This is a genomic window from Sulfurimonas sp., from assembly GCF_041563495.1.
Lineage (GTDB): Bacteria > Campylobacterota > Campylobacteria > Campylobacterales > Sulfurimonadaceae > Sulfurimonas.
On sequence record NZ_JBFFMZ010000013.1, the window covers coordinates 1 to 50,154 of the forward strand.

Annotated in this window: 49 protein-coding genes and 1 tRNA gene; 30 read left to right on the forward strand and 20 right to left on the reverse strand. The window is 35.6% G+C overall.

Going from position 1 to position 50,154, the window contains the following annotated elements; genetic code table 11:
- Nucleotides 1-746: putative selenate ABC transporter substrate-binding protein (locus ABYK18_RS10940; RefSeq protein WP_373036713.1), on the reverse strand; the 746-nt coding region annotated here is incomplete at its 3' end.
- Nucleotides 747-1,035: 289 nt separating this feature from the next.
- Here ABYK18_RS10940 and selD point away from each other — a divergent pair.
- Nucleotides 1,036-2,070, forward strand: a complete 1,035-nt coding sequence (gene selD / locus ABYK18_RS10945) for a selenide, water dikinase SelD (RefSeq protein WP_373036714.1) — start codon at nucleotides 1,036-1,038, stop codon at nucleotides 2,068-2,070.
- A gap of 3 nt (nucleotides 2,071-2,073) precedes the next feature.
- Here selD and ABYK18_RS10950 read toward each other — a convergent pair.
- Nucleotides 2,074-2,172, reverse strand: a tRNA-Sec gene (locus ABYK18_RS10950).
- Nucleotides 2,173-2,233: 61 nt separating this feature from the next.
- Between ABYK18_RS10950 and selA the strand changes: the two genes are divergently transcribed.
- Together selA and selB are read left to right on the forward strand one after the other, a co-directional pair.
- Entirely contained in the window at nucleotides 2,234-3,583 is a 1,350-nt protein-coding gene (gene selA, locus ABYK18_RS10955) for an L-seryl-tRNA(Sec) selenium transferase (protein WP_373036715.1), read from the forward strand.
- Nucleotides 3,576-5,414 carry a selenocysteine-specific translation elongation factor gene (gene selB, locus ABYK18_RS10960; protein WP_373036716.1) on the forward strand — a complete coding sequence of 613 codons (1,839 nt, stop codon included), beginning with the start codon at nucleotides 3,576-3,578 and terminating at the stop codon, nucleotides 5,412-5,414. The genes selA and selB overlap by 8 nt, the downstream gene beginning before the upstream one ends.
- Before the next feature lie 37 nt (nucleotides 5,415-5,451).
- Here selB and ABYK18_RS10965 read toward each other — a convergent pair whose 3' ends face one another.
- The 4 genes from ABYK18_RS10965 to ABYK18_RS10980 are packed head-to-tail and all read right to left on the reverse strand — an operon-like array spanning nucleotide 5,452 to nucleotide 10,897.
- Nucleotides 5,452-7,167: an efflux RND transporter permease subunit gene (locus tag ABYK18_RS10965; RefSeq protein ID WP_373036717.1), complete on the reverse strand. Its 1,716-nt coding sequence runs from the start codon at nucleotides 7,165-7,167 to the stop codon at nucleotides 5,452-5,454.
- A complete protein-coding gene (locus tag ABYK18_RS10970) occupies nucleotides 7,167-8,759 on the reverse strand; it encodes an efflux RND transporter permease subunit (RefSeq protein WP_373036718.1) in 1,593 nt (530 codons plus the stop codon). The genes ABYK18_RS10965 and ABYK18_RS10970 overlap by 1 nt, the downstream gene beginning before the upstream one ends.
- Nucleotides 8,760-8,768: 9 nt before the next feature.
- The gene (locus ABYK18_RS10975; protein ID WP_373036719.1) at nucleotides 8,769-9,515 is read right to left on the reverse strand and encodes an efflux RND transporter periplasmic adaptor subunit; all 747 of its coding nucleotides are present in this window, start codon (nucleotides 9,513-9,515) and stop codon (nucleotides 8,769-8,771) included.
- Nucleotides 9,515-10,897: a TolC family protein gene (locus ABYK18_RS10980; protein WP_373036720.1), complete on the reverse strand. Its 1,383-nt coding sequence runs from the start codon at nucleotides 10,895-10,897 to the stop codon at nucleotides 9,515-9,517. Before ABYK18_RS10980 ends, ABYK18_RS10975 begins: the two co-directional genes overlap by 1 nt.
- Before the next feature lie 166 nt (nucleotides 10,898-11,063).
- Here ABYK18_RS10980 and ABYK18_RS10985 point away from each other — a divergent pair, with 166 nt between their 5' ends.
- Nucleotides 11,064-13,043, forward strand: coding sequence for a thioredoxin domain-containing protein (locus tag ABYK18_RS10985; RefSeq protein WP_373036721.1), 1,980 nt, complete (start codon nucleotides 11,064-11,066; stop codon nucleotides 13,041-13,043).
- Nucleotides 13,044-13,107: 64 nt separating this feature from the next.
- Entirely contained in the window at nucleotides 13,108-13,551 is a 444-nt protein-coding gene (locus tag ABYK18_RS10990) for a DUF4395 domain-containing protein (protein ID WP_373036722.1), read from the forward strand.
- Here ABYK18_RS10990 and ABYK18_RS10995 read toward each other — a convergent pair whose 3' ends face one another.
- Complete coding sequence (locus tag ABYK18_RS10995) at nucleotides 13,552-14,508, reverse strand: HD-GYP domain-containing protein (protein ID WP_373036723.1); 957 nt, start codon at nucleotides 14,506-14,508, stop codon at nucleotides 13,552-13,554.
- A gap of 84 nt (nucleotides 14,509-14,592) precedes the next feature.
- Between ABYK18_RS10995 and ABYK18_RS11000 the strand changes: the two genes are divergently transcribed.
- The 9 genes from ABYK18_RS11000 to ABYK18_RS11040 are packed head-to-tail and all read left to right on the forward strand — an operon-like array spanning nucleotide 14,593 to nucleotide 19,328.
- Complete coding sequence (locus ABYK18_RS11000) at nucleotides 14,593-14,913, forward strand: hypothetical protein (RefSeq protein ID WP_373036724.1); 321 nt, start codon at nucleotides 14,593-14,595, stop codon at nucleotides 14,911-14,913.
- The gene (locus ABYK18_RS11005) at nucleotides 14,913-15,530 is read left to right on the forward strand and encodes a type III pantothenate kinase (RefSeq protein ID WP_373036725.1); all 618 of its coding nucleotides are present in this window, start codon (nucleotides 14,913-14,915) and stop codon (nucleotides 15,528-15,530) included. The genes ABYK18_RS11000 and ABYK18_RS11005 overlap by 1 nt, the downstream gene beginning before the upstream one ends.
- The gene (gene hisG / locus ABYK18_RS11010) at nucleotides 15,524-16,150 is read left to right on the forward strand and encodes an ATP phosphoribosyltransferase (protein ID WP_373036726.1); all 627 of its coding nucleotides are present in this window, start codon (nucleotides 15,524-15,526) and stop codon (nucleotides 16,148-16,150) included. The genes ABYK18_RS11005 and hisG overlap by 7 nt, the downstream gene beginning before the upstream one ends.
- Nucleotides 16,150-16,830 carry a cyclopropane-fatty-acyl-phospholipid synthase family protein gene (locus tag ABYK18_RS11015; protein WP_373036727.1) on the forward strand — a complete coding sequence of 227 codons (681 nt, stop codon included), beginning with the start codon at nucleotides 16,150-16,152 and terminating at the stop codon, nucleotides 16,828-16,830. Before hisG ends, ABYK18_RS11015 begins: the two co-directional genes overlap by 1 nt.
- 50 nt (nucleotides 16,831-16,880) lie before the next feature.
- A complete protein-coding gene (locus ABYK18_RS11020; RefSeq protein ID WP_373036728.1) occupies nucleotides 16,881-17,678 on the forward strand; it encodes a CHAD domain-containing protein in 798 nt (265 codons plus the stop codon).
- A 47-nt stretch (nucleotides 17,679-17,725) separates the two neighbouring features.
- A complete protein-coding gene (locus tag ABYK18_RS11025) occupies nucleotides 17,726-18,295 on the forward strand; it encodes a diguanylate cyclase domain-containing protein (protein ID WP_373036729.1) in 570 nt (189 codons plus the stop codon).
- 10 nt (nucleotides 18,296-18,305) lie between these two features.
- Nucleotides 18,306-18,566 (forward strand): hypothetical protein, encoded by a 261-nt coding sequence (locus ABYK18_RS11030; RefSeq protein WP_373036730.1) that lies wholly within the window; start codon nucleotides 18,306-18,308, stop codon nucleotides 18,564-18,566.
- 12 nt (nucleotides 18,567-18,578) lie between these two features.
- Nucleotides 18,579-18,908 (forward strand): hypothetical protein, encoded by a 330-nt coding sequence (locus ABYK18_RS11035; RefSeq protein ID WP_373036731.1) that lies wholly within the window; start codon nucleotides 18,579-18,581, stop codon nucleotides 18,906-18,908.
- 3 nt (nucleotides 18,909-18,911) lie between these two features.
- On the forward strand, nucleotides 18,912-19,328 hold the full coding sequence (locus ABYK18_RS11040; RefSeq protein ID WP_373036732.1) for a hypothetical protein: 417 nt from the start codon (nucleotides 18,912-18,914) through the stop codon (nucleotides 19,326-19,328).
- Here ABYK18_RS11040 and ABYK18_RS11045 read toward each other — a convergent pair.
- Nucleotides 19,317-19,796: a DUF1566 domain-containing protein gene (locus tag ABYK18_RS11045; RefSeq protein ID WP_373036733.1), complete on the reverse strand. Its 480-nt coding sequence runs from the start codon at nucleotides 19,794-19,796 to the stop codon at nucleotides 19,317-19,319. The two genes, ABYK18_RS11040 and ABYK18_RS11045, sit on opposite strands and share 12 nt — an antisense overlap.
- Nucleotides 19,797-19,839: 43 nt before the next feature.
- Nucleotides 19,840-20,241 (reverse strand): hypothetical protein, encoded by a 402-nt coding sequence (locus ABYK18_RS11050; protein ID WP_373036734.1) that lies wholly within the window; start codon nucleotides 20,239-20,241, stop codon nucleotides 19,840-19,842.
- Nucleotides 20,242-20,295: 54 nt separating this feature from the next.
- Between ABYK18_RS11050 and ABYK18_RS11055 the strand changes: the two genes are divergently transcribed.
- Nucleotides 20,296-20,940: a class I SAM-dependent methyltransferase gene (locus ABYK18_RS11055; protein ID WP_373036735.1), complete on the forward strand. Its 645-nt coding sequence runs from the start codon at nucleotides 20,296-20,298 to the stop codon at nucleotides 20,938-20,940.
- On the opposite strand, the gene ABYK18_RS11060 is transcribed toward ABYK18_RS11055, so the two are convergent.
- Nucleotides 20,937-22,058 carry a metallophosphoesterase gene (locus ABYK18_RS11060; RefSeq protein ID WP_373036736.1) on the reverse strand — a complete coding sequence of 374 codons (1,122 nt, stop codon included), beginning with the start codon at nucleotides 22,056-22,058 and terminating at the stop codon, nucleotides 20,937-20,939. The genes ABYK18_RS11055 and ABYK18_RS11060 overlap by 4 nt on opposite strands.
- Nucleotides 22,059-22,116: 58 nt before the next feature.
- Here ABYK18_RS11060 and ABYK18_RS11065 point away from each other — a divergent pair, with 58 nt between their 5' ends.
- Nucleotides 22,117-22,548 carry a hypothetical protein gene (locus ABYK18_RS11065; RefSeq protein WP_373036737.1) on the forward strand — a complete coding sequence of 144 codons (432 nt, stop codon included), beginning with the start codon at nucleotides 22,117-22,119 and terminating at the stop codon, nucleotides 22,546-22,548.
- 138 nt (nucleotides 22,549-22,686) lie between these two features.
- Nucleotides 22,687-23,118, forward strand: coding sequence for an Hsp20/alpha crystallin family protein (locus ABYK18_RS11070; RefSeq protein ID WP_373036738.1), 432 nt, complete (start codon nucleotides 22,687-22,689; stop codon nucleotides 23,116-23,118).
- Between the two features lie 64 nt (nucleotides 23,119-23,182).
- On the opposite strand, the gene pdxA is transcribed toward ABYK18_RS11070, so the two are convergent.
- The 4 genes from pdxA to ABYK18_RS11090 form a co-directional block, all read right to left on the reverse strand.
- Nucleotides 23,183-24,100: a 4-hydroxythreonine-4-phosphate dehydrogenase gene (pdxA, locus tag ABYK18_RS11075; protein ID WP_373036739.1), complete on the reverse strand. Its 918-nt coding sequence runs from the start codon at nucleotides 24,098-24,100 to the stop codon at nucleotides 23,183-23,185.
- Complete coding sequence (locus tag ABYK18_RS11080) at nucleotides 24,100-24,882, reverse strand: pyridoxine 5'-phosphate synthase (RefSeq protein ID WP_373036761.1); 783 nt, start codon at nucleotides 24,880-24,882, stop codon at nucleotides 24,100-24,102. Before ABYK18_RS11080 ends, pdxA begins: the two co-directional genes overlap by 1 nt.
- A gap of 5 nt (nucleotides 24,883-24,887) precedes the next feature.
- Nucleotides 24,888-25,592, reverse strand: coding sequence for a lysophospholipid acyltransferase family protein (locus ABYK18_RS11085; protein ID WP_373036740.1), 705 nt, complete (start codon nucleotides 25,590-25,592; stop codon nucleotides 24,888-24,890).
- A gap of 231 nt (nucleotides 25,593-25,823) precedes the next feature.
- Nucleotides 25,824-27,758 carry a thioredoxin domain-containing protein gene (locus ABYK18_RS11090; RefSeq protein ID WP_373036741.1) on the reverse strand — a complete coding sequence of 645 codons (1,935 nt, stop codon included), beginning with the start codon at nucleotides 27,756-27,758 and terminating at the stop codon, nucleotides 25,824-25,826.
- 159 nt (nucleotides 27,759-27,917) lie between these two features.
- Between ABYK18_RS11090 and ABYK18_RS11095 the strand changes: the two genes are divergently transcribed.
- Both ABYK18_RS11095 and putP read left to right on the forward strand, forming a co-directional pair.
- Nucleotides 27,918-31,460, forward strand: a complete 3,543-nt coding sequence (locus ABYK18_RS11095) for a proline dehydrogenase family protein (RefSeq protein ID WP_373036742.1) — start codon at nucleotides 27,918-27,920, stop codon at nucleotides 31,458-31,460.
- Entirely contained in the window at nucleotides 31,460-32,926 is a 1,467-nt protein-coding gene (putP, locus tag ABYK18_RS11100) for a sodium/proline symporter PutP (RefSeq protein WP_373036743.1), read from the forward strand. Before ABYK18_RS11095 ends, putP begins: the two co-directional genes overlap by 1 nt.
- Before the next feature lie 4 nt (nucleotides 32,927-32,930).
- On the opposite strand, the gene ABYK18_RS11105 is transcribed toward putP, so the two are convergent.
- On the reverse strand, nucleotides 32,931-35,474 hold the full coding sequence (locus tag ABYK18_RS11105; RefSeq protein ID WP_373036744.1) for a putative bifunctional diguanylate cyclase/phosphodiesterase: 2,544 nt from the start codon (nucleotides 35,472-35,474) through the stop codon (nucleotides 32,931-32,933).
- Between the two features lie 159 nt (nucleotides 35,475-35,633).
- Here ABYK18_RS11105 and ABYK18_RS11110 point away from each other — a divergent pair, with 159 nt between their 5' ends.
- The gene (locus tag ABYK18_RS11110; protein ID WP_373036745.1) at nucleotides 35,634-37,031 is read left to right on the forward strand and encodes an MBL fold metallo-hydrolase RNA specificity domain-containing protein; all 1,398 of its coding nucleotides are present in this window, start codon (nucleotides 35,634-35,636) and stop codon (nucleotides 37,029-37,031) included.
- Nucleotides 37,032-37,179: 148 nt separating this feature from the next.
- Nucleotides 37,180-38,973: a protein-disulfide reductase DsbD gene (dsbD, locus tag ABYK18_RS11115; RefSeq protein ID WP_373036746.1), complete on the forward strand. Its 1,794-nt coding sequence runs from the start codon at nucleotides 37,180-37,182 to the stop codon at nucleotides 38,971-38,973.
- Between the two features lie 3 nt (nucleotides 38,974-38,976).
- Here the strand turns inward: dsbD and ABYK18_RS11120 are convergent, their stop codons facing one another.
- Genes ABYK18_RS11120 through ABYK18_RS11140 form a run of 5 tightly spaced genes read right to left on the reverse strand, consistent with a single transcriptional unit; the run spans nucleotide 38,977 to nucleotide 43,107 of the window.
- Entirely contained in the window at nucleotides 38,977-39,708 is a 732-nt protein-coding gene (locus tag ABYK18_RS11120; RefSeq protein WP_373036747.1) for an acyl-ACP--UDP-N- acetylglucosamine O-acyltransferase, read from the reverse strand.
- Nucleotides 39,698-40,609: a Gfo/Idh/MocA family protein gene (locus ABYK18_RS11125; RefSeq protein WP_373036748.1), complete on the reverse strand. Its 912-nt coding sequence runs from the start codon at nucleotides 40,607-40,609 to the stop codon at nucleotides 39,698-39,700. The genes ABYK18_RS11120 and ABYK18_RS11125 overlap by 11 nt, the downstream gene beginning before the upstream one ends.
- Nucleotides 40,609-41,703: a DegT/DnrJ/EryC1/StrS family aminotransferase gene (locus tag ABYK18_RS11130; RefSeq protein ID WP_373036749.1), complete on the reverse strand. Its 1,095-nt coding sequence runs from the start codon at nucleotides 41,701-41,703 to the stop codon at nucleotides 40,609-40,611. The genes ABYK18_RS11125 and ABYK18_RS11130 overlap by 1 nt, the downstream gene beginning before the upstream one ends.
- Nucleotides 41,693-42,748: a lipid-A-disaccharide synthase gene (gene lpxB, locus ABYK18_RS11135; protein ID WP_373036750.1), complete on the reverse strand. Its 1,056-nt coding sequence runs from the start codon at nucleotides 42,746-42,748 to the stop codon at nucleotides 41,693-41,695. The genes ABYK18_RS11130 and lpxB overlap by 11 nt, the downstream gene beginning before the upstream one ends.
- Nucleotides 42,745-43,107 carry a cytochrome c gene (locus tag ABYK18_RS11140; RefSeq protein WP_373036751.1) on the reverse strand — a complete coding sequence of 121 codons (363 nt, stop codon included), beginning with the start codon at nucleotides 43,105-43,107 and terminating at the stop codon, nucleotides 42,745-42,747. The genes lpxB and ABYK18_RS11140 overlap by 4 nt, the downstream gene beginning before the upstream one ends.
- Before the next feature lie 180 nt (nucleotides 43,108-43,287).
- On the opposite strand from ABYK18_RS11140, the gene ABYK18_RS11145 reads away from it, so the two are divergent.
- The 9 genes from ABYK18_RS11145 to ABYK18_RS11185 all read left to right on the forward strand — a co-directional run.
- Nucleotides 43,288-43,476, forward strand: a complete 189-nt coding sequence (locus ABYK18_RS11145; protein WP_373036752.1) for a hypothetical protein — start codon at nucleotides 43,288-43,290, stop codon at nucleotides 43,474-43,476.
- A gap of 37 nt (nucleotides 43,477-43,513) precedes the next feature.
- Nucleotides 43,514-44,770: a M48 family metallopeptidase gene (locus ABYK18_RS11150; protein WP_373036753.1), complete on the forward strand. Its 1,257-nt coding sequence runs from the start codon at nucleotides 43,514-43,516 to the stop codon at nucleotides 44,768-44,770.
- Nucleotides 44,752-45,582, forward strand: coding sequence for a peptide chain release factor N(5)-glutamine methyltransferase (prmC, locus tag ABYK18_RS11155; protein ID WP_373036754.1), 831 nt, complete (start codon nucleotides 44,752-44,754; stop codon nucleotides 45,580-45,582). The genes ABYK18_RS11150 and prmC overlap by 19 nt, the downstream gene beginning before the upstream one ends.
- A 13-nt stretch (nucleotides 45,583-45,595) precedes the next feature.
- Entirely contained in the window at nucleotides 45,596-46,075 is a 480-nt protein-coding gene (locus tag ABYK18_RS11160; RefSeq protein WP_373036755.1) for a DUF4149 domain-containing protein, read from the forward strand.
- 141 nt (nucleotides 46,076-46,216) lie between these two features.
- Nucleotides 46,217-46,924, forward strand: coding sequence for a nitrous oxide reductase accessory protein NosL (locus ABYK18_RS11165; RefSeq protein ID WP_373036756.1), 708 nt, complete (start codon nucleotides 46,217-46,219; stop codon nucleotides 46,922-46,924).
- 106 nt (nucleotides 46,925-47,030) lie between these two features.
- A complete protein-coding gene (locus ABYK18_RS11170) occupies nucleotides 47,031-48,128 on the forward strand; it encodes a nitrous oxide reductase accessory protein NosL (protein ID WP_373036757.1) in 1,098 nt (365 codons plus the stop codon).
- On the forward strand, nucleotides 48,121-48,444 hold the full coding sequence (locus ABYK18_RS11175) for a hypothetical protein (protein ID WP_373036758.1): 324 nt from the start codon (nucleotides 48,121-48,123) through the stop codon (nucleotides 48,442-48,444). Before ABYK18_RS11170 ends, ABYK18_RS11175 begins: the two co-directional genes overlap by 8 nt.
- Nucleotides 48,434-49,618, forward strand: coding sequence for an ABC transporter permease (locus tag ABYK18_RS11180; RefSeq protein WP_373036759.1), 1,185 nt, complete (start codon nucleotides 48,434-48,436; stop codon nucleotides 49,616-49,618). The genes ABYK18_RS11175 and ABYK18_RS11180 overlap by 11 nt, the downstream gene beginning before the upstream one ends.
- On the forward strand, nucleotides 49,615-50,154 hold a 540-nt coding region (locus tag ABYK18_RS11185; protein WP_373036760.1), incomplete at its 3' end, for an ABC transporter ATP-binding protein. The genes ABYK18_RS11180 and ABYK18_RS11185, both read left to right, overlap by 4 nt.

Genomic DNA, 50,154 nt, shown 5'->3' on the forward strand with positions numbered 1-50,154 from the left:
ATATCTTTATCTTTTAGGTTTAGCAGAGTCTCTTTAAGTCTCTTTGTAAAACCATCTCCATAGGTAGCATCCAAGTCTCCGTGAGCCGTAAACTGATAGTCGGGAAAAGTAGGTGTTTGCCAGATGATCTTTACTTTTGAAGTGTCTATCTTTCCGCTCTTTAGTTCTGAGTCCCAAACTTTAAAGTTAACCGCACCGACTTGGTAAGCTCCGCTTTGAACCAAAGCTATAGTCTTAGTATGGTTTCCGGAGTAACCGACTTTAGAAAAAACTTCTGATGGAGCTTTTCTTAGATGCTCACGTATAAAATACTCAGGCATCAGTCGCCCGCTTGTTGAGCCTTTTGAACCAAAAGTAAATGTCTTGTTTTGTATCTCTTGTGGAAACTCATCGGAGTAATCTAGACCTGTTTTAGTGTTTACTATGATATATGAGCGAAACTCTTTGTCTTGAATACCTTGTGCAATAGCTATAGAGTTTGGAACTATCTGCCTAGCCTTTACACCGCTAAAACCACCGAACCAAGCCAGTTGTACCTGCTTGTTTCTAAAAGCTGCTATAGATGCTGAGTAAGATTTAATAGGTATAAACTTGGCATCTACATCTAACTTTTGTGAGAGATAAACGGCTAGTTTTGAGAAACGCTCTTTTAGTTTTGTCTCATCTTGGTCGGGGATTGCAGAAAATGTAAATGTTTGTGAAAACAAACTTGAAACCATTAGCAGGCTCATAATCGTTTTTTTCATGATAACTCCAAAATATTTTTGAAGCATTAAGTGAGAGTCATAAAATTAGCAAACTTATTTATGTCAAGCCTAAACCTTAGGCAAATGCTCTTTATACTCATAACTATAAAGGAATACATATTAAAAATAACTTAAATAGTAAAATATTTTTTACTCTTTTAATATTGGTTTAATTTTATAACCAGTAGAATACATATAGCATTATCCTATGGAATAGGTGTACATAAATGTAATAAAATCTTTTACTACACTTCTTACACTTACCCCATAAAATACTTTAAGGCAAAACATGAATAACGAATCTAAATTAACTAAGTTCGTTCAAGCAGCTGGTTGAGCAGCGAAGATGGGTCCGGGAGATCTAAAACATACTATTCGCTCACTTATACCAGATAATGAAAATGTGCTTGTAGGATTTGAACATAGTGAAGATGCTTCTGTTTTTAAGATAAATGAGAATGAAGCATTAGTCCAAACCGTGGATTTTATTACACCTGTCGTTGATGACCCGTTTATATATGGAAAAATCGCGGCAGCAAACTCACTCTCAGATGTCTTTGCAATGGGAGCAGAGGTTAGGACTGCCATGAATATCGTAGGCTTTGACAAGACTAACCATGACTATGAAATTCTTAGCGAAATACTAAAAGGCGGAAATGAGAAGATAAAAGAGTGTGGCGGTGTTTTAATCGGCGGACATACTATTGAATCACTTGAGATGTATTATGGACTTAGCGTTACAGGGATGATACATCCGAGTAAAATTCTTAGAAACAATACTCCTCAGATAGGACATGTTTTAGTGCTTACGAAACCTATAGGCATGGGTATCTTAACAACTGCCATCAAGAGAGATCTGCTCAAAACAGAGACTACCCTTGAAGCCGTAAAAGTTATGGAGACTCTTAACCACTTGCCGTCAAGACTCCTCTCAGAGTATGAAGTAAGTGCTTGTACCGATGTCACAGGGTTTGGTCTGCTTGGTCATGCTTACGAGTCTACAAATGAAGCTGTTACTCTTAGCATAGATGCTAAGAGTGTTCCTGTTATGGAAGATGCCTTTGAGTTGGCGGACAAAGATGTAGTTCCGGGCGGGACCAAGAGAAATATGAAGTATTTGGAAGATAAGGTCAAATTTGTAGGAGATGCTCAAAAGTACGCACTAATGTTTTGTGATGCACAGACATCAGGTGGACTTTTAATATCTATGAATGAAAAAGATGCTTCAGAGTATATAAAAAGAGTTGAAGATTTGACTTATGGTTACGCGAGGGTTATTGGTTCTATCATCCCAAGAGGGGATAAACCGATAATAGTATACTAAGTTTGGTGAGAAGGCGAAGGAATCGAACCTCCCGAGGCGTTTACACAAACACCTCCAATCAGGGTTGAAGCCTGTGGTGCCCACCAGGGTCACATGCCCCCCAAATCTTGTACAACTGAAGTTTACAATATAAAAGATAAAATCTATCTAAAAAAGGGTAAAAATGTTTTTACTAAAATCTATTCCTAAGGTAGACAAGTTTGTTGAGAATGAGAGATTTGATAATTTAGCTACGTCACTTGTAGTAGGCATTACTCAAGAAGTCCTTCAAAATTTAAGAGAAAACATTTTAAAAAATGAAGTGGAATCTTTTACAGAAGATGAGTTGGTGGATGCAGTGTTGCACAAATACTCAGAGCTTACAAAACCCTCTCTTCAAAAGCTAATAAATGCAACAGGCGTGATAGTCCATACTAACTTGGGAAGAAGCCTTATAGATGCAAAAACATTTGACAAAGTAAAAGATGTAGTAACTAGTTACAATAATCTCGAATACGATTTAGCCAAAGGAAAAAGAGGGGAAAGGTACTCTCATATCTCAGATGTGATTTGCAGACTTCTTGGATGCGAAGATGTTCTTATAGTCAACAACAACGCAAGTGCAGTCTTTTTAATCCTCAATACATTTGCAAAGAAAAAAGAGGTCATAGTAAGTCGCGGTGAGCTTGTAGAGATAGGCGGAAGTTTTAGAATCCCCGAAGTGATGAAACAAAGTGGTGCAAAACTAATAGAAATAGGTGCTACAAATAAAACGCATCTAAGAGACTACGAAGATGCTATAACTGACAAGACATCGATGCTTATGAAAGTACACAAGTCAAACTACTCTATAGAAGGCTTCAGCTCTGAGGTCGAATTTAAAGAACTAATACACCTTGCAAGAGAGAAAAATCTTATAGACTACTACGACATGGGAAGCGGGCATCTTGTTGATCTGCCTTACGGACTTGACCAGCATGAACCCTCAGTGCTAAAATATATGCAAGAAAATCCATCCCTTCTCAGTTTCTCAGGTGATAAGCTTCTAGGAAGTGTACAGGCAGGAATCATAGTAGGAAAAAAAGAGCACATTGCTAAACTAAAAAAGAATCAGCTTCTTCGAATGCTCAGAGTAGATAAACTTACTCTTGCACTGCTTGAAGAGAGTGTAACCTCAGTCTTGCTTAACAAGATAGATGAGATTCCTACTCTTAAAATGCTCTTCGCATCTACAGATGAACTAAGAGAAAATGCTCTCTCTTTACAAGAAGCCGTAAATGATATATGCGAGTCTGAGATAATAGAGACTAAAACTGTCATAGGCGGCGGCACTACGCCAAACAGAACCATTCCAAGCATCGCACTGACCATCAAGATAAAAAACTACAAACAAAACAAAATGGAAAGACTCTTTAGAGAGAGAAAGATAATAGGCCGCATAGAAGATAACAGGTTCTTACTTGACTTTAGGGCTATTCAAAAGAGTGAGATTCCACTGATAATAGACGCAGTAAAAGAGATAGCAGATGTCTAACTTCATCATAGGAACATGCGGACACATTGACCACGGTAAAACAGCTCTTATCAAAGCATTTAACGGTTTTGAGGGTGATACTACAAAAGAAGAAAAAGAGCGAGGTATAACTATAGACCTTAGTTTTTCTAACATTGCTAAAGATGATAAGAACATAGCTTTCATAGATGTTCCGGGACATGAGAAACTTGTAAAAAATATGATAGCGGGAGCATTTTCCTTTGACTGTGTACTAATAGTCGTGAGTGCAGTTGAGGGAATAAAACCACAGACTGTAGAGCATCTGGAGATTCTAAATCTGCTTGGTGTAAAAAATGCAGTCCTTGTTGTCACAAAAAAAGATTTGATAGAGAAGAGTGAGCTGGAGAAAAAACTACTCGAAGTTGAAGAGTTTATATCCAAATATGACTTTGATTTGAAGTTTGGCATGGGCGTCTCTATTTTTGATGAGGTTTCTATAGAGAGCCTAAAAGAGAGACTCTTTAATCTGGATGCAAGCACAAAGATAGAAGAGAACTTCTTTAGATACTATGTAGACAGGGTTTTTAGTGCCAAGGGTGCAGGAACAGTTGTGACTGGAACTGTACTTGGAAAACCTATAGCAGTTAATGAAAAGGTTTTTATCTCCGACATACAAAAAGAGTCTAAAATAAAAAACCTGCAAGTACACGGGGCAGATGTAGAATGTGCAAATATCTCAAACCGTACAGCTATAAACCTGAGTAACGTAGATGCCAAAAATATAAAACGAGGTTTTGTCATAAGTAAAAAAGGGTATCTTAGAGGTTTTGACTCTATCGATATCTCATTTAGTGCGCTAAAAGATAAACTTCTACATCACAACAGACACTACTCCGTCTACATTGGTTCAAGAAAGATAGATGCAAAGGTATTGCTTTATAACTCTGAGGAGTCTTTGAGCAAGGGTTTTGCATCTATTAAAACTAATGAAGATATCTTTAGCATCTATGATGAGAAGCTGATTATCAGAGATGGAAACTTCACTGTAGCGGGAGGGGTGGTTTTAAACCCTGTAAATGATCCTATGAAAAAGTCCCAAAAACTGCATCTGCTCGAAGCACTGCAAGACAGAGATATACCTAAAGCTTACTCCATACTTCTAAATGCACATAAAAAAGGTTTAGGACTGATCTCATCGGCACAACGTTTTGCGCTCTCTCATCAAGAAGCACTGGAAAATGCTAAAGAGCTTGAGAACTGTTTTGTAGATGAAAAAGAACTTATTATTTATCCAATCTCTACAAAAGGGATTATCTACGATAATATCAAAAACATCTATACTAAAAACAGTTATGCGCTTCTCTCGAACGCATCACTCAAACTAAGACTAAAGTGGGCTAGTGAAGGTTTTATAAAATTGGTTTTAAATGAACTCGTAGATGAAGGCTTTTTAGTAAAGGATGGAAATCTATACAAGAACGCAGATATTACAGAAGACTTTAGAAGCTCGCTAGAGCAGATAGTGTTGAAACGTTTAGAAGAGGAGAGCATATCTCCGACTGCTCCTTACAACATTTACGATGATTTAGATATAGACAGGAAAATGGGTGATGAGATATTAAAGTTACTTTGTTCCAAAAAGCAGGTAATCAGACTTCAACATAACCTTTTCATACACTCTGCCAGTCTAAGCGGACTTCTTAATGATATGAAAAATATCATAAAAAAAGATGGCTATATAGATATACAAAACTTTAAAGCCAAACATCCACTAAGCAGAAAATATCTTATTTCTTATCTGGACTATCTGGATAATTTTTCAGAGATTAAAAAGCAGGATAACAGAAGAGTTTTCGTTGAGTATATTTAACCGGATAGCTTAACTATCCGGTTATAAAAGAAAGAGATTAAAGAGGATCGTTGATAGAAACTGCTTTTTTCTCATGAAAATTGAAGTGCTTTTCTAAGTCTGCTTGGAATAAAAGTACAGGTACTACGATTAGAGATGCTACAACTGCCGCGACTGTTCCAAAAATAAGAGCAACACCAAGACCGCCAAATACTGCATCTCCCGCAAGAAGTGTAGATGCAAGAATAATAGCTGCCGCAGTTAGGAAAATAGGCTTAGCACGGGTTGCTGTTGCATAAGCGATAGCTTCAGCTTTATGCATACCTTTTTCACCCATAAGTGATTTTGTAAAGTCTATTAAAAGAAGTGAGTTACGAGAACTGATTCCTATCAGTGCAATAAACCCAATGAGTGAAGTCGCTGTTAGAAAGAATGTATCAGCCGTAAAAATATCCATAATCCAGTGACCTACGATTACACCGATGATAGATAGAAAAGACCCTAAAAGAATGATTCCGCTTAATGTATAGCTTTTGTAATAGATTACCATCAGTAAAAAGATTAAAACCAAAGCCGCTATAAATGCGGCACCAAGCTCAACAAAAGTATCAAGTGTTACTTCCATCTCTCCATCCCAAATGATTTTATAAATCTCTTTGGTAACTTTATCTGTAAGCTTAAGGTTAAACAGGCCTATCTTTTCTATGTCATATTTATCTGTAAATGTATTAATAATAACATCTCTTGCATCCATAAGAGGATAAACCTGAGAAAGCATATCTGTCTCCGCCATAACATTTGTCATCTGATGAAGATTTTTACTCATGATTAGAGGGTTTGATTTTTTAGGATAGATGCTTACAAGTTCAGTAACAGGAGTCATCATGCCCATTTTGTTCATAAGCTTTAAAGATGACAGTTTGGCTTTTACGGCATTGATATCTTTAGACGTAAATCTTTTTGAGTCTTGAGAAAGAGACAAATATATAGGAATCTGGTCATTATAAACATCAGAGTTTTTAACAGCTATCTGCATACCTTCAAATGCTAAGTAAAGAATATCGTTTAACTGTTTGATGCTTACACCGGAGAGTGATACTTTCGTGCTGTCAACTTTGACCTCAAAAGTATCATATATCTCATCTTGCATAATATCAACATCTACTAAACCGTCTGTATTCTTAAATACATCTGCAATTTTATTTGAGAGTTCTCTGATGCCTTTTGCCTCAGAACCGTATACTTCAGCAACAATGGCTGCCAAAACAGGAGGTCCTGCAGGCGGTTCAACAAAAGAGACCACAGTATCAGGATATAGTGATTCACAGTTTTGTATAATAACAGGTCTCATACGTTGAACCATCATGTAAGAAGGTTCGCTTCTGTCATGTTTTTTTGTAAGATTTAAAACAACCTCTGCAACGTTTTCAGAGTTTTTAAAGTGTGAACCCTTGATAAGTCCCGCAAAATCAAGAGGAGCACCCATTCCCAAGAAAACTTCTATATCAAGTACTTCATTTTCTTTTTGGATGTATCCGACTATACAGTCTGTTACATGTTTAGTCTGCTCAACCGAGCTTCCATTTGCAAGAGTTGCATAGATATTAAATGTGTCATTATTTTTACCAGGAAGCATCTTCGCCAACACCATTTTACTCGGAGCTATCATAAGAACTGAAAGTATAAAAGCTATCAGTGTTGCTATTAAAATGAATCTTCTTTGTGTCTTACTCTGGATGCCAACTAAAACAGCGTCTTCAAATTTTTTAAACATTAGTGACCTCCTTTTTTACTAAAATCAGGTTTTTTAAGCATTCTAAGTGCTAAATAAGGTGTGAATATATACGCTACAAAAAGTGAAGCTATAAGAGCTACAGGAACGTTTGCAGGTATCGGTTTCATAAACTGACCCATCATCTGACCCACAAAAGCCATTGGCACCATAGTCATAATAATCGCTAAAGTCGCAATATTCGTCGGCGGTCCGATTTCATCAGTCGCTTTTACCATTAAATCATCTACGTTTTCATGCTGTGATTCTATCGAGTGATAGTGTCTGTGAATGTTTTCAATAACAATAATAGCCGCATCTACGAGTAGTCCAAGTGAGAGTAAAAATGCAAAGAGTGTAATCCTATTGATGGTCTGACCGGTCAGATAAGCTACAAAGAGTGTAATAGCTAAAATAGCAGGAACCGTAAATGTAACGATTAAAGATTCTCTCCATCCAAGAACAAGTGCAAGTAAGATAGCAATAATTACGATTGAGAGCACAAGGTGAAATACAAGTTCGTTTACAGCCTCATTAGCTCTTTCTCCGTCGTTTCTTGTAATAACGTAGCTAATGCCGTTTTCTTTTAGATATTCTTTATATGATTCGAGTTCTGTTTTTACCGCATCTGCGATAACAACCGCATTTGTACCTTGAAGTTTTGATACTGTCAGAGTAACTTGATCCTGCAGCGGTTTGAATTTTCCGGCATCGTCTCTTACACTGATTTGAACTGATTTAAAGTTTTGAATATCATAAGATTTTGCCACTTTTGCCACTTGGTTCAAATATATCGGAGAACCCATATATTGAGCGATTATAATATTTCCTATATCTTTTGAACTCTCTATAGCGTTTTTTACGCCGACCATAAGTATTTTGTTGTCATCAGTTCTGTTTTTAACAGCCGGAACACTGTATGAAAGTGATTGAACTGCTTGGACAATCTGCCCCATAGAGAGGTTGTAACCGGATAGTTTGTATAGGTCAACTTCTATGTTAAACTGAGTCTTATTTCCACCTTTTACTTCTGTTACGGCTACATTGTCAAGACCGTTTATATGATGTTGTATCTTTTTTACTTTGTCATAAAGCTCTGTTTTACTCATATCTTTGTTATTTGAGTAAAATGCAACCGATACGACAGGAATATCAACATCAATATCCAATGGTTTGATGATAGGGTTCATCGCACCTTTAGGAAACATATCAGAGTTTTGCATAATCTTGTCATAAACTTTAAGATTTGATCCCTCTTTCTCTTCTCCAATATAAAAGGCCGCATTCACGATACCTACATTATCCATAGCAGTACCGTAGATATGTTCTACACCTTTTACTTCTTTTAGTTTTCTCTCCAGCGGTTTAACTATTACTTTTTGTATCTCAGCAGCACTTGCACCGGGAAGAGCTACGATGACCGTAGACCCGCTGACAACCATTTGAGGATTTTCTTCACGAGGCATAATCATCAATGCCATATATCCAATGGCGAGTAAAAATATACCAAGGACAACGGTAAGAGGGTTTCTTAAAAACCCTTTTGCTAACTTGCCGGCTGAGTCAGTCGGTTGATAAGGTTTTGCGTGATTCATATGGACACCTTAGTTTATTTCAACTGTTGCATACATACCAGGATATACTGATTTGTTATTACTTTTAAACGAAACTTTGATTTTAAAAGTGTGAGTCATCGGGTTTGAGCTAGGTATTATCGCTGTTATTTTTCCGATAGTTTTAACCTTTAATGACGGGATGTTTACAATAACTTTAGTTCCGTGTTGAATACGGCTTAAATCATTCTCAGCAATCTCTGCAGAGATTTTTAGATTGCTTAAATCAGAAAGAATAATTGCAGGCATACCAGGCATTGCCATCTCACCTACTTTTATATTTTTTGCAACTACAACACCCGCATTCGGTGCTTTTATAATAAGATATCTATATTGATTTTCTACTTCTTTAAGTCTTGCTTTTGCTATTGAAATCATATCTTGAAGATTTAATGCCGCAAGTTCTAAGTTTTCCACTTCGTACTTGGAAACCATGTCTTTTTCAAGAAGTCTTTTGTATCTGTCTAGGTTTAGTTTTACATTTGAGTATTGGTTCTGGTACATTTGAAGGCTAAGCTCAGACTGTCTTTTTGCAGAATCGATCTCTCTTGAATCAATAGTATAAAGAATTTGATCTCTAACTACTCTTTCTCCCTCACTCACATTTACCTCTGTTACAAAACCCATAAAACGGCTTGTAATCATTTTTTGGTTATCAGAAATTACACTTCCCGACAGTGTAAGAATCTCGGCTATCAGTGAAGCTCCAAGTGCTATTAATATTAAAAACTTTTTCATTATTTATTTTCTCCGTTTGCTAATTTTTCTAATGCGAATATACGCTCATTTCTTTTGTTTTGTGCCATTTGCAGTTCTAGTATTTTTTGAATTTGTTGGGATTGTTTGATGATTACATCACTCATAGAAGCAAGCTTTTCTCTATATCTGCCTTCATAGTTTTTATAGATCTCATTTGCAAGATTCAGCTCTTTTTTCAGTGATGTGATTTCAGCATCATAAGTCTTAATCTCAGTTCTGATTTTATCTACTTTAAGCACGATACCTTTTTTTGCAAGTTCTACTTGAGTTTTTGTCTTTAATTGTTGTATACGTGATTTTTCAACTTTTGCACTGTCGATTCCACCGTTAAATATGTTCCAAGTAAGTCTTGCACCTACCGTATATGCTTTGTGGTCGTCAGCATCTCCTAAAAATGTATTGTCCGCTGTAGCAGCTTCTGCAAAAGCACCTATCATCGGATAGTAAGAAGACTTTGAAACGTTAACCATGCTTTTACGGACTTGTAAACCTGTTGAAGCTCTTTGAATATCAAGGTTGTTGTTTAAAACATCATCGTTACTAAGCTCAGGCATAGTAACACTAGATGAAGGTGTAGAAATATTGTGTACCTTTTGGTTTAGTAAAAAACTAATATAGTGATATAAAAGTTTTTGGTTAGATTCCATCTGAAGAATCAGTCTTTGTACGTTTCCTTTTTTAGCTTGAACCTCTAATAAGTCCACTTTTTTTGCATACCCGACATCAATCATCTCTTTAGTCATGTTTTCTAGCGTATTAATATTTGTAAGAATAGTATTTAAGTTTTTTGTAGAGTTACGAAGTAGAGCCATATCGTAAAAGCTTTTTCTGGTTTGATATATTTTTTCATTGATAACTTGATCTTTTTCAAGTCTTTTCATCTTTGTCATAGACTCCATAATATCGACATAACTTGATATTTGAAAGCCTGTAAAAAGAGGAACCTCATATTTTAGTTTGCTTTGAAAGAAGTTTCTAGCATCCGGGTAGTTTAAGTTTTTTGGCTGTGTTGCCAAAAGTGTTGCTGAGTTTCCAGGGAGTCCACCCATTTGAGCCAAAAACTCATCAAAACCAAAGTCATTAAAGTTCGCTTCTCTCGAAGTCAGTTTGAAGCCAAACACATTTCCTGCATCATTTGAGTTCGCATAGTCTTGAATAAAGTCAAGTTTACCCCAATGATTGCCACCAGCGGTCTGAACTTCCGCCTTTGCTGAATCCACATCTAGCGATGCAGTCTTTATCTCTAAGTTCTCTGATTTTAAAATTTCTATGGCCTCATCAAGCGTGATGGCATTTGAGATAGTAACATCAGAAGCATTTAGCAGTAGTGCAGTAATAAGCACACCAACTATTTTTCTCATTCATTTTCCTTTTTTGTCGTCATCATAATTAAATTAAGTTTTAATTATAACATATATTCTTTTTTTATATATCACATTAGAATCAAATTATCAAACTTAAATGCTTCGCGTATCAGTCTGTAAAGAGTTTCTTCCTCTGTTTATAACATTTAGTTAGAATATCTACATGAAGTATATAGTTATAATATTGACATTTTTTATCTTTTTAGAAGCCGGGGATTTAAAAAATAAACTCTTAAGTGAGACCTCTCCGTATTTGCAGCAACATGCAACAAACCCAGTAAACTGGATGCCTTGGGGTGATGAGGCTTTTGCAAAGGCAAAAAAGCAAAATAAAGCAGTATTTCTATCCATCGGTTATTCAACATGTCACTGGTGCCATGTCATGGCTAAGGAGTCATTTGAAAACAAGGCAATAGCAGAACTCTTTAACAAATATTTTGTATGTGTCAAGGTAGACCGTGAAGAGATGCCACACCTTGACAGTTACTATCAGCAGTTACATTTAAAAGTAAAAAAAAGAAGTGGAGGGTGGCCTCTTAGTGCATTTCTGACTTATGAGAAAAAACCATTTTACATAGGAACTTATATTCCTGCAAATCAAGAACATTTTCATGAGGGACTCGACACACTTTTACCAAAAATATACTATAGATACAAAAATGATTATAAAGATGTTCTCAAAGAGGCGGAGTATATGGAATCTTTGATGAATAAAGCACAAAAAACTATAAAAAATGACAATGCAAAAATATCCCTAGATACTTTAAGTAGTTCAATACAAGAGAGTTATGATGATATTTATGAAGGTTTTGGAAGAAACAAAAAGTTTCCAGAGGCTTCAAAGTTGGCTCTGATGATGGATCTGGCACTTTTAAAAAATAATGAAAAACTGCAGAAGAAATCTTTAGACATGTTAGATGCAATGGCTATGCGCGGACTTTACGACCATGTAGAGGGCGGATTTTTTCGTTACAGTGTAGATGCTGCCTGGGAGATTCCGCATTTTGAGAAGATGCTTTATAATCAGGCTGAACTGATTCCTCTTTATGTGAGAGCATATCTCACAACTAAAAAAGAGCTCTACAGGAATGTTGTAAAAGAGAGTATAGAAATGCTTGATAGGAGGTTTGTAAAAGATAAATTATACTACAGTGCTTCAGATGCAGATACCAATCATGAAGAAGGAACATATTTCACTTTTACAACGGATGAGATTGAACAAGCTTTGAAAAACAACCCTTACGCTCCTGCATTGAAAGAGAGTTTTTATTTTGATGAGTTTGGAAATTTTAAATCAAAAGTACATCTTGGATTTACTTCAAACGACAGGGTAAAAGGTTTCAAAAAGTTCAAAGAAGAACTTCTTAAGATGCGCAAAACAAAAGAGTACCCGTTTATAGACAAAAAGATAAATACGGCTTGGAATGCGATGATGATAGAAGCTCTTTACAAAGCATCTGTCCTTGATAAGAAATATGCAAAAAAAGCAGATGAACATCTTGAATCTCTTTTAGCATATATGTTTGAAAGAGAAGAGTTATATCATCAGGCTCTTATCGGTACAAAGCCTACACAGTTGGGACTTTTAGAAGATTATAGTTTTTTAATCTCAGCTTTACTGGCGGCATATGAAGTAGAATTTGATGAAGATAAACTATCAAAAGCAGAATATTTTTTAAATGAGGCAAAACGTAAGTTTTATAGAGATGGCATCTGGTATCATAGTGATGATAAACTAGGTATAAAAGCTGATATAAATGATAAATATTACACTTCACCGCTCTCTAGAATGATTCAAAACATTTTAAAGCTTGCATCTCTTAGAACATCGTTTAGATATGAAAAATTGGCTGTAAAAACATTAGAATCACAAAATGCCTTGATTGAAAAAGAGCAGTCAAATGCTCCTGCAGCTTCCATAGCTTTTTTGATGCAAAAAGAAAGAGTCGTAACAATTAAAAACAATAAAGAGAGTCTAAAAAGGGATTTTATAAAGATAAAAAAAATAAAATATCCATACGTTTTGATTAAAAAAAAAGATATGGTTTCTGAGTATTTGGCATGTACGATGCGAAGCTGTTTTGCGGTAGATAAAGAGTTTTCAAAGATAAAAATAAATATAGAAGAAAACATAAGAAATTAAAATAATAATACTTTAAGAATAAAAGACTAAGATTTCAGTATATAAAACTGAAAGGTTATTCACTTTGTCTTACTCTTGTCCCCTAAACTTTCAAAGCGTTGATAGTTATATAGCTCGATTTATAGCATTAAATGTAAGTGTGTTATTAATTGCTTACATGGTTACGTTTAATACTTTCATATTGTACTTTTTGTTTTTCGATTTTATGATGCGACTCTTTTGCAAAAAAGAATACTCACCGCTTTTTCATATATCAAGGGCGCTTAAAAAAGTTTTTAGATTAGAAGATAAGTTTACTGACGGTGGAGCTAAAAGATTGGCAGGGTATTTCGGTCTGTTTTTTATCCTTTTGCTTATAGCAGGCAATAACCTGAACATCGATATGTTTTCTATAGCAGTCAGTGTTATATTTCTTTTTTGTGCTCTGCTCGAAGCATTTTTTAGTTACTGTCTGGGTTGTAAAATATACTTTATAATTAAAAAGATGTATCCTAATTTTATGAACTGATTAGAGTGATTTAAGAAGCAGTTGAAGATATTTGTGATTAAATTTATTTATCATTGAGTCATCTTTTATCATCATCTTGATGGCTTCAAAAGAGCTGTATAGTTTTCTGTGCGGTCTTTCACTAGTAAGTGCATCAAAAACATCACAGATAGATAAAATAGAAGCAAAGACACTTATCTCTTCTTCTTTTAACTTCTCAGGATATCCACCGCCGTCGTATTGTTCGTGATGATGCATTATCGCATCTATGATATAAGGATCATGTATATTGTTCTGTTTAACTATATCTACGCTGTATTGACTGTGTCTGTGAACTTCTTCCATCTCTGCAATATTAAGTTTGGTGTTTTTATTGATAAGTGAGGGGTTTATCTTTTTAAGACCTAGATCGTGTAAAAGACCGGATATGCCTAAGTGTAATAGTTTTGAGTCGTTTAGCTTAAGCATATTGCCGAGATTTACGGCGTAAATAGCTACATGCAAAGAGTGATTTGCTATATTATTTTCATTTATAAACAGCGGTATGGTGTTTTTAATAAATTTTTCATCATACTGTACTAAATAAATAATAGATTCTACTATTAAACTTACACATTTTGAATCAATCTTATTATCTTTATTCTCTAGATAATCATTGAATAATTCAGTATTTAAGTCATGTACGAATTTGAATCTTCTTTCTGGATTATCTTTGTTGTATTTTATATAATCTTTGAGGCTATCACATGTTAGAGAGAGTTTGGCTTTATCTTTTTTAAATATATATAGAGTGTCTTGTTTTTCTAGTTTTTCATACATCTTTTGAGATAACAGAGTACCCGCTTCTATGATGATAATGTAGTCACTGCTTTTTTTTATAAAAATATCAAAAGGCAAGACATCACCGACAGCTAAACTGTCTAAATCCAATAATGTATAATAATCCGCTGTTTTGATTTTCTTCTGTACTACTCTCATATGTCGGAATTATAGCATATATGTTTGTATCTGAAGTATAGTTTTGATAAAATAATGTTTTAATTTAAAGGCAATATAATAGATATGCAAATGGTAGTAGATTCCCTAAGAAAAAAAGGGAAAATTTATAAAAAAATGCTCGAGATTGCTCCTAAAGAACTAGGAATACGCAACAAGATAAAAATATATAAAGCAACGGACACAAGCGGGTACTTCTGGGCAATATTTGCAGTAAGTCAAAAAAGCAGACTGCTTATGAAAGATGTACGTAAATTTGAAGAGATATATGCAAAACTGGTGATTTTTTGCGGGCATAACTTCAAGCACAAGATAATCTTTATAGATGCACCTCTGTGTTCAAAAGCAAAAGAGGCTTTTAAAAGCCAAGGCTGGAAAATCCAGTAATGCTTTTATGCGACATAGGCAACACTTCATATCATTTTTTAAAAGAAGAACTTCACTTTAAAGAGAGTGTGACTCAGTTTGATCCGGTAACTATAAAAGAGCAGGTGTTTTACATCTGTGTAAATCCAAAAATAAAAAATGTTTTAAAAGATTTGCCAAACTGGATAGACCTTTGCGAATATCTGGATATGGCTAAATACTATGAGACCATGGGTGTTGACAGGATAGTCGCATCTGAAGCTGTTGAAGACGGCATCATCATAGATGCAGGCAGTGCAGTGACTGTAGACATAGTAAAGAAAAGTGTTTTTGAGGGTGGTTTTATCTATCCGGGCATAAAAGCTATGAATCAAACATACAAAAATATTTCATCGGCACTTGATTATTCATTTAATTTTGAGTGTGACTTGGATATAATGCCAAAAAATTCCCAAGATGCCATAAGTTACGGTTACCTCAAAACACTATACAGTGAAGTTATGTCTCATAATATGGACATAATCTTAACAGGCGGAGATGCAAAAGAGTTTGCAAAAATTTTCCCGGATGCAAAGATAGATGAGAGTTTGATATTTAAGGGAATGAAAAAGATAATGAAAAAGGCTGATTTATGCTAACAGTTGCACTTCCAAAGGGTCGTATAGCAAAAGAGACACTAGAGATATTTGAGACTATATTCGGTGATAGTTTTAAGTTTGATGACAGAAAACTTATTTTGGATACTCCAAATTTTCGTTTTTTACTTGTAAGAAATCAGGATGTTGCTACATACGTTTATCATCAAGCTGCCGACATCGGCGTAGTGGGACTTGACACTTTAGAAGAGCAGGGGCTTGATGTTATTCGCCTGCTTGACCTTAGACGCGGTGTTTGTAAAGTCTCCATCGGTATGAAAAAGGGTGAGAAGTTTGACATTAACAAACCAGACATCAAAGTAGCATCTAAGATGGTCAACATCACTAAGCGTTATTTTGAAGAGCGCGCAGTTTCAGTGGATATCATCAAACTCTACGGCTCTATAGAACTTGCTCCTATTATCGGGCTTGCAGATATGATAGTCGATGTTGTAGAAACAGGAACTACGATGAAGCAAAACGGATTAGAAGTGGTTCAAGACATTATGACTTCATCTACTTACCTGATTGCAAACAAAAACAGCTACATCGCTAAAAAAGATGAAGTGCTTGATATTTATGAGAAAATCAACAAAGTCATAAAAGCAGAGCAAAACGCCTAATGACAAATCTGGACCTTTACGCAAAAGCTGAACATCTTCTTGGCATCGAAGAGGCGACAGAGGCACTTTACGACCTTTACCGTTCAGAACTCGATGAGTATAAGATCAAAACTCTTTTAGACGTAGGCTGCGGTCGCGGCGGTTTTATGCAACGCATGATAAGTGACGGCGTGAAATGTAAAGGTGTAGACCTTAGCTCAGTTATGGTCGAAGAGTGTAAAGCTGCGGGCTTAGATGCCGAGTGCATAGACGTTGCAGATGTTCAAGGGAGTTACGACGCTGTTGTAGCCATCTTTGATGTTTTAAATTTTATGGATAAAGATGCACTGACCAAGTTTTTAGAAGCCGTTGCATCTAAGCTTAACGACGATGGAATCTTCATAGCGGACATAAATACGCTTTATGGATTCAGTGATGTCGCTGAGGGTACGATGAGTGCCGAGAACGATAAAGAGTTCCTAGTCGTAGATGCAGAGTTTGCAAACGATGAACTTCATACGCAGTTTACTCTTTTTGAGAAGATAGATGACAAATACGTAAAGCACCAAGACACTATAATCCAATACTTCCACAAGATAAAATTCTTTCAAAACCTTAAAAGCTTGAAACTTATAGACAAACAAACTTTCTCTCTTTATGACACTGAAGATAAGACACTGCTTATTTTTAAAAAGAAATAGTAATAAATTAAACTGTATACTACTAAGATAACAAATCTTTGGAGAGTAGTATGGATTTCAGAAGTTGGTTTGAACACAGAGTTCTCACAGTCAGTGAAATCTACACTAAATTACTTAAAAACGATGATGTTGAGCTTCTTCATCAGTACCGTGTAAACCTAAGAAAACTTTATGCATGCAGTGAAATATATGCTAAGGAGATAGATGCCAAGTCTTCAAAAGAGTTTTCAAAACTCATAAAAAAGATGTTAAAACCTACGGCATTACTGCGGGATATAGATCTCTTCTTGCTTGATATAAAATCATTGATGTGTAGCGATAAACTAAAAAATATTCTTTATAATATGATTGTTTTAAAAAGAGAGGTGGTTTTTAAAACATATAGAGATACATTAAAAAGCAAAGAATATAAAAAGAATATTGAAATACTTACTTCAATTGCAAAAGAGAGTGATTTTTTTATATACGCTATTGATATGATTGAGACAGATAAAATTATTGCTGATGTCCAAAAAAAAAGATATCTGGAATTTAGTAAAGTTAATATGCATACATCATTTGGAGAACTTCACACTCTGAGAAAAGATTTTAAAAAGTTTCGTTATGCTCTTGAGATATATGAACACTGTTTTTCAAGCGGTGAAGCAGTTAGTTATGATGCTCATAAATTAAAACGATTACAAGACTTATTTGGTGCTATTCAAGATAATTATGTTAGATTGAATCTTCTTAAAAGCATGGAAAATGATCTTTTTTATGATGAACTTTTAAAGCTTAAGACTCATTATATTATAAAATTATTAAGTGCAAAAGAGGATCTTTTTAAAGGTGAAAATATTGAACTTTAGATAAACTCTGATATACTATAAACAAGAAATGAACAGGGGAAGGTATTTTGTTTGATATCACAGATATAGATTTAGAGTCCAAAACTAAGGAAGAATTGATTGAAATAATTCAAGAGCTTGCTTCGGTTGATTCTTATCATAATTTAGATGTTTATCATATGAATGCCCTTGATAAACTAAAGGAATACACACCTCTTCATATGCACATAGATAAAATAAATAAAAGTTCTCAAAATGTCAGTGTTATGATGTTTAGAATCTTTAACATTGCAAGAAGTGATGATATCTTTAAAGATAAGGTCTCTAAGAAAATTCTTCATGATATAACAAAGCTTTTGAAATTAAAAATAAGAAATACTGACATATTGATTAAATATGATAAATCAAACTATGTAATCATCGCTCCAAATACGGATTTAGACGGCGTAGAAAAATATGCTCATAAGTTAAACGGCATAATTCTTCAAAATGTATTTGGAAATATCTCGCATCTAAAATCAAATTTTTCAATTACTGCATTTAATGAAGATGATGATATTAAGGGTGTTATTAGCAGATTGCATAAGGCGTTGTTAGATATTGAAAAGAGTTCATCTCATTATTTTATAAAAGTATAAAAGGATTTAAATGAGTCATAAACACAAAGCAAAGATACAGATGATATTTGAACATCCTGTATCCGGAAATATAGATGTAAAAAGACTCTTGGCAGCCCTTGAGCATTACGGTGTTGAAGTAGAAATAACTAAACATAATAAAGCAAGACTTATTTTCAACCAACAGGAATTGATTATGGCGCTTTCACATAGAAATGACTTATCTAAAGATTCCATAGCCAAACTGCGCCACTATTTGGAAGAAATAGGTTTAACACCTGATAAGATGTAAAGGATTTTTGTAATGGATGGTAATATAGTCGTAACGTATAAGGTGTTATGTGAAACTGACTTAAATACAAGTGTAACACTTAAAGAACTTCTCTTAAATGAGAAAGTATCCAAGGTAATCAAAAGTGAGTTTGCCAAAGGTTTTCGAAACATTGAGCTTGTAACAAAGAGCTCAGACTCTTCTTTGAGTTTAGAAACTTCTAAAGAGTTATATACTTTTGAAGTTTCTAAAGACGATTTTGCAGATATTCTTGTTCTGGCTGAAGAAGATGCAACTGCAAGAAAGCTATTTAAAAAAGAGTGCTCTCGCGTAGAACTCGTAGACATAGAGACTCTATCTTAGACTTTGAAACATTTAGTATATAGTTTTTTCTTACTGCCGATTCTTTTTTTTCAAGGATGCAGTGACAATGCAACTGTAAATATTTTTGATGAGAAAATTGCACAAAGTAAGATAGAGTGCATGAGACTTGTTGTTTTTCCACCTGATGAAGAAGTACAAAAAACACTAAATGGACTCTACTCTTTTGATGATTCCTGCTCTATAAAGCTTGAAGTGTCTTTAAAGAGCGGCATCGTTTGCAACTCTAATCAAAACAGCGATAAAAAGGCTCTTTCAAACTTTCCAACAAGTTATCTTCGTATGCAGATATCTAAAAGTGGAAAATTATTTTACAGTTATTATATAGATTTAATGCATGGCGTTACGCAGAGAGACGCAAAAATTGCATTTGAGAGAGTAAAAAAAGATTTAATCTTCTAATATATCTCTGACACAGATGACGCGATGTTTCTTTTGAATGTCATGCGTGGAGTATCTGCCCGTATTAAAATCAACATACCATCCGCTATCAGACCTAAATTCAGTTGATGTCCAGTAGATATCTCTTTTTGCATTTTCAAATGCATGTTTTGATTTTAGGTTTGGTCTTGAGAGCTCCAACAAACTTTTAGCCTCTTTTTTTGTAGGAACTCTCCAATTACTCTTGCCAAGATAGTTTAAGTTGTTACAGTGACTTAATGCTCTTGTGAAGTTCATCTTTTTACACGGGGTGGAGTCATAGTACATTTTATGGTTTTTTTTATCTACGACTACTTGTTGTTTGTCATCTCGGACAAAGTTTTCGTCTATGTTTTTAGAATCCGAATGAGTGTGACCAAATTTTGGCATCGTGAACCATGCAGAGGATATAACGGCTGATAATGATAATGTTAAGATTATTTTTATCATCCTATATCCTTTTTACAAAAGACTATAGCAATTTTTTTATACCTTAGTCAACTTTTTTTCTAAAGAGATGGTAGTTTTCATTTTCAAGCATCTCTTCTACATATTCCTTTGCACATTTTATACAGTTTGACCAGATGCCAGAAGGAAGTCTGACCTCAAGCTTTTTCTTCTCTCTTAGTTTTATTATCTTCTTAGGAGATAAAACTTTTGAGACAGGAGAAAAGTCAACATCAGTAAGATCGATGTCTTTTTTATAAAAAATAGTTTGTTTTTTGAAGTTACCCCAGCCTGGTATTCCGTCTTCTGTGTATGGAATCTCGTGACCGTTTTTAAATGTAACCATCATCTTATAGTGAGAATCTTCAAATACCTGAGTAACTTTTCCCGCACCAAAAACCATGCCGTAAAGTTTGTCTTTTAGTTTTACTTTTTTAAAATATGCCATTAGTATTCCTTGTTTTTGATGTTTAATTATAACAAAAGAAGATAAAATTACCTCATGAAAAAATGTAAAATCTGTAACTGTAATACAACCGTAATAAGCGATGACAAAAGTGGCAAAAGTTATTACAGATGCTCTGAGTGCGACTATATTTTTATGGATGATAAATATCATTTAGATGCTACTCTTGAGAAAAAACACTACGACAACCACGACAACAACTTGGAGTCGCTAGGTTATGTAAAGATGTTTGAGACCTTGATAGAAGAGTTTATAGCAGATAAGAAAGATGAAATAAAAACGGCATTGGATTTTGGCTGCGGGGAGGGTGAAGTCTTACCGGTTTTACTGGAGAGAGCAGGGATTTGTTGTGATAGATACGACCTCTTTTACTTTCCCAAAAAAGTATATGAAAATAAAAACTACGACCTGATATGTTCGACAGAAGTCATCGAGCATCTTAGAAATCCGCTGGAGATTTTAAAAGAACTTCTTTCGCATCTTAATAAAGACGGTTGTTTACTTCTTATGACTTACTTCCATCATAGTGATGATGAAAATTTTTTGAAATGGTTTTACATAAAAGATGTGACTCATATAGGCTTTTTTAGTATGAAAACATTTGAGTATCTGGCATCTGCGTTTGACTTAGAGATACTAAAGCACAACAGCAAAAACATTGTTATGTTTAAGAAGAGTTAAACTGCAGGCTCAAGTATGATTTCTGTTATCTCACTGCTTGCACCTAACCTCATAGGCGGACCCCAGAAACCTGTTCCTTTGTTCACGTAAATCTGCAGTTTCTCGTTATGCTGATGCAGACCTTCTATGTACGGCTGAGCCAGTTGTACCAAAAATCTGAAAGGATATATTTGTCCCCCATGAGTATGACCGCTTAACATCAAGTCAACACTGTCTGTGACTTCTTCTATATACTTTGGCTGATGAGCTAAAAGAACGGTAGGCGAGTCTTTGAGATCATGCAGAGCCTCGCTTATCTGCGGTACATAAGTCTTTGTTCTGTATCCAAAGACATCATAAACCCCTGCAAGGTTAAAACCTTCTTCTTTATCACCTATATATACATTCTCATTTTCCAATACTTTGATGCCAAGATTTTTAACGGCTTTTATGATGCCTTTTGTATCGTGAAAATATTCGTGGTTTCCAAGGATAAAATAAGTTCCGTATTTTGAGTTAAGACCTTTTAGTTCATCTAGTGTCTCTTTTGCATGAATGAGGTCTATATCAACCAAATCACCTGTGATCACAACAAGGTCTGGGTTCAATGCATTTACTCTTGTGACAATTTTATGAATAAAGCTTTTGTCTATCAGACCGCCTATATGTATGTCGCTTAGTTGAACTATTTTGTAATGTTTTTTTAGTTTTTTAATCTTTACATTTACTTTCTCTAACTTTACATATCTTGCTTCATACATAGACTTTGCACTCAGTGAAGTAGCTACAAGAAGAGAAGAGATATCTAGTGAGCGTTTAAAGAAGTTTCTTCGTTTTTGTGATATGGGCGAGTAGTGAAGCACGATTCTTGAGATGTCGTAGATTATTGCCGTACAAAAGAGTAAAAAGAGTATACCGATCGGAAGTGAAAATAGAAAATATAGCCAGCTGGGGATGTCTGCATAGTAGCGTCCAATCATATATCCGATAATGCCCAAAAAGTTTATTACTAAAAATATGCGCAGATAGTATTTATGCTTTTCTTTTATGTCAAGTTTTGTGATCAGTCTTTTTGAGATGTACATATTAAGCAGAATAAAAACACCTAAAAAGGCTGTGAAAAATAGTATTGGATTCATAAGTAAAATTATATCTTATAAACGATATACTCAGCCAAGAAAAATATAAAGGCTTAATATGTTAAAAATTCTTGTCTCTCTGGCGTTAATCTCTTCGTTTGCATTTTCTGCAGGTTTAAAAGCCAACGGATGTGACCTTTCTCAAGTTGGTGATGTTGAACTAAATATAAACAATAAAAGTTATAAGAAGGCGAATTACAAGGCCAAAGTGCCAAGCGGCAGGAACTTCAAGACTATTTTTATCGGTGCTACTATGAACGTAGATACAGCCCTTGTGACAATAATTGATATTGAGGCAGATAAAAGAGAAAAAGGTAAACCAAGAACTGGAAGAGTAACCGTGAAAGTAGATACAGGTTCCAACTCTGAAAATGTTGTGCTGGAGTATAACTACGATAAAGGTCACTTTAGTGCAAAAGGCATACAGAAAAATAAACAGGAGATTAGCTTTGCTTTAGAAATAAAAGCTCTTCTTTGCCACGCTAAATAGCCCGTCATTCGCCTGAAATCATTTTTTGCTTAATGGTGATTAAGGTAAAGCTTATGTGGTGTGTTTTATAATGTGAGATTGGAGTTATATTATATTATATTATATAACTTCTTTTAATCTCTAGTTGAGGAGTTTGTCATGTTTCTTACAAAGTATAATCCGTTTGACGAGTTTAAGGATTTTAGCAGCAGATTCAATTCACTTTTGAGTGAGTTTGATAACAGGGGGTCTTCTTTGAGCGGATTTGTGCCAGTTGTAAATACGCGTGAGGGTGAATACGCTTATCATGTTGACGCTGATCTTCCGGGTGTTAAAAAAGAGGACATAAAGATTGATGTGAAGGACGATGTCCTTACGATTTCAGGAGAAAGACACCACAAAGAAGAAGTAAAAGAAGATGATTATCATCGAATCGAGACTTCTTTTGGAAAGTTTGAGCGAAGTTTCACTTTACCAAAGGGTGCTGATATTGAAAATATAACTGCAAGCAGCAAAGACGGTGTGTTGGAAGTAATTATTCCAAAACAAAAAAGTGAGGCTGAAAAAGCCAAAAAGATCGAAGTAAAATAATATAACCGCTAGAAACAACTTCCTAAAATGCTAGGGAGTTGTCAGTTACACACATTTGTGGATACTATGAAGCAAATGAAATCGCACTCTTTACAGCATTGATATAACTGAGTGTTTTAGCTTCACCTTTATAGGCGATATCAAAGGCAGTCCCGTGGTCTACCGATGTCCTGATGATAGGAAGGTTTAGAGATATATTGATACCTTCATCGAAGTAGAGTGCTTTTAGAGGTGCCAGACCTTGGTCATGGTACATCGCTACAAAGTAGTTGTAGTTTGCTCTAAAATTAGGCGTAAAAGCGACGTCCGGTACAATTGAGCCGTGAAACAACTCTTTGCCTATAGAGTTATTTGCCAATTTGATAGACTCATTTATAATCTTCTCTTCATTTCCCAAAACACCGTTGTCTCCAGCGTGAGGGTTTAGCCCTAAAACAGCTACTTGTTTATCTCCGATGCTTTTGTGCAGATCAAGCAAAAAAGTAACAAGTCTTTTTTTATCAATGCTGGATGCCACATCTTTTAGCGGTATATGTTCGGTGTAGAGTGCCACAAACATCTTTTCGCATCCCAGCATCATGATGGCATCTTTATTGAAGTGTTTGCGGAGCAGGTCGGTGTGACCTTTGTATTCTAAACCTGCCATCATCCAAGCTTCTTTATGTATAGGCAGCGTCACAAGAGCATCTGCTTTTGAATCTTCACACAGTTTTATTGCACTCATGAAAGAGTCATAAGAGTATTTTCCGGATGCAAAACCTATCTTTCCTGCTTCTATTTTAAAATCACCCTCTACAGGATGCAACTGAATGAGTTCAGGGAGTTTCATATCTAGAAGTTCCGCAGCTTGTGTCAGCATTCTATAGTTGATACAGTAGATTGGATTACAGAGTCTGGCGATTTCTTCGTGGGCTTTAAGAGCTATTTCTATGCCCACACCGTTTAAGTCGCCGACACTTATGGCAATATTATGTTTACGCATTATCTTGTCGTTAATCTTCTCATCTCTTTTATGGCATCCGCCAAACCGCTAAATACACTTCTGGCAATTATGCTTTGACCTATATTTAACTCAGTGATTTCCTCGATGCTCATCATATGAGAAACATTGTGATAGTTCAGTCCATGACCGGCTGCCACCTCAAGTCCTAGCTCTTTAGCATGTGTAGCTGCTGCTTGAATCTCTTGCAGAGATTTTTCAAGTCTGCTTGCAAGCTCATAGCGAGGAACCTCCAGTTCCTTTACAGAGTGGTTTGTATAAGGCAGTGAAGAGTTAAGCATCGCAAATATGTTGGCAAAACTTCCAGTATGAAGTTCGACCATCTCGGCACCTAACTCTTTTGATTTTTCCATTGCTTCTATAGTAGGGTCGACAAAGAGTGAAACAGGTATGATGGAGTCGTGAAGCTGTTCTATGGCATAGGCTATATCGTCTTCATATGTGAAGACGTCAAGACCGCCTTCAGTTGTCACTTCTTCTCTTTTTTCAGGGACTAAGGTGGCGCGATGCGGTCTTAAATCACTGATTATGTTTAAGATATCTCTGTTTATAGAACACTCTAAGTTCACAGGCAGGCTTGATTGGAGCATAATGTTTTTTGCATCTATATCTTGTATATGTCTTCTGTCTTCTCTGAGGTGTATTGTGATCTGGTCTGCACCGTTAGCACAAGCTACAAAAAGAGCATTTAAGATATCTGGATCATTTACTCGTCTTGCTTCTCTTAAAACTGCTACGTGGTCTATGTTTACACCTAGTTTCATACTTTTCAATTATTTTCTCCTTTAGCACTTTTTACAAAGTCTGTATACTCTTTTTGTAAATTTTCATGATTGACTATATCACCGATATGTACTTCTACGATTTTTTTCTCTTTGTAGGGAGCATGTTTAAAAACTTTTTCCAAAGAGTCGTTTATAAAAACAGGGACAACATCAAGTTTATTCGCTTTGGCAATCTTTTGCGCGCCGCTTTGAAATTCCAAGATTCCCGGTTTTTTATTTCTTTCACCTTCAGGAAAGATATAGATGTTAAAGTCATCGATCTTGGATAATATTTTTTTTATCTCTTTAAAAAATTTCAAGAGACCTCTGCCGTTTTCAAGATCAACACTTATACACCCGCTATATCTGAAAAAATCACCGTAAAATGCATCAAAAAGTTCTTGTTTAGCTATCCAGGTTCCATTCTTGTCATATTTTGAAAATATATGTTCCATGACTATGATATCAAGTAAAGAACGATGGTTTATAGCATAAATCATCCTGTCTCTTTGTGGTACTTCACCTATTAGCTGCACTTCAATATTTAAAAAATCTATAACACTGTTCGAATAGGCCTGTCTATCCTTTGAAAGTTGTTTATATGCATGTTTGAGGGACATAAACGGGTGAAAATAAGTACGTTTAAATACCCTTATATGTTTATACCCGAGTTCGATCATAAAGATGAACTTGCCTAAAGTCTTTAGCATAAACGGTTATTTTGAACGATGTAGAGGATGTTGATAGTCGTTTCTCTCGCAAGCTGTAAACATGGTTAAAGCAGTAAGTGAGAGTAAAATTGTTAATATTATTGTTTTCATTTTCATCCTTTTTATTTAAGTTATTCCGATAAAGAAACAAAACAAGTAACACGTTTGGCTTCAGCCAATGTTTCCTGAAAGTCTTTTTATCTTCGCTTGCGCCGCTGAGGCGACTAAAGTCTAGAAACTATTTCTTATTATATCATTGATTTTATTTATGTTATCGCTGTTTGCAAAACAGCTTTTGTCTCCACACACCATAAAACCCGCATCTTGAGATACTTTTTTATGTGTAAACGGATACTCTAATGCAGCGAGTTCATAAGCATTTGCATCCAGGTTTGAAGCCTCTGATTTTATAACTCTGTCACCTTTTATATATCTTAGCATCTGACGCAGCATATATGGATAAATAACAGGTCTTCTTCCTAGCTCATAAGAGTTATATTCCAATGTTTTAAAAGCAAAATGTGAGTATTTTTCATCTTCAAGCAAAGTTGAGAGAGATATAAGCACATCGACCATGATACTTACGGAACTTGTGTAGGTATTGTCTGCTATATCAGCTTTTGTCTCAAACTCTCCACAGCTGAAGTTCCATGTTCCTTTTGAGTAAAACTTTTCTAAGGCGATATTTGCAAACCTCTGAGCCTGTATGAGGTATAGTTCCTCCTGCGTAGCATTATATGCAGCTATAAGAGCTTGGCAAAGGTAGGCATAATCTTCTAAGAAGGCTTCTACTTTAGGAGTCTTGTGTATGAGTGTGGTGTGATACAGCTTTGAGTCTATAAACATAGTCTTTAGTAGTGCATCCAGACTTTTTACTGCTCTTTGTCTATACTTTACATCTATAACTCCAAGAGTAAAGAGTGCTTTTATCATCATACTGGACCAAGATGTCTGAACTTTTTTGTCTATAAACGGATACTCTCTGTTTTTTCTCAAATCCTGCAGAAGGATTTTTACTTTTTCAAAATACTCAGGAACAATGCCGTTGTTAAAACGGATGATGTTCTTTCCTTCAAAGTTTCCCTCTCTTGCCACTTCTATCTGTGCAAGCATCTCCTCAATATTTTGATATCCGTGATTGTCAAGAGCATTATAAACTTCTTCATAAGTGTATGTAAAGTAAGTTCCTTCTTCTCCTTCGCTGTCGGCATCGCTTGCACTGTAAAAGAGATCGTCTTCGCTCATAAAATTGTACCAAAAGTCTGCTATCTCTTTAGCAACAGCTAAAAAACTCTCATCTTTGTAAGTAAGATAAGCATTTGTATATAGTTCGCAAAGCAGGGCATTATCGTAAAGCATCTTTTCAAAATGAGGAACTCTCCACTCACCGTCTACCGAGTAACGGCAAAATCCGCCGTCAACTAGATCATAAATCCCGCCTTTTTTCATAGACTCTAATGTATGAATAATCATAGCGCGTGCCGCTTTGTCATCATAGAGTTTGTCGATAATCAATAGTGTACCAAGTGTAGATGCATGAGGAAATTTCGGTGCAACAGAAAAACCGCCGTCTTTTGTCTCGTAGTTGTTTTTTACCTGAAGCATAAAGTTTTTTGTGAACTCTTCTTTTAGCACCGTAGCTTCTTTTGGATGTTCTACATGATTTAAAAAACTCTCCACTTCATCTGCATTTTTATACAGCTGAGGGTCATTCTCGGCTATTTTTGTGCCTATTAGTCTTGTTAGTTCTTTAAACCCCATACCTTCAATGGAACCTTGCTCAGATTCGGGCGGAATGTATGTTCCTGCAAAGAAAGGTTTGTTCTGCGGGGTACAGAAAATAGAAGTAGGCCAGCCTCCAGGGCGACGGTTTAAGAGCATATGAACTTCTTGATAGTGTTTGTCTATGTCCGGTCTCTCTTCACGGTCAACTTTAATGGACACAAAGTGCTCGTTTAAAATATCTGCACACTCTTGGTTTTCAAATACGGTCTCTTCCATCACATGACACCAGTGGCAGGACGAGTAGCCTATGCTTATAAAGATGGCTTTGTTTTCACGCTGAGCTTTCTCGAATGCTTCATCACCCCAGGCAAACCAATTAACAGGATTATTCTTGTGTTGCTGTAAATATGGTGAATCTTCTTTTTCTAATCTGTTTGACATCTTAAATTCTTTATATGGATTTATTTGTGTAGGGTAGGGAAATGTTGATGATATTTTGCTTAAAGATTTGATTTTGGGAGAAATGCTTATCGCTGATTCAATTTCATTTTAGTTCTTTTTTGTTACCCTCAAGGCAACTGCAAAATTTGAGGAGAAACGATGAACATAGAAAAAAGTACATTCGAAAGGGCAAAGATTTTATCTCAAAATTGGCAAAAAATAATTTCAAAAAGTCGTGAGGCAGAAGAGATCAAGTTTCATCAGATGATGATAAAAATGCTTAAAGACCCGCAAAACAAGCTTTTTTTAATCGAGTTGCTAGATCAAAGCTTCAGGTCCCGTAATACAGCAAGGGTAGCTGACCAATTGGAGTTTTTATTTAGTAAATATGAAAACATAGAGTTCTTTAGCAGGTTTGAAGAGATATTGATCTGGCTCTTCCGCCATATGGGAATATATGTAACAAGTGTATCGGTTCCCCTTTTTATTAAATATTTACGAGACGATATCAGTTCAATCGTTATAAAAGGAGAAGAGAATTTTCTCTCACGACACATAAAAAACAGAAAAACAGAGAATACAAGAGTAAATATAAACATCATCGGTGAAGCTGTCTTAGGAGAAGATGAGGCAAAAGAGAGAGTCGAAAAATATATTAAAGCATTACAAAATCCAAATATTGACTATATTTCCATAAAAATATCAACAATTTTTTCTCAAATAGTTCCATTGGCTCATGAGTGGAGTGTGGAACAGATATCTGAGCGTATAACACTTATCTACGATGCCGCTATAAAAAATAAATTTACTAATTCTTATGGAGAGTTAGAAAACAAGTTTGTAAACCTGGATATGGAAGAATATAAAGATTTAAGTCTTACAATAGATGCATTCATAAAAACACTCTCTTTGGAGAGATTCAAAAATCTTCATGCGGGTATAGTTTTACAAACATATATGCCCGATGCTTTAAGTCAAGCGCAAAGACTGGTTTCATGGGCTAAAGAGAGGGTTGAGAGCGGCGGTGCACCTATTAAGATAAGAGTCGTAAAAGGGGCAAACCAGGAGATGGAGCTGACAGAAGCAAGTCTTAGAGGCTGGCCATGTGTAACGTATGAGCGTAAAAGTCAAAGTGATGCGAACTTCAAGGTTCTTTTGAATTATTTACTCTCTTTTGATATTGCTCCATATGTGAATGTCGGCGTAGCATCTCATAACCTGTTTGATCTGGCTCTGGCGCATGAATTGGCTATTGATAGAGATGTTGATGAATATTACACTGCCGAGATGCTTGAAGGGATGAGTGAGAGTGCATATAAGGTTTTAAAAAATGATGGTGTAAATGTTATTTTATATGCCCCTACAGCAACAAAAGAGACATTTACAAATGCTATTGCCTATCTTGTAAGAAGGTTTGATGAGAACACCGCAGAGCAAAACTTTTTACGACACAGTTTTGGACTACGTGTTGAAGACAGTGCATGGGAAAGGCTTATAAAAACTTTTGATGACTCCATAAAAGAAATAGAGACTCTTAGACTGATTCCATATAGAACACAAGATAGAAACAATGAGACTATAGAACCAATAAAGGATATTGCAGGTTATGATTTTAAAAATGAAAGTGACACTGACTTTGCCCTTGAGGCAAATATGGTTTGGGCAAAGAAAATAGTAGATAAATGGTCCAATATCCACAAAACCGGCGGTTATCATGTTCACTCTGTTATAGGCGGTGAGGAGATAAAAGGCGAAGATAAGATAATCGTTATAGACAAATCACAGTATCATGAAAATATAGAAGTGGGAAGTTACACAAAAGTTGCAAAAGAGGAGTTGGCAAAAGCACTGGATATTGCTAAAAAAGATACAGACGGATGGAAAAAGACTACTTCGACTCAAAGAACTAAAATCTTTATGAATGTAGCCAATGAGTTTAAAAAAGCACGAGCTGATTTAATAGGAGTCGCAGCTGCCGAGGTAGGTAAAGTACTTAGCGAGACGGATGTCGAAGTAAGTGAAGCCATAGATTTTCTAAATTTTTATCCATTCTCATATAATAAGTTGGAAGCTTTGGACGGAGTAGAGTTAAGTCCAAAGGGAGTAGGACTGGTCGTGAGTCCATGGAACTTTCCTATCGCTATACCGACAGGCGGAATTGCGGCAGCTTTATCAGCAGGAAACACGGTGATTCTTAAAGCATCTGCGAGCTCAGTTTTAAGTGCTTACAGACTCTGTGAGTGTTTTTGGGACGGAGGTGTAAGTAAAAATATCCTGCAGTTTGTAATAGCAGACGGTGACCTGATAAGCAGTGAGTTGGTTGCAAATGAAGCTGTAAAGTTTGTAATATTTACAGGCTCTGAAGACACGGCATATACTATGATAAAAAAACGCCCAAATCTTCACATAAGTGCGGAGACAGGAGGCAAAGATGCGACCATAGTCACAGCTCTTGCAGACAGAGACCAGGCAATCAAAAATGTTCTGGCATCTGCTTTTAACAACTCCGGACAAAAGTGCTCAGCGACTTCCCTTCTTGTCTTGGAAGAAGAACTTTATAAGGATGAGAACTTCCGTAAAACACTGGTAGATGCCGCCAAGTCATTGGAAGTCGGAAGTGTTTGGGATTTGCATAATAAAATCGGAACTTTGAGTTCACTGCCAAATACAAAATTGGCAACGGCACTTGATTATCTTGACGAAGAAGAGGAGTGGCTTGTTGAACCTGGTCTCTCAGATAATAATCCATATATGTTAAAACCTTCAATAAGGTGGGGAACAAGAAGAGGTGATTATTGTCATATAAATGAGCTTTTTGGTCCGGTACTGAGTGTGATGTGTGCCAAAGATATTGAAGATGCAATCGATATTGTAAATGCCACAGGATATGGACTTACATCTGGATTGGAAAGTTTGGATGAGAGAGAAAAAGAGGTATTTAAAGAGAAGATGTTAGCCGGCAATCTATACATAAACCGTATGACTACAGGTGCTATTGTAAGGAGACAGCCATTTGGAGGCATGAGAAAATCGAGCATCGGAAGCGGTAGAAAAGCGGGCGGTTTTAACTATGTTGCACAGTTTGCAAATATAAACACGACTCCATCAAGTAAAAGAGAGAAAAAAAGTAACGAACTTATAGAGAGATACAGAACGACTTTGAATATAGAAGGTTTGGATGAGGTACTAGATACCTGTTCCAACTTTGCCTATTGGGTGGATAAAGAGTTTTTGCGTGAACATGACTACTCAAACATAAGAGGAGAGAGCAACCACATAAGATATCTTGGTGTTAAGAGTGTACTTCTTAGAGTTGAAAAGAGTGCAACACTGCAAGAGATAATATGCTCGATATTTGCCATAAGACTTATCGGTGCAAAACTGCATCTCTCACTTTGCTCAGAGATAGACAACATCTCAACCCTTGTTAATGATGACGAGGTGTTTTATGAGAAAGAAGATGAACTTATCAGCTCCATAAAAGATGTAGAGAGGGTAAGGTTTTTAACTCATGAGGCGATCAGTCCAAATATATATAAAGCACTGAGCACAGATGCGGTTTATATTTCTGATGAACCTTTTGTTTCTCATGGAAGAGTAGAGATGCTGCATTATTATATTGAACAGAGTATTTCAGACAGCTATCACAGATACGGTAATCTCGGTGAACATAAAACACAAACGAAAAAAGAGGAAAAATAATGGAACTGCCTGTATTAATATCTTTTAGTATATATATGCTTTTAATGGTCGGAATCGGCTTTTATTTTTATTTTAAAACAGATGATTTAAGTGACTATATCTTGGGAGGTCGCGGTCTTGGACCAGGAGTGACAGCACTTAGTGCCGGAGCATCGGACATGAGCGGTTGGCTTTTGCTTGGACTTCCCGGAATGATGTACTCTCAAGGGATAGTAGGCTCTTGGATAGCCGTCGGTCTTTTAATCGGAGCATACTTAAACTGGCACTATGTTGCCAGACCGCTTAGAGTCTATACTCATTATCTTAATGATTCAATAACGATTCCGGATTATTTCTCAAACAGATTTGAAGAGAATGGCAACTCTCTCAGAGTAGTTACTGCTGTTGTTATCTTAGTCTTTTACACACTTTACACTTCTTCAGGTCTTGTCGGCGGTGCAAAACTGTTTGAAGCTACATTTGGGCTTGACTATACGGATGCTCTTTTGATTGGAAGTGTTATTATCGTCTCTTATACATTTTTGGGAGGATATAATGCCGTGAGCTGGACAGACTTTATCCAAGGCATACTTATGATGTTGGCACTTGTTGTTACACCTATTGTCGTAATTATAGATATTGGCGGTATTAATGAAGCTCTATTGATTATAGAGAGAGTCAAAGAAGCAAATCTCAGTCTTTTTCATGGAAGCTCCATTGTAGCTATTATCTCACTTTTAGCCTGGGGACTCGGATATTTCGGTCAGCCTCATATACTGGTAAGATTTATGTCAATAAGACATGAAGATGAGATGCAAAGAGCAAAACATATAGGAATGACTTGGATGGGTATTTCTATCTTAGGTTCTTTGAGTGTCGGTTTTTTCGGATTTGCCTATGTTGTTGCAAACGGTGTGGCACTTGAAGACAGTGAAAAGATATTTATTACACTCTCTCAACTTCTTTTTAACCCTTGGATAGCAGGATTTTTATTGGCTGCTATATTGGCGGCGATTATGAGTACTATTGATTCTCAGCTTTTAGTCTCATCTTCAGTGCTTACACGCGATATTTATCATGCTATTATCAAAAAGGACGCTAGCGATAAAGAGTTGGTTTGGGTAGGTAGAAGTACAGTAGTAATCATAGCTCTTATAGCTCTGTATATATCAACGGACAGAAACTCAAGTGTGCTGGAACTTGTTTCTTATGCTTGGGCCGGATTTGGTGCCTCATTTGGACCTTTGGTAATACTTAGTTTATATCATAAAGGGATTACCAAGCATGGAGCCATAGCAGGCATGGTAACTGGAGCTTTGGTTGTGATAGTTTATAAACAGCTTGAGGGCGGGATATTTGATCTTTACGAGTTATTGCCTGGTTTTGTTTTAGCTTGGATTGCTATTGTTTTAGTGAGCAAGTTCACTACTGAGAGCGAGAACTCAAAAGTGATTTTTAATGAAGTTCATGAAAAACTAAGAGCCTGATTCACTACTTTTTGAAATCAGGGCTTGGTTTACCTATGTGGTAACCTTGCATAAAATCTATTCCAATCTCTTTAAGAGTTTGGACGATTTCATCATCCTCTACAAACTCGGCAACTGTTTTTACTTTTAGCATCTGTGCCAAAGTTACGATACTTTGGACAAAAGCTCTGTCTTTTTCATCTTTATTGATGTTTAATATAAATTCACCGTCTATCTTCAGGAAGTCGATAGGAAATTTTTTAATATAGTGAAAAGATGAGAAGCCTGAGCCAAAATCATCGATAGCAAATTTAAAGCCTTCAAATTTTAGATTTTGAACAAACTTTTCAAGTACAGAGAAGTTTTTAACTGTTTCTCTCTCTGTTATCTCAAATATTACATTTGATTTTTCAACTCCATACCTATACACCAGTTCGATTACTTTATTTACAAAATCTCCGACAATCAATGATTTTGGAGAGAGATTTATAAAAATATAGCCTTCATAGTTTTCATCATGAATTTTCTTGAAAGCATTCTCGATTACCATAAGGTCCATCTTTGTTATAAGACTCATTTGTTCAGCCGTTTCAATAAACTCATAAGCAGACATCAGTTTATTGTCTATGACTATACGCATGAGCAATTCGTGAATAATTATACTGCTATCGTCTACCGATTGTATAGGCTGAAAATACGGCACAATATTATTGTTGCTGATAGCTTCAAGCAACATTGATGATCTTTCTTTTTGTTCTTTTAATAATGAGAGTATTTCATAGTCTTGAGGAATTCGTATAGCATTTTTTCCTTCTTCTTTTGCTTTGTACATCATACTGTCTGCAATAACAAAAAGTTCTTTTTGAGTTGTTGAATGATCTGGATATATGGCAATGCCGATTGAAGCAGTTACTCCTATCTGTGTGCCGTCAGGTGTAGTAAGAGAAAAATCCTCTACTGTTTTAGAGATTCTATTTGAAATTGCAACAGCACCGTTAAGATCGCATTCTGGAAGTATGATGGTAAACTCATCGCCGCCATATCTGGATAAAATATCTTCTTCTCTTTTTGTGTCAGAGAGAAGTTTTGCAAAAGCTTGTAAAAACTGATCGCCAAAAGCATGTCCATAGCGGTCATTGATCGGTTTAAAGTTGTCACAGTCAATCATCATCAATCCAAAAGGATATTCATGACGTTTTGCACGTTTTATCTCATACTCCATCATATCAATGAAGATACGTTGGTTTAATAATCCTGTAAGTGGATCATGAGCTGCATAATATTCAAGATCATTGGTATATTTGTTTATAGCTTTTACAGATCCTACAAGGTTTGCCATTGTAGTTAAGATGCTGTCAATAACGATGTTCTTTATAGGATCTTTTACAATATCCGCTTGAACACTAATACCTACAATACCACCAATTTTTGGTGTATCGAGAAAAAGTGATTTTGTTTGGTGTTGTATATCTTCTATAATGATGTCTTGTACGCATATATTATAATTGGTAATGCTATGTACAATTCTTAGTTCGCTTATATTTTCAAAGTGCTGGTTTTGTTCTATGGATTCTTTTATAAATTTTTCAAGTTCTTTTTCAACTTTTTTACTCGGTATACCATGCCAAAAGACATCAATCTCAAACTGGTCATCACCGACTCTAAACATAGTCATTAGTGTATATGTCTGCATAATTTTATTTATATCGTTTAAAAGTTCGCGGATAACTTCTTTCCAATCTTTTACAATTTCAGAAGTTATAATAAATTTATCTAAAAGTTGTACTTCAAACTCAAGTATGTCTTTATCTACCGCAATTGACTTTAGCTTGTTTGTTAATATGTTGACGTTGTTTATAATATTATTAAGCTCATCAAATTCCAAATCAACTTCCGTGATGTCAAAATTTTTAAACTCTCTTACTGTATTTGTTTGTGACACCTTGGTATTAAAGGTTGCAAGAGCCATATCTATTTTTTTAGACATATATCTTGATATAAAATATGTAATAAGCATTACCAATGGGATGATTGTTAAAAAGAAATATATGTAATCAAGAAGAGTTGCATGTATAATGTTTATAAGATTTTGTTCAATATCTATAATCCCAAGAGTATCTCCAACTTGTACATTTGTGTGGCAAGTCAAACACTCTTGTTTCGCTATTAGGGGCTGTATGTTTCTTATTGTGGAATTTTCCGTGGTTCGTAAAGCTTTACCGCTTGAGAGAACTTCTCTGAGTGAGCTGTCATTTAAAACTTGGTGCCTTGCTCCAAACTGCTCTATGACCTTTTGACTTCGGTATATGTTTATAGAGTAATTGCTATGATTGAAACTTTTTTTAATAGAGTCTGAAAAATCATTTAATTCTTTTGTTGACCAGCCTTTTTTCATCACCTGATACATAGAAGCAAAAACTTGTTGTGACACGGCATCTGCATGTTTGTAAGCCTCTTCTTTTGCTAGAGACGTATGCAGGTACGTAGTAAATGCAAATATAATAATGAGAAGTAAAGTCAATAATAAAGCATTTGTGGAAAATATAAAATTTTTGAGTGTTTTTTTCATGGATAAATTATAGTCTGTTTTTCTTAAAAATAATTTATTTTTTCAGTAAAATTATGTGATAATATGTGAATAAATTAAATAGAATCAATTAATGAACTTTTTTCCATAAATTATGGAATGAAAAGTTATGATTATATTTAAGAAATTGGGAGGTACATTATGAACAGCGTTACATCATACGGAGCAGCCGGAATGGTTACTGGTTCTTGCCACCTAGTAAAGCTGGGACCTATTCAAATACTAATAGACTGCGGAATGTTTCAAGGACTTGGCGATAGTGAAAGAAACTATGAACCGTTTGGTTTTGATCCTGCAGAGATTGATTTTCTCATAATAACTCATGCTCATCTTGACCATATAGGAAGGGTTCCAAAACTTGTTAAAGAAGGATTCAACGGTAAGATTATAGCAACACAGCCGACTAAAGACATAGCAAATATAATGTTATTGGACAGTGCAAAAATTCTCAAAGAAGAGTATAAGACTCTTAGAAGAAAAGCTAAACGTCACGGTGATGAAGAGCGTATTATGGAACCGTTATATACAGAAGATCATGTAAAAGAGGTATTTTTAAAAAGATGGCATGTATTAGAATATTTTGAAAAACATAAACTTCCAAAGCGTATAAAGGTCACACTGGGAAATGCGGGTCATATTATGGGAAGTGCTTTTGTTATGATAGATTATGTAGAAGATAAAACTACAAAGCGTGTTGTTTTTTCAGGAGATATAGGAAGCAAACACCGTTTAATTATAGATCCGCTGGATAATATGCACGAGGGCGATACACTGTTTATAGAATCGACATACGGTGATAGAGTACATAGACCGATCAAAGAGAGTGTTAAGCAGTTTAAACAGAGTGTAATAACAACTCTAAAGAGAAACGGCAATGTCATTATTCCTTCATTTGCACTAGAGCGTACCCAAGAGATATTATGGCTGCTGCATGAGATGTTTCACAACAATGAATTGCCAAGATGCCGTGTTTTTCTTGATAGTCCCTTAGCAATTAAAGCTACAAGATTATATAACAAATATCCTGTTCATCTAAGTGATGAAGTTGAATATCAAACCTTAGGTGACGGTGACCCGTTTTCATTTGCATCTCTTGAGAGTATTTCTACAAGGGAAGAATCTCGTATGATAAACAAAGTTAAAGAACGTACAATTATCATAGCAGGAAGCGGGATGTGTCACGGAGGTCGAGTTATGCATCATCTAAAACATCGACTTTGGAACAATAATAACACCATTATATTTGTCGGTTTTCAAGTTGAAGGAACTTTGGGGCGAAGTATCATAGATGGTGATGAATATGTAAAAATATACGGTGAAGAGATTGTTGTTAAAGCTCAGATAGAAACTATAAACGGATTTTCCGCTCACGCAGACCAAAGTGATTTAATAGAGTGGATAGATAATTTCACAGAGTTGAAGAATCTATATCTTATTCATGGGGAAGCTGAGAAAATGGAAATCTTCGGCAAGGTAATCAAAGACAGACTAAACCATGAAGCAAAGATAATGGAATACGGAGTCTCTGTTAAACTATAATTTAAAAAAACAATAGCAACTTTTTAGTTGCTAAAATTTGTAACAGTTTTGTGATTATGTAACTAAGAGGATGTAAATATCACAAAAGACAATAAATGTCACATTTTTATTAGTTATAATAATTTAATCATTTTAATAGGTCACATATATGAAAAAACTCCTTTTACTACTTTTTACTTCAAGTATTATTGTATTGGCATCTCCTAAATTTTTGATGCCAGAAGAAGCATTTATTCCAGAGGCTAAAATTAATTCTGAGATGCAGATAGAAGCTACTCTTCATATTGCTAAAGATATTTATGTTTATGAGCAGCAGTTGAAGTTAGAAGTTAAAGAGGGAAGTGGTGTATCCATAGCTAAAATAGACGGACCGAAAAGTGTTGAACATCATGAAGAGAAGGTTTTTTTAGAGTCTCCTAGTTTTATAATAACTTTGCAAAAAGAAGCTGATGTCACAGGCAGTAAAAATATAGAGTTTAGTTTTTCTTATCAGGGTTGTTCAGAAAAAGGTCTTTGTTATGAACCTCTTACTAAAATATATAACTTTGATATTGAGACAGCTAAATTAAGTGTCTCGTCTTCAAAAAAACCAGAATTAAAAAGCCTGAACGTTAAAAAACTCCAAACACAAAAAACTAATGAGGTCAAACCTCTAAAAGAAGAGAAGTCTGAGACGGATGCAATCGCCGATACTATTAAATCGGGAAATATTTTTATTATTCTTTTGACATTTTTAGGTTTTGGATTACTTCTTTCACTTACCCCGTGTGTTTTTCCTATGATACCTATTATCTCTGGAGTTATTATTTCTCAGGGTGACGCTATAACTACTAAAAAAGCCTTTGTGCTTTCTCTAGTCTACGTACTTGCAATGGCAGTTGCATATACTATTGCCGGGGTTTTAGCAGGTCTTTTCGGTGCAAACTTACAAGCTGCCCTTCAAACTCCTTGGGTCATTTACTCGTTTTCAGGAGTTTTTATAGCTCTTGCTCTGAGTATGTTTGGTTTTTATGAACTGAAATTACCGGATTCTTTAGTCGCAAAAGTAAGCGCTTCGCAGCATCATAGCGGATATATTGGCGTAGCAATAATGGGCTTTTTGTCAGCCTTGATCGTCGGTCCTTGTGTTGCCGCTCCACTTGCGGGTGCATTGGTTTATATAGGTCAGACAGGAGATGCAGTTCTTGGCGGAATGGCTCTTTTTTCTATGAGTGTAGGTATGGGAATACCGCTTATAATAGTCGGTGTCAGTGCAGGTAAATTTATGCCTAAGCCTGGCGCATGGATGACTATGGTAAGTGCAATCTTTGGTGTTATGATGCTCTTTGTTGCCGTGTGGATGCTAGAGCGCGTTGCAGATGTTTATATAACTATGCTTTTATACTCTATGATTGGCATAGGTTTTGCCATCTATCTGGGTACTTTTGACAAAGATTCGCATATCTTTAAAAGAAGTGTTGCCGTGATAATGTTTATCTATTCCGTCGCTCTTTTTATAGGTGTTTTAGGCGGTTCAAAAAGTATGCTTATGCCGTTGTCGTTTTTAAAACCGCAAGTAGTTTCCACTGCAAGTAAAGTAGAGAGTAGACACGCAGAATTTGTTAGAATAACTTCAATTGCAGAACTGGATGAGCTTTTGTCCAAACACAAAGGCAAAAAGATAATGCTGGATTTTTATGCTGATTGGTGTACTTCATGCAAAGAGCTGGAAGAAGTTACTTTTGCAGATGAAAACGTTAAAAATAAGATGGATGAGTTTGTCTTAATTCAAGCGGATGTAACAGACAATAAACAAGAGCAAAAAGATTTAAGTAAAAAGTATGGAGTATTCGGTCCGCCGGCGATACTGTTTTTTGATGAGAACTCTGAAGTCATAAAGTCTAAGACAATTATAGGTTTTATGGAACCCCAAGAGTTCTTGGCTCATTTGAATAAACTCTGAAGATTAAATATTACTCGTTGATATAAAAGAAGCAAATTTTCTTGCGTATTCGTTTTCGTGTTTCTTTGCGATGTCAGATGCCAGCTCTTTATCTACGACATCTCCCAGAATTTGTTTAAAAATTGTTTTGATTTTTTCTATGTCATCTTTATCTTGCAGTCTTCTTCTTAGACCAACTACATTCAGGCCTTTGATTGTTGCTTTATTACCTTCTACCAGAGTAAAAGGAGGTATATCACGGTCCACACAAGAAGCACCGCCAATCATAACACCTGTTCCTACAGTATTACCTGCTTCTATCGTACTTAAACCGCCGACTATTACCCTGTCTTCACATACTACATCTTCATTGACTCTAACTGCATTTGTAAGAATACAAAACTCTCCTGTAGAAGCCCCGCTCAATATCTGAACATATCCCATAAGAAAATTATTTGCACCGATAGTTATTTTTTTATTTGTACCGTCTTCACCCTCTTGAGCGCCTATTTGTGAAAACTCTCTTACGTGAGTTTTTTCACCTATCTCAATATCTGAGTTGTCATTTCCTATAGCAGTAAAACTAAATATTCTTACATCTTCATCGACTACAAGTTTACCCTTGAGAATTACATTTGATTCTAGGATGCATCCTGATTTCAACTCTACATTTTTGCCTATGTTGCAAAACGGTCCTATAGTCACATTGTCTGCTATTTTAGCACCGTCTTCGATTATTGAAGTCTCATGAATCATTTGCAATCTCCAGTGTAATAATACTGTCTTCCACAGTTGCTAAAGAACCGTTGTCACCGGTCTCTAAATAGTTTATAAATGCTTCAAGTTCGTCTTGCAGAGCATTGCTTCTGGCAACAAAACAGTTTCTTGTCGTGTGTGAAGAAGCATCTATGTTTATTCTCTCTTTTAATGTTTGAGATATCAAGTCGGCTTCAAAGTATTTTACTTTGCTTGTCGCATCTACTCTACAAGCTACTGCTATACTTCTTTTTCTGTACGGAGTAAGCCAGTTTGTAGTGATATCTCCTACTACCTCACCTTCAAGTTCAAAAGCCAAGATGGCGTTGTCTTCGTGAGTTTTATGAATTTTTTGAGACTTAAATACTGCACTCTTAACTATGTTTTTTTGAGTGATAAATCTTATCAGGTCACTGTCATGAACGGATAAATCAGTTAAAATTCCAACGTCTGCTATTCTCTGTGGAAATGCTCCGCTTCGAGTGATAGAGATAGAAAGAATCTCATGTCCTGATATCTCGTTTATAAGAGCTTTTACTACAGGATTATATCTCTCTATATGACCTACACAACTCTTAAGAGCTTTTTCTTTGATCGCTTCTGCCATTACTTTTGCATCTGCAACACTTGAAGCTGCCGGTTTTTCTATAAACATGTGAACATCATATTTTGCACATAAAAGAGCTGTCTCTTTATGTAAAAATGTAGGTGTTACAATGATAACGGCATCAGGTTTAGTCTCAACGAGCATGGTTTCAAAGTCCGTATAAAACGGTTCTTCGTATTCATTGCTGTGGTTAACGTCGCACAATCCTACGACATTTGCTTTTTTAATATTTTTTAGAGTGTTATAATGGTTTTTGCCCATTACACCCAAGCCGACAATAGCTATATTTTGCATTATTCGCCTTTAATGGTTTTAACAATAAAATCTTGTTGTTGTTCTGTAAGATATGGACTCATAGGAAGTGACATGATTTGTGTCGAGACTTCCTCGCTTATTGGAAAATCACCCTCTTTGTATCCAAGATTTACAAATGCTTCTTGCAGGTGCAATGGGACAGGATAGTGTACGGCACTCGGAATATCTTGTGCCTTCAGTTTTTCTACCATTGCTTCTCTATCTTTAACTCTGATAGAATATTGTGCAAATACGCTTATGTTATCCTCAGCTATCTTTGGAGTGATCACATCTGCATCTTCAAGTAAGTCATTATATCTTGAACCTATCTCATCACGAGCTTTTACTTCTTTGTCAAAGTGTTTTAACTTGACGTTTAGTACTGCAGCTTGAACGGCATCCAAACGACCGTTAATACCAATGTATTTATGCTTATATCTTTCGTTTTGACCATGATTAAGCAGCATTCTCATTTTTGTGGCAAGTTCATCATCATTTGTAAAGATTGCTCCACCGTCTCCGTAAGCACCAAGAGGTTTAGACGGGAAGAAACTTGTACAACCTATAGTTGAAAGGTTACATGATTTTTTACCGTTGTATGTAGCACCAAAGCTTTGACAAGCATCTTCTATAACAGGAAGATCATGTTTTGTAGCAATTTCGTTTATAGCTTCCATATTCGCACATTGACCATAAAGTGAAACAGGAATAATAGCTTTAGTTCTATCTGAAATAACATTTTCAATTTTGCTTGGGTCTATGTTGTAACTCTCTTCATCAATATCAACAAAAACAGGTTTTGCTCCCAAAAAAGCTATAACTTCAGCAGTTGCAATAAATGTAAAAGGAGTTGTAATGACTTCATCACCGTAACCGATATCCAAAGCCATAAGAGAGAGTAAAAGAGCATCTGTCCCGCTACTGCAACCGATAGCATGTTTAGCTCCGGTGTAAGCAGCCAGACTTTTTTCAAGATTGTTTAGTTTTTCTCCTCCGATGAATTGAGCCGAACTGAATACCTCTAAAACTTCACTGTCTATCTCTTTTTGATACTCTAAATATTGTGCTTGTAAATCTATAAAATTAATTTTCATTTGTGTCCTCTATAATTGCTGCTATGTTCTTTGAACTGCCGTGTTTTAAGTAAGCCCTTAGATTTTTTGAATCATCTAAAAATGTGCTTCTGTCATACTCATTAAAAGCTTTGATGAGATTATCCGCCGTTACATCCTCTTGAATAAATTCAGGATGCATGTCTCTGTCATTAAACTGTGTAAACATGATATTGCTAAGTCCTATATGACTTAGTTTTACAAGTTTAGACGCAATGAAGTAGTCCAATGGTTTTGCAATGTAGCTAAGCACAAAAGGAGTACCTATGAGTGCTGCTTCTAGTGTTGCCGTTCCACTGCAGATAAATGCAAAATCCGCTTCATAAAGAGTTTTATGCGCATCATGAGCTATTTTAAAATCCAAAAGGTTACCATAAAGCTCTTTGATATCTTCTTTTGTGAAGTGCTTTGGAATTATGATAGTCGATTCAAGCCCAAGTTTTAGGCTTACTTCTTTAAAAATCGGCATAAGTTTTTTTATCTCACCCTTGCGGCTTCCAGGCATAAAAGCGATCTTTTTTGCGTCACTGTTGAGCTCTTGCTTGTAATCTTTGATAATATCAAGAAGCGGATGTCCGACATAAGTTATGGGAGCGTTTTTAGAGTAGTAATCTTTCTCAAACGGAAGTATAGATGCCAAGTGATCTATGGTACGCTCAAGTACAGGGATGCGTTTTTTCTTCCATGCCCAGGCTTGAGGTAAAATGTAGTAGATTATCTCTTTGTCCGGAAATCTTTTTTTGATTTTTTTAGCCAGGGGCAGGTTAAAGCCAGATGAGTCTATAAGCAAGACTTTGTCCGCTTTTTGAGCTAAGTCTACCATCTGAGCATTCAGCTTAAAAAAGTAGCGCAGTTTTTTCATGGCATCTACAAAACCCATGATAGCAAGACTTCTAAGGTCTACTATAGAATCGCCCAGTTCACTGTCAAATATTCCGATAAACTCTACATTTGGACTTAACTCTTTTTTTAAAGACTTCAGATGCATGTTTGCAGAGTGCTCTAATGCACTAACTAATACTTTCATGAACCGCCGTCTCCTTGTACTTGAAAGCTGTCGTCATATCTGTCTCCATTGTTTTCTTCAACAAAATTTGTCATAAAAGTAGTTAAGTTTTTTATATCTTCATCGCTTAGAGATTCAGCAAATGCTATCATCATCTCTTGTTGCTGATTGTCTGATTTTTTATCGCGAAATCTCTTTAGTTTGTAAGTCAAAAAACCTTGAGCCCGATTTGCAAGGCGGGGATACATATGCATTCCCTCGAGTTTCATCCCGTGACAGGAAAAACAGCCCCTCTCTAAGTATAGTTTTTTACCAAGATTGTACGATGAAGATGCATTTGCAAATACAAAAGTTAAAAAAACGACCAATAAAAAACGCAACCAAAAAACCTCTATATTTGTAATTGTGCAATTATATCAAAATCATTGGTAACTATATAAACTAAAAAAACAGATACTTAAATATTTTTTTTAGTTTGATTATGCTTATGTTATATAAAATTAATCTGCTATTATCCTAATAATAAATATAAGCATTTAAAACGATGCAAAGGAGATAAAATGAATGAACCAAATTTAGAAAACATTGATGATTATTATGCATTGCAGGGAGAAAAGAAGAAAGTTGTCTTTGCCATTGTGATATCTAGTCTGATTATGGGTGTTGTTTATGCGGTATCTATGAGTCTTTATACTCCTGAGGAACCGACTTCAATTGATAAGACATATAAAAAAGTGCCGATGAGATAATTTTGATACAATTACGAAAAAAAATTAAGGTCACAAAATGTTAATGACGGTTGTCGCAATTTATACACTATATGTTTTAATATCAATTTACACCAGCGTAATGCAGATCGGCTATGTAAACTCGGCTAAAAGAAAAAAAGCGGTCTTACTATCAGATGCAGATTTTTTAAAGGCGGGTAACTACGCAGTTGCTAAAGAAAAGATGTCTATAGTGAGTTCATTTATAGACTATCTTATGTTTATAGCTTGGATGGGTTTTGGTATTTCTTATCTCTCAAACAGCATGGTCTTTGAAGATGAGGCGATAATGAATGTTGCCGTTGTTATGGGTTTTATAGTCATTAACTCAGTCATTTCACTGCCTTTTTCATACTATGAGAAGTTCATACTTGATGAGAAGTTCGGTTTTAACAAATCGACTATGGCACAATGGATAAAAGATACGCTTATATCTTTTGTAATGACTCTGATCCTTGGCTCATTGGTAGTATGGGGCATCTATACGATCATCTCAAATTTTGCGCTTTGGTGGCTGTGGAGTTTTGTATTTATCTTTGTTGTGGTCGTACTTATAAATATGCTTTATCCGGCTTTTCGTGCGATGTTTTTTGATAAGCTTACTCCACTTCAAGACGAGAATTTGGATGCCGAGATAAAAACTCTTATGGATAAGACGGGCTTTGTAAGCTCAGGTGTGTTTGTGAGTGATGCTTCTAAGAGAGATGCAAGACTCAATGCCTACTTTGGCGGTTTTGGAAAAGCAAAAAGAGTCGTGCTTTATGACACGCTCATAGAAAAACTCTCTACAAAAGAGCTTCTCGCAGTTTTAGGACATGAACTTGGGCATTTTGCACATGGAGATATTTATAAAAATATAGGTCTTGTCGGTGCTATGCTTTTTGTAATGTTTGGCATCTTTGGAAATCTTCCTGAGTCACTTTATTTAGAGATGGGAATAGCTCCTGCACCGTATCTGCTGATGATACTTTTGATTTTGTTTATGCCTGTTTTAGGTTTTATTATGATGCCCATCATGGGAATAGTCAGTCGCCATAACGAATACGAAGCAGACAAGATGGGAAGCGAATTAGCAGGAAACGGCGGAGCAGTAGAACTTGCAAATGCACTTAAAAAACTTGTAACGGAAAACAAAAGCTTTCCACTTTCGCATCCTATATATATCTTTTTTCACTATACTCATCCGCCGGTTTTAGAGAGATTAAAAGAGCTTGGTGTCGATGTAGGAGATATAGATAAAAGTTCTTTAGAGGGCAAATGCGAAGCAAATATATAGTAAGAGATGTTTTAGCAGAGATCACTTCAGCTTTAAATCCTTTTATTGAGAGAGCTTCAAGAGAGGCACAGCTTCTTTTAATGAAGCATCTTAATAAAGACGAACTTTGGCTTATAACAAACCAAAACTTTGAAGTCCAAGATGTTAAAAAATTATTTGAATGGGTAGAGAGAAGAGCCAAAAATGAGCCCTTTGAATACATTACAAATAGTGTAAGTTTTTACTCTCAGGATTTTTATATAGCCCCCGGTGCTCTTATCCCCCGTCCCGAGACCGAACTTCTCATAGATGAAGTGTTGAAAAATTTTCCTGATACGGATGCAGAGATAACTTTTGCAGAAGTCGGGATAGGCAGTGGCATTATCTCTATAGTGCTTGCCCAACATTACAAAAATGCTAAATTTATTGCCGTTGACATCTCAGAAGCTGCATTAAAAATCGCAAAGACAAATATAGAAAAATTTGAATTAAATAACAGAATCGAACTGCGTCTTGGTTCTCTTTTAGAGCCTATTGATGAAGCTATTGATTATCTTGTCTCAAATCCTCCATACATAGCAAATGAAGTCGTTTTAGAATCAAACCTTTCTTATGAGCCTCAAAACGCGCTGTTTGGCGGAAATGTAGGTGATGAAATCATACAGGACCTACTTGATGAAGTCTTAAGAAGAGAGATTAACTTTTTTACATGTGAGATGGGTTATGACCAAAAGGATAGAATACGTCATTATTTAAAAAACACAGATTTTGAAAGTTTGGAATTTTATAAAGACTATAGCAATTTTGATCGTGGGTTTACATTTAAGAAATAGGGTGGTAACAGCTTTGAGAAAAAGAATTTACATAGATTTTAGTTATTTGATTATGCTTGCGGCTTCTTTTGGCGCTGTTATCGTCCTTGGTGTTATTGTGGCACCTGTTGTTTTTCACTCTGACAAAATCTTGGTAGACACTATCCTGGACCACTATAATTCAGGGATAATCATGGGTGAAGTCTTTCACAGATTCAGCTACTGGCTTTATGTTGTAGCCGTGAGCGTTTCAATCTATGAAGCTGCCATGTATAAAATAGGTCAAAGAGATGCCGTAGCTTTTGCAAGTGCGGTAACGGTAGTCTTTTCCTCTCTTATGTTCAGTGCCGTTTATTCTCCAAAAATATTATCCATGCAAGCCATTGGTCTAGAGGCTACACAAAGCGATACTTTTAAAAATATTCACATAGCAAGCGAACTTGACTTTAAAATCCTAGCTGTAGGTTTACTTGTCCTTTTTGTGCGAAGACTAATGCTTCTTCGTATTTCATAAAACTCTACATTCTTCTGTAATACACCTTCAATTTTCTCTTTTTAAATCATAAGCCACATATTTTAAAAAAATTTCATATATTTAACACTTTTTTAACAAATATTCGATACGATTATGTATATTATAAGAATAGGAGATATTATGAAAAAGATTATTACAGGTGTTTTAATACTTAGTAGTTTAGTTTTTGGTGCTATGGGTGAGGGCAAAGGTAACCCTCAAGATGCTAAGCAGATGAAGATGTTTCAAAGTGTAGATATGAATAAAGCTACAATTATGCAAGGCGGAAATGCAAAGATGTTTTGTCCTGCCTGCGGTATGAATCTTGCGATGTTTTATAAAACAAATCACGCTGCGCATAATGGTGACCATGTAGAGCAGTATTGTTCTCTGCACTGTTTGGTAGAGACAAACATGAAAAACAAAGGTATATTAAAAGATATCATCGTTGTTGATGTTACAACTCTTGAATTCATAGATGCAAGAACTGCTACTTACGTTGTAGGCAGTAGTAAAAAAGGTACAATGAGTATGGTCAGTAAGTATGCTTTTGCTAAAAAAGAAGATGCAGAGAATTTTGCAAAGAAGTTTGGCGGAAAAGTTGAAAACTTTGAAGAGACATATAAGATTGCTTCAAACAGCCTGGAAAAAGAGATGAAGATGATTGCTAAAAAACAGGCAATGATGGCTAAAAAAGGCGAGATGATGTACAACAAGATGTGTAAAAAAACAGATATTAAGTTTAACTCGACTGCCGAGGCAAAAGCATATGTGCAATCAAGTAAAATTTGTGGAGATATGAAAGGTAAAAAACTTCAAGCTGTAGGGTTGTATTTAGGAAAAAGATAGACACTACTATACATTATCAAAGCTATAACTACTATAGCTTTGGTGTTTTTCAAGTTACCATAAATAATTTCAGATAGAATAATACTTCTCTTAATTAAGGAATTTTATGACAACATTAAAAATATTTGCTTTTATAACTCTGCTAATTTTTTCCTCAATAAATCTACATGCAAAAAGCTTTTCCAAAGAAGCGCTAAAAGAGAGCGTTCTTGTCCAAAAAGGGGATGAAAAGCATTGGTGTCCCGTTTGCGGTATGAATCTAAAAATGTTTTACGCAACAAACTACACCGCAAAACTTAAAAATAAAACTCCAAGACAATACTGCTCTATGCGATGTCTGGTTGTAGACAAAGAAGAGTACGGGATAGAAGCTTCGAGTATCAAAGCAGTAGATGCATCTACTCAAAAAATCATAGATGCCAAAAGTGCTTACTATGTTTTAGGTTCCAGAGTAAAAGGGACTATGAGCAAAACAAGTAAACTGGCATTTTCTTCAGAATCTCAGGCAAAAGAATTTACAAAAGAATATGGCGGAAACATAGTCTCTTTTGAAGAAGCGATAAAGTCTGCAAAAGAGACTCTATTTCACGATAATGAGAATATAAAAAAGAAAAAGATTAAAAAAATATACCCTATGGGTGAAAAAATCTTTGAAAAAAAATGCAATAAAGATATAGACGTAAATAACTATATAGAGATTAATGAGTTAAAAGCTGATATACAACATAATAAACTTTGTAAGCCTTTGAAAGAAGGGCACCTTCAAGCTTTAGCCCTTTATCTGTGGGAAGTAAAACGGTTTGGAGATTTGGATGATATCAAGGGTAAAATCCATGTTACTCATGATGAAAAGTGCCCTGTATGCGGAATGTTTGTCTATAAATATCCCAAGTGGGCGGCACAGATTCATTACGGAGATATGCACTACTCATTTGACGGTGTCAAAGATTTGATGAAATATTACTTTGTGCATAAAAAAGGCATCTCTAAAATCCTGGTAACAGACTATTATTCTCAAAAAGCCATAGAGGCAAGAGAGTCTTATTTTGTATTGGGAAGTGATGTTTACGGGCCAATGGGTGATGAACTGATACCTTTTGAGAAACTCTCAGATGCAAAGACATTCAGTATGGATCATAAAGGTGTCAAAGTCTTAAAATTTGAAGCACTTAATGCGGATGAAGTAGATAAACTAGATGAATAGATATCTATACACACCTAAAACACCGCGTCTGCTTTTTATACTTTTTTCTCTTGTCTTTGTTTTTGTCATCGAGAGTTTTTATCTTGGTCTTACAAAGAGTATGAGTCAAGAGAGTAAAAACAAAAGAGAAGAGTTTGTAGCGATAAGCGGCCTTCCTGATTTGGCAATCTCTACGGAAGCTACTTTCATCAGACACAGAAGTATGAGCGACATGTTTTCTATTTACAAGGATGACGGAAGTCTTAGAGAGTACTTTCCTTCCACCTACACCTACTCTCACTCTCATATCATAAACGGACATGTAAATGCGAAGTAAAATAAACTTCTATCTTATAGAATACGCCATTAATGCGATACTGAGACAGAAGTATAAAAGTTTTTTTATAACAACCGTTTTGACACTTCTTATCTTTCTTCTGACAAGCATTTTTTTCATAACCAACTCAATCAAATATGAGTTGAACTCTACCGTAGATGCACTGCCTGAAATAGTAGTCCAAAAGATAAAAGCAGGAAGACATTATGATATAGATGTTGACCTGCAGGGTGAGATACTCGGTATTACAGGTGTCGCAGATGCAGTGGCTCGTGTCTGGGGATATTACTATTTTGAAAATGCAGGTGTAAACTTCTCTGTAGTGGGAGTCGATGAGTTTGAAGCTCAATATAAAAACTCACTAAAAAATGTGGTTAAAAGCGGAGAACTCGGAGAGAGCCAAAACAGTTTCATGGTTGTCGGAAGCGGAGTTAAAAAGACTATGCGTCAAAACTATTACAAAGAGTACTTCAACTTTATAAAACCAGACGGAACTCTAAAAAAGATGGACATTGTAGGCGTCTTTGACGGTGATACTCAGTTAGAATCAAACGATATGATAGTAATGTCAAAAGAGAATGTCAGAGAGATATTTGACATAGAAGAAAATAAAGCTACAGATATAGTCGTTAAGGTGCTAAATCCTGATGAAGTAGCGACCGTAGCAGCTAAGATAAAACTTATCTTTCCAGATAGCAGGATAATCACTAAAAACGATCTTAAAATAAGCTATCAAAACATATTTGACTACAAAAGCGGTATATTTTTAGCACTTTTTATCATCTCACTTTTCACTTTTTTTATAATCATATACGATAAGGCAAGCGGGCTTAGCTCTGAAGAAAAGAGGGAGATAGGAATCCTAAAAGCAATAGGCTGGAAAATAGATGATGTGCTAAAAGAGAAGTTTTACGAAGGGTTTATTATCTCATTTGTTGCTTATATGGCAGGCGTGATTTTGGCATTCGCATTTGTTTACATCTTTCAAGCACCGCTTTTGCAAAATATATTTACGGGTTATTCTCAACTAAAGACATCGTTTGAACTTCCTTTTATCTTTGATGTCCAGACACTCTTTTTAGTATTTTTTCTTAGTGTCCCTGTCTATATTGCAGCGACTATTATCCCTTCATGGAAGACGGCAACTCTGGATGCTGACGAGGTTATAAGATGATAGAGCTAAAAAACATAACAAAAACATACGAGATAAATAAAAATAATGTCATCACGGCACTTAAAGATATAAACTTAAATATAAAAGAGGGTGAAGTTGTAGTCTTAAAAGGTGCAAGCGGTAGCGGAAAGAGCAGTATACTCTCGCTTATTGCGGCGCTTAGCAAACCTACAAGCGGTGAAGTTATCGTAGATGCAAAACACATCTCAAAACTGCCTGACAACTTTGCATCCGAGTACAGAAGAGATAACATTGGTTTTATATTCCAAAAGTACAACCTTATAACTACTCTGAGTGTAAAAGAGAACATTCTGCTTCCTCTTGTCCCTTTAAATCCAGAAGCAGATGCTGCGAGTGAAAAACTTCAACGTGTAATGAACATGTTTAAGATAGAACATAAAGAAAATGCAATCATCAAAAACCTCTCAGGCGGAGAGCAGCAGCGTGTTGCAATCGCAAGAGCAAATGTAAACAACCCTAAAATCATCATAGCAGATGAACCCACGGCAAACCTTGATGAAAAATTATCTCTTCAT

Coding starts and splice junctions, on each gene's coding strand:
- putP (WP_373036743.1), top strand. CDS start 31,460: ATGGAACTGCCTGTATTAATATCTTTTAGTATATATATGCTTTTAATG.
- ABYK18_RS10980 (WP_373036720.1), bottom strand. CDS start 10,897: ATGAGAAAAATAGTTGGTGTGCTTATTACTGCACTACTGCTAAATGCT.
- lpxB (WP_373036750.1), bottom strand. CDS start 42,748: ATGAAAGTATTAGTTAGTGCATTAGAGCACTCTGCAAACATGCATCTG.
- ABYK18_RS11085 (WP_373036740.1), bottom strand. CDS start 25,592: ATGCTAAAGACTTTAGGCAAGTTCATCTTTATGATCGAACTCGGGTAT.
- ABYK18_RS11165 (WP_373036756.1), top strand. CDS start 46,217: ATGAAAAAGATTATTACAGGTGTTTTAATACTTAGTAGTTTAGTTTTT.
- ABYK18_RS11105 (WP_373036744.1), bottom strand. CDS start 35,474: ATGAAAAAAACACTCAAAAATTTTATATTTTCCACAAATGCTTTATTA.
- ABYK18_RS11070 (WP_373036738.1), top strand. CDS start 22,687: ATGTTTCTTACAAAGTATAATCCGTTTGACGAGTTTAAGGATTTTAGC.
- ABYK18_RS11150 (WP_373036753.1), top strand. CDS start 43,514: ATGTTAATGACGGTTGTCGCAATTTATACACTATATGTTTTAATATCA.
- ABYK18_RS11180 (WP_373036759.1), top strand. CDS start 48,434: ATGCGAAGTAAAATAAACTTCTATCTTATAGAATACGCCATTAATGCG.
- selB (WP_373036716.1), top strand. CDS start 3,576: ATGTCTAACTTCATCATAGGAACATGCGGACACATTGACCACGGTAAA.
- hisG (WP_373036726.1), top strand. CDS start 15,524: ATGCTAACAGTTGCACTTCCAAAGGGTCGTATAGCAAAAGAGACACTA.
- ABYK18_RS11120 (WP_373036747.1), bottom strand. CDS start 39,708: ATGATTCATGAGACTTCAATAATCGAAGACGGTGCTAAAATAGCAGAC.
- ABYK18_RS11015 (WP_373036727.1), top strand. CDS start 16,150: ATGACAAATCTGGACCTTTACGCAAAAGCTGAACATCTTCTTGGCATC.
- ABYK18_RS11030 (WP_373036730.1), top strand. CDS start 18,306: ATGAGTCATAAACACAAAGCAAAGATACAGATGATATTTGAACATCCT.
- ABYK18_RS11170 (WP_373036757.1), top strand. CDS start 47,031: ATGACAACATTAAAAATATTTGCTTTTATAACTCTGCTAATTTTTTCC.
- ABYK18_RS11005 (WP_373036725.1), top strand. CDS start 14,913: ATGCTTTTATGCGACATAGGCAACACTTCATATCATTTTTTAAAAGAA.
- ABYK18_RS11035 (WP_373036731.1), top strand. CDS start 18,579: ATGGATGGTAATATAGTCGTAACGTATAAGGTGTTATGTGAAACTGAC.
- ABYK18_RS11130 (WP_373036749.1), bottom strand. CDS start 41,703: ATGAAAATTAATTTTATAGATTTACAAGCACAATATTTAGAGTATCAA.
- prmC (WP_373036754.1), top strand. CDS start 44,752: ATGCGAAGCAAATATATAGTAAGAGATGTTTTAGCAGAGATCACTTCA.
- ABYK18_RS10995 (WP_373036723.1), bottom strand. CDS start 14,508: ATGAGAGTAGTACAGAAGAAAATCAAAACAGCGGATTATTATACATTA.
- ABYK18_RS11125 (WP_373036748.1), bottom strand. CDS start 40,609: ATGCAAAATATAGCTATTGTCGGCTTGGGTGTAATGGGCAAAAACCAT.
- ABYK18_RS10985 (WP_373036721.1), top strand. CDS start 11,064: ATGAAGTATATAGTTATAATATTGACATTTTTTATCTTTTTAGAAGCC.
- ABYK18_RS11045 (WP_373036733.1), bottom strand. CDS start 19,796: ATGATAAAAATAATCTTAACATTATCATTATCAGCCGTTATATCCTCT.
- ABYK18_RS10975 (WP_373036719.1), bottom strand. CDS start 9,515: ATGAAAAAGTTTTTAATATTAATAGCACTTGGAGCTTCACTGATAGCC.
- ABYK18_RS10965 (WP_373036717.1), bottom strand. CDS start 7,167: ATGTTTAAAAAATTTGAAGACGCTGTTTTAGTTGGCATCCAGAGTAAG.
- ABYK18_RS11090 (WP_373036741.1), bottom strand. CDS start 27,758: ATGTCAAACAGATTAGAAAAAGAAGATTCACCATATTTACAGCAACAC.
- ABYK18_RS10970 (WP_373036718.1), bottom strand. CDS start 8,759: ATGAATCACGCAAAACCTTATCAACCGACTGACTCAGCCGGCAAGTTA.
- ABYK18_RS11060 (WP_373036736.1), bottom strand. CDS start 22,058: ATGAATCCAATACTATTTTTCACAGCCTTTTTAGGTGTTTTTATTCTG.
- ABYK18_RS11020 (WP_373036728.1), top strand. CDS start 16,881: ATGGATTTCAGAAGTTGGTTTGAACACAGAGTTCTCACAGTCAGTGAA.
- ABYK18_RS11000 (WP_373036724.1), top strand. CDS start 14,593: ATGCAAATGGTAGTAGATTCCCTAAGAAAAAAAGGGAAAATTTATAAA.
- ABYK18_RS11175 (WP_373036758.1), top strand. CDS start 48,121: ATGAATAGATATCTATACACACCTAAAACACCGCGTCTGCTTTTTATA.
- ABYK18_RS11080 (WP_373036761.1), bottom strand. CDS start 24,882: ATGAAACTAGGTGTAAACATAGACCACGTAGCAGTTTTAAGAGAAGCA.
- ABYK18_RS11050 (WP_373036734.1), bottom strand. CDS start 20,241: ATGGCATATTTTAAAAAAGTAAAACTAAAAGACAAACTTTACGGCATG.
- ABYK18_RS11145 (WP_373036752.1), top strand. CDS start 43,288: ATGAATGAACCAAATTTAGAAAACATTGATGATTATTATGCATTGCAG.
- ABYK18_RS11055 (WP_373036735.1), top strand. CDS start 20,296: ATGAAAAAATGTAAAATCTGTAACTGTAATACAACCGTAATAAGCGAT.
- dsbD (WP_373036746.1), top strand. CDS start 37,180: ATGAAAAAACTCCTTTTACTACTTTTTACTTCAAGTATTATTGTATTG.
- selA (WP_373036715.1), top strand. CDS start 2,234: ATGTTTTTACTAAAATCTATTCCTAAGGTAGACAAGTTTGTTGAGAAT.
- ABYK18_RS11095 (WP_373036742.1), top strand. CDS start 27,918: ATGAACATAGAAAAAAGTACATTCGAAAGGGCAAAGATTTTATCTCAA.
- ABYK18_RS11065 (WP_373036737.1), top strand. CDS start 22,117: ATGTTAAAAATTCTTGTCTCTCTGGCGTTAATCTCTTCGTTTGCATTT.
- pdxA (WP_373036739.1), bottom strand. CDS start 24,100: ATGCGTAAACATAATATTGCCATAAGTGTCGGCGACTTAAACGGTGTG.
- ABYK18_RS11110 (WP_373036745.1), top strand. CDS start 35,634: ATGAACAGCGTTACATCATACGGAGCAGCCGGAATGGTTACTGGTTCT.